This is a genomic window from Methanorbis rubei, assembly GCF_032714495.1.
GTDB classification, from domain to species: domain Archaea; phylum Halobacteriota; class Methanomicrobia; order Methanomicrobiales; family Methanocorpusculaceae; genus Methanocorpusculum; species Methanocorpusculum rubei.
In genome coordinates this window covers 170,203-226,535 of sequence record NZ_JAWDKB010000004.1, presented here as the reverse complement: position 1 = coordinate 226,535, position 56,333 = coordinate 170,203, and the positions used below count along the sequence as shown (strand labels likewise).

The following is a 56,333-nucleotide window of genomic DNA, read 5'->3' as shown; positions in this document are numbered from 1 at the left end:
GATCTCGTGGTGAGGTTCTCGCTGAGTATGCGAAGCTGCATCTGTTTACACCGGGTGGGGAGGAAAAGAGATACTCTGCCGGGGTCGAGCCTGTGTGTTTCTCGTATGGTGGGGTGAAATTCGGATGCGCGGTCTGTTTTGATCTCAGGTTCCCGGAGCTGTTCCGCGCGTACCTGAAGGAAGGATGTGAGTGTGTGATTGTGCAGGCAGCATGGCCTGCTGCGCGTGTTGCCGACTGGGAGCTTCTGCTTCGCGCGCGCGCTTTGGAGAATCGCGGGTGTGTCGTTGGGGCAGGATGTCTTGGGTATGATCCTTGTTGTGGTGTTGATTATTCGGGGCGTGGGATGATTTGTGATCCTGAGGGACGTATTGTGGCGGATGCCGGGGTGTTTGAGGGGGGCTGCTGTTGTGGTTTGGATGTGGAAGGGGTGATGGGGTGGCGGGAGAGGTGGGGGATGTACTTTAGTAATGAAGGATAAGGCATTTCTTTTTCCTTGTCAATTACTAAGTTAGTACAAGAGAGGATTGGATTGGATACTGTTCATATTGTCTTGAGTCCATGGGATTTGTCTGACGATTATAATCGACATGCCGGTACTACTTTAGTCTCCATTCTGGACAACTGTTCAAGACATGTTGCGGTACATCTTTTGTATGAGGAAAAGTTTTCCGTCCTGAATCCTGATAATACTGCTGCAAATATTCGCAAATATTACGAATTGGGGCAAAAATATGGGGCAGAAATTCTGTTTCATTCTGTTGTACTTCCCGAGTGGGTAAATGACATAACTCGGGAGAATTTGCAACAGTTCACTCCGGGGGCATTGCTTCGATTATATATTCCTGAAATCTTACCGAACTTGGATAAGATAATTTATCTCGATTGTGATATGATTGCAAAAACTGATATTTCCATTGTATGGGATATACCGATAGGTGTTCATAGTCTTGGTGCCTGTTTGGATACTGCACGAAAATCTAATGTAAAATATTATGATGATATTCATCGTCCATTAGGCATTAACTGGAAAATCTATTTTAACTCTGGACTTTTAGTTATGAATCTGAATAAACTGCGCTCAGGTCATTTATTACCTAGTAAAATTATGGAGTTGATATATTACCATCCTGAATTTCCGTATGCCGATCAAGACGCCTTAAACATGTTGTTCCAACGTGACACTCTTTTTTTTAGTCAAAGGTACAATTTCCCTGTTGGAAAGAGAATGACCGATTATAGGCTTATGCGGGAGCTTGGTATCTCGGAGAGTAACTATGAAGATTGTATCCTGCATTTTAATGGAAAAGTCAAACCTTGGAAGGCATATTCAGGTATTGTGGATGAGGAGTACTGGAAATATTTTTCCATGACACCATGGGGAAATGAAAAGAAAAAGTATGAGGAGGCATATAATGCAGCTCAAAATGCCAAACGCGGTTTTGTAAATAATGCCATTGACATGATCATGGGGACAAGAATGAATCATCTATTCCGCGCATCCGCATCATATTTTGGAGCTCTGAAACGAACACTGTTTTCCGAAACCAAAAATAAAAAAACGAAAGTATAGATTATATATTTGTATGGTCACTATTATTGTAACTGATTCTTTGGTAACGAAATATGAGAGTATTATATGACCACCAGGCATTTCGTTTAGGAAAGTACGCAGGTATTCCACGATATTTTACAGAACTCATATCACGTTATCAATCTGGAAATCAAATAACCCCCATTATCCCAGATATGTGGTCTGTAACTCAGGATTATCGAAAATTACAGCATTGTCCTGAGAATATCACATGGAATATTCGCGACAAAATTGTAACCTTGTCATTGCAGATGTTTCATCAGAATCCTTCTCGATTACTTGATGGAGCTGAATACAAAACGAGAAAACTTCTTCAAAAACAGGATTTCGATGTGTTCCATCCAACATGGTTGGAATCATATTTTTTGAAGGATATTGGCAAAAAACCATATGTGCTGACAATACATGATCTTACGTGTGAAAAATATCCTGAAAATACACCAAAAGCTGTAAAGTTCATAAAATATACTTCTGAGATAATTGATGATGCATCCAGATTTATTGCAATATCAAAAAGTACAAAAAATGATCTCGTTGGATATTATGATGTTGATCCTGAATTAATCGACATTGTATATCATGGCTCCCTGTTTGAGAAATATTTGATTCCAAAACGTACCGATGTATCTGCATGTCACGAAAGTCGATATCTTCTTTATGTTGGAATTCGCTATCCTCACAAAAATTTTCTTCATTTTGTTCTATCTATCTCCTCCATTTTGAGAGATGGATGTAAGTTGATATGTGCTGGTGGGGGTACGTTTAGCCAATCAGAAATGGATTTATTCTCAACATTGGGAGTCTCCAGACAGATCAGCCAAATAACTGTTAATGACGAACAATTAATATCCCTCTATCAGAATGCCATCGCATTTGTTTACCCATCTCTCAATGAAGGTTTTGGACTGCCACTATTAGAGGCGTTTTCATGTGGCTGTCCCGTTCTTTGCAGCAATACAAGTTCTCTGCCGGAAATTGGTGGCAATGCTGTGCTGTATTTTGATCCTAAAAACCCTGTTGAAATTTCTAACGCGGTGTATAGTGTAATGGATGATGAACGATTGATCGAACACATGATTTCTAATGGATATAATCAGCTATCCGAATTTTCTTGGGATAAGTGTGCTAGAGATACGATGAATGTGTACCAAAAAACTATGGAGTGATTACGTTGAAGAAATCCGATAAATATCCTGCTCTGCATATTACGATAATCGGCGGCGGTTACGTAGGATTGGTAACTGGAACGTGCCTTGCACATCTCGGTCATGATGTAACGATTGTTGATATCGACGAAACTAAAATTAGCGCAATAAATTCTGCTGTCCCCCCAATCTATGAAAATGGTCTCTCTGAACTTCTGAAAAACCATATTGGTAAAAATCTCCGTGCCTCCACTGAGTACACATCAGTATCTGAGGGTGACGTGATATTCATAGCCGTTGGAACTCCTCCAAATCCTGATGGCAGTGCAAATCTATCCTATATTCGTTCTGCTGCAGAAAACATTGCTAACCAACTGGTAAAGCAACGCACATCGTATCCGGTTATTGTTGTGAAAAGTACAGTTCCTCCCGGCACAACCCAAAATATTGTTGGCCCGATTCTCGCATCAAAACTACCGAAACAGTCCTTTGATTGTTGTATGAACCCTGAATTCCTTCGTGAAGGAAGGGCAATCGATGACTTTTTTCATCCCGACAGAATCGTTCTGGGCACGACAGACGAACAGACACTGAACATAATGAAAAATGTCTATTCCGGACTGGATGCTCCTGTACTTACCACCGGCAGCACTGCCGCTGAAATGATTAAGTACACGGCAAATGCATTTCTCGCTACAAAAATATCCTTCTCCAATGAAATCGGAAATCTCTGTAAACAATTGGACGTGGACGTCTATGAAGTGATGAAAGGTGTCGGTCTTGATCATCGTATCTCACCCCATTTTCTGAATGCTGGCGCAGGCTTCGGCGGCAGTTGCTTCCCAAAAGACGTCTCGGCACTCGCTGTATTATCAGAAGCAGCGGGAGTACACCCAATTCTCCTCCAGGCAGTACTTGCCGTGAATGAAGCTCAACCCCTGCAAATGATCCGGATTTTGGAACGACATTTTCCTGATCTGAAAGAAAAACGAATTGCCGTCCTTGGGCTTGCCTTCAAGGATAACACTGACGATATTCGGGAATCCAGATCCATACCAGTTATTGCATCTCTACTCGACAAAAACGCCGTACCTGTCTGTTATGATCCAATGGCAGGAGAAAATATGAAACATGTCTTCCCCAATGTTCTCTACTGCAATTCCGCAAAAGAAGCATTGAAAAATGCTGATGCATGCCTTGTAATGACAGAATGGCCGGAATTTTCACAACTAAACGAAGAGTTTGACGGCATGAAATTCAGAGTTATTATTGATGGAAGACACATCCTTACTATTCCTGACGCGGAAGGTGTATGTTGGTGAAACAGGTAACGAAAGCTGTGATTCCTGCTGCTGGATGGGGCACCAGATTTTTTCCGATGACCAAAGCCCAGCCAAAAGAAATGTTGCCTGTTGTAGACAAACCGGTTATTCAGTATGTTGTAGAAGAGGCTGTGGCATCCGGTTGTGATGATATTCTTATTATTACCGGAAGGAACAAACGAGCTATCGAAGATCACTTTGACTCTTCACTGGAGTTGGACTACCATCTCAAACAATCAGGGGATCAGGAGTTGTTGCGGGAGAGTAAATCCCTCTCGGAACTTGCTGATATCCATTTTATCCGGCAGAAGGAACAACGCGGACTTGGTGATGCGATTCTCTACGCTGAACATCACTGTGGTGACGAACCATTTGCAGTATTGTTGGGTGACACCATTTGTGTTCCTCACGCAGGACAGAAACCCTGTACTGCCCAGATGACTGGCGCTTATACTCGGCACACTAAACCGATCATCGTTGTTGAACCTGTAGCAATGGAAAAAATTCGCGATTATGGAATTATTGCGGGTGATCGGATCGATGATACCCATTATCGAATTACTGATATTGTGGAGAAACCCGAACCGAAAGATGCCCCCTCAAACCTTGGGGCAATTGGCAGGTATCTGCTGACTCCTGAAATATTTGCTCTATTGAAGGAAACAAAACCTGGAAAAAAGGGAGAGATTCAATTAACGGACGCTCTTCGAAAATTTCAGGCTTCAATTGGACTTGTTACGGCATGTACTAGATATGATATCGGTGACAAACCCGGGTGGATGAAATCCAATCTGGAGTTGACCTTGAAGCATTCTGTATTTGGCCCAATATTACGAGAAGAACTTCAGAAGGTGGGTCAATATGAGTTTTAATGAAATTAACGAAATTATCTCAAAAATATCTCCCTCATATTATGAGGGAAAAAGAGTCCTGGTAACTGGGGGTGCAGGTTTTCTTGGTTCATGGATGTGTGAGTCTCTTTTAGCACTTGGCGCAAGAGTAATCTGTCTTGATAACTACTCCAGCGGTCGCGAGGAAAATATAGTTCATCTTCAATCCAATCCGAACTTTACTATGATAGTGCAGGATGTTTCTGAGGAGTTTTCTCTCGATGGCCCATTTGATTATGTGTTCCACCTCGCATCTCGTGCAGGACCATTTGAGTTTGCCGAATTCCCTATTGAGATTATCCGATCGAATACTACCGGGACAATGCATGCTCTTGAGATTGCTGCAGAGAATCGGGCGAAATTTTTGTTTACTTCTACGAGTGAAACTTATGGGGAACCTACAGTTTTTCCGACACCGGAAACTTACCGAGGGAATGTGAATGCAGTTGGACCACGCGGATGTTATGATGAGGCGAAACGATGGTGGGGAGGCATTGTGTATGGCATATCTTCGTCAGAAAGGAGTTGATATCCGGATTGCACGGATTTTCAACACATATGGTCCGAGAATTCGTGCGGATGGTATCTATGGACGGGTTATCCCGCGTTTTATGGATCAGATTGTGCATGAGCAACCAGTAACGATATTTGGTGATGGATCACAAACGCGGTGTTTCTGTTACGTGACAGATACTGTTGTCGGTCTGTTGCGTTTGGCAGCGTATGACGGATGTACTGGGGAAGTGGTGAACATCGGTAGTTCTCATGAGATGACAATTCTGGAGCTTGCCAAAATGATTTATGCGATATGTGGCAAAGAGGAAAACCTTACTTATCATCCGATGCCTCAGGACGATCCGACTAGAAGACTGCCGGAGGTGTTGAAAGCAGAAACAATGATTCGGTGGAAGGCTGATGTTACACCGGAGATTGGGATTTTGCAGTTATTACAATTTGGAGTTCGATGATTATGACTGAGACGTGCTTTGAGACGCCTGTATTATTGCTCATATTTAATCGACCTGATACTACCCAACAAGTTTTTGATCGAATAAGAGCTGCGCGACCCACCAAGCTATATGTGTCAGCAGATGGTCCACGAGACAATAAACTGAGCGATTCCAAATTATGCGCAGATACACGTCGAATTCTTGATCAGATAGATTGGAGTTGTGAATTGCATGTTCGATTTCTGGATGAAAATGTGGGATGTGCTAAAGCTATTAGTTCTGGTATCACATGGTTTTTTGATCATGAAGAAGAAGGTATCATTCTCGAAGATGATTGTGTCCCATCTCACGATTTTTTCGGTTATTGTGAGATACTACTGCAAAAATACAGGGATAATCCTCAAGTAATGATGATATCAGGTACGAATCTCATTTCAAATACGGTTCAGTTGAATTATTCGTATGATTTTTCTCGTTGGACATGGATATGGGGCTGGGCAACATGGGCGAGATCATGGAAGACTTATGATATAACACTCTCCTGGTGGGAGTCCCTTTCAGATAAAATAATTCACGATTCCTATTTCGATGAAATTCCATTATTTCGTGAACATCTTCTGTGGCATGGGGATGATTTTCATGCAACATCAACTCCTGATACATGGGATTATCAGTGGACGTATACAGTTATGATGAACAATGGTCTGTGCATAATTCCTGAAAAAAATCTTATATCAAATATTGGTGTAGTGGGTGCTCACTATTCTGGTGGAGATACCTCTTTACTATGCAGAGAGATACAACATCTAGATGTTGACCATATCCACCATCCGAATTGTGTTTGTGCCAATCGTCAGCTGGATGTTATTCTATTCAATGTCATCATGACCAATTCGTTACAATATAAAATTGCGCTAACACTGGGGGGAATGCTTAGAAAAATATGCATATTTCCGCGTTTCCATGAGATACATCCAGTGATTGTTGGGTTTTTCTTTAAACGTCTAATTGGAAATAAATGATAAAAACATTTTGTGATATTGCGAAAAGTCAGGCTAAAATTTATGAAATAATGTGTTGTGTAATACATGTCCTGGCAACTCGGATGTATGTCAGCATATTTTCATATCCTCTTTGTACATTTGTTTAGTTTCATTAATCATTTTTGAGATTATCTTGATTTCATTATCTCTATTAAAAATATTATTTTTTCGCAACACTATTTCGTTAGCAAGCATTACGCTGAGATAAAGCTGTAGTTTAGTTGGAATAGCCATCCATATTTTTCCAAGACATGGATATTTTCTAAATATATCTTTGTTTGATTTTTGTGGATAAATATCAGCACAAAACCACCATTTGATTATTTCTAGCACTATCTCCAATATTTCATCGCTATTTCGAGGATTATCTGTGGTATGGGATTGTGTGTTCAGATTATTTTGGAAACAATTGCTAAGTATTGCCACAAGATTTTTTTTTCTTTCAGGGGGATAGAGCGACAATGAAATATATCTCGTGCTTGAACTTTCAGAATTATTATTGTGCACGCGAGTGACATCACGCATCTTCCCAGGCATTTGTGTGAAATATTTTGCTTTTCCTGCCAAAAGTGGTTGTAATTCTAATTGAGCCTCTCCAAATCGAAAATCGTTCAATTTTGAATCATGATAGCATTGATAGTATTCTTTGTGCTTCTTTGCTCGATGAATATTAAGTAAGATCTCGTCAGGTGTCCGATTGGAATTATATTTTTTTAATCTATCAATGACTGAATCATCGTCAAATGAACATGAATGGCCCCATGTTTTTATCTGACATCTATTAAATGTAAATAAATAAGCAATTTTTCTTTCTCCTTGGGCGGTTACATAGTCCTCATATCGATTTAAATAATCTATACACTCAACTGATGTCGTAGGGATAACAAACTCTTTATCTGTGACAATCTGTGAGTACTCCGTCTCCACATGTTGCACCGCATCCCCCCATTTTCGGTAAATATCCCCTCCATATTTCTCAGTCTCCGGTTCGTACTCCAGGTACCGCACATTTGCCCCAAACTTCTCCCGTATCTTCTGCACTGTCTCCCGATTCACCACCTTTTTCTCCTCAGGAGATGAATCCGCCACAATGATCTCACCGAACGGAAAATGGGCATGATACCACAAACATCGGGAAAGATAGTAATTTCGATTGTACGTCGGAATAACCAATGTCAGTTTTTTTAACAAAGACAAATCCTTATCTGCATAATACTCATCAACAAAATCCATCTCATGCATCATCAATCACCTCATGTAACCGTGAAACATCTCCCCAAAATGCCATACCCTCATATGCGGGATACCCGTACACTCCAAGTTTCAGGGAAATCTCCGCACCCAACTCACTGACTCGCTCCTCAACCAACTGCCTCACTGAAATCATCTTCCCCGAACAACAGTTCACCACACCGGACATAGCATCCTGCAAAGCAATCCGACAAACATATTCCGCTACTTTTTCCACTAGTAGGTAATCTCGTAGCTGTTCCCCCCCTGACATCGGAAATTCAGTATCTCCTCGTTCGATAGCCGCATCGAGTTGTGGAAGCAGCGACTTCGGACTCTGTCCCTTTCCGTACAAAAAGAAAAGTCGCACCCAGTTCCATGAAAAGCCATACTCTCCAGCAAGGAATGAAAGATATCGCCGCAGCGTATCTTTTGCAACTCCATATACAGTAGTTGGATTCGCAGGCATATCCTCAGACAGACAGCCGTTTACCACACCATACTCATAGCATGTTCCGGTAATCACAATCTTTGTCTTCCTTGTCTCTGCAAATGATCGCAGAAATCGCATCTCTGCAGGAAGATTTTCCTCCAGATGAAACCGCATCATGTAGTTCGGCAAACCTTTCCAGGCAAGATGGATCAGGATGTCCGGCTCTCCAAAAAATTCATAGAAGTTTTTCTCCTCCGAATAATAATCACACGCGACAAATTTCACCGAATCATACCATGCAAACTTCTTTGCTTTTTCATCGGACGTCGCCGTCGCGACTACGTCATAATCGTGATCCACCAACCACTGTACTACATAATGCCCGACAAAACCAGTTGCACCAGTAACAAGGATCTTCATGACATATCCCCAGTCTTCATCTCGAAGAATTCGTGAAGGACGAGAATCATGTAATCAATCATGTCATCAGTAAGTCCTGGGTACACCCCAATCCAAAATGTATCATTCAGGATAATATCGGTATTTGTTAAATCTCCTACAATCCGATATCCAACTTCTGACATCTTCATTTCAGAAAAACAAGGGTGCTTAAGGATGTTTCCTGCAAATAACATTCTTGTTTGGATTCCGTGTTCCTCAAGATATCTTACAAGCCTATCTCTGATCCCTGTCTTTCGTGTTGTTATCAAAAAGCCGAACCAACTTGGTTTTGAGCCATGTGTTGCTAAAGGCAGGATAATATCATTCGATAAATCTTCTAACCCTGTGTACAGTCTGTTCCAATTGTGTACGCGTTTATCTATAAAGTACGGAAGTTTTTTGAGTTGCTCACAACCGATGGCTGCCTGCATCTCTGTTGTTTTGAGATTATAGCCAAAATGTGAGTACACGTACTTGTGATCATATCCCTTTGGAAGATCTCCATACTGTTTATCAAAACGATGTCCACAGAAATTATCTTTTCCTGATGGGCAAACACAATCTCTTCCCCAATCACGCATTGATTTCAATATTTTTGCCAGCAATGGATTATCTGTATATACAGCTCCACCCTCTCCCATTGTCAAGTGATGAGGCGGGTAAAAACTGGATGTTCCTATGTCTCCAATTGTTCCGGTAAATTTCCATGTACCCTCAATAAAATATTGTGAACCTAATGCGTCACAGTTATCTTCAATAAGCCAGAGGTTATGTTTTTTACAAATTTTAGTTATTTCAGTCAGATCAAAAGGATTTCCTAGTGTATGCGCGATCATTATGCCTTTTGTTTTTTCAGAAATCGCTTTTTCAATCTCTTTTGGATTAATATTGTAATCTGGCAATGTTACATCCACAAATACGGGGACTGCCCCATACTGAAGTATGGGAGTAACGGTAGTTGGGAATCCTGCAGCAATGGTTATAATCTCATCACTCGGTGTAATGCGTTTTTCACCTAACAGTGGTGATGTTAGTGCCATGAAAGCCAGAAGATTTGCAGATGAACCCGAATTCACGAGATAACAATAATTAACTCCAAGATATTCAGCAAATTCATTTTCAAACTGATCACAATATTTTTCTGACGTCAGCCAGAAATCAAGGGCACTGTTCACTAAATTGCACATTTCCTTTTCATCGAAAACTCGTGCAGCATAAGGAATTCTATCTCCAATAGAGAATTTTTTTCGATTTACGTAATGTTCTTGATAGTATTTTGTCACAAGGGAAAGGATATTTTCTCGATCCTGTTGCTCATTTGTGTATTGTGTCATTTTTGTTTCCAGTAATGGTAATTTCGGCATCTTCGTTGGATATCATCGGGTGCTTTTGGTCTCTTTCTGACAAATTGGTGGGTTTCAATGGCCACTGAATTCCAATTGCTGGATCATTATATCGGACACCTCGTTCCAATTCTTGTGAATAAAACTCTGTATGAAGATAAATCATTTCTATATTATCTGTAAGTGCCTGAAATCCATGGGCGAATCCTTCTGGTATTACGAACATTTTCATACTCTCTCCTGATAATTCTTCACCATGCCAATGTAGATATGTCGGCGAATTTTTTCGTAAATCCACCGCAACATCAAATATTCTTCCACCAGTACATCTGATAAGTTTCATCTCCGCCATAGGTGGGAGTTGATAATGCATACCTCGCACCGTCCCTTGTTCAGATGTTTTTGAGAGATTGATGTTAACAATGTGGCGATTCTGCAAAATCTCTCTTAGCTCGTTTTCACAAAAAATTCTTGCCCATATTCCGCGATGATCCATAAACGGCTCTGTCTCTACAACATACAGCCCTTCCAGTGGTGTTGTAATGATCTTCAGTTTTCCCATCTTCATCCCTCCATTTGGGCCATATATCGTTTGATATCTACAAGACTCAACACCCGTGCATCCTCTCCTGAATAATATCTCCGGTACCACTCAGCCGTCTTCAACAACGTTTTCGAAAGATCCCACATAGGCCTCCATCCAAGATACGTCATCGCCTTCTCAGAAGATAGCCGCAGAAGTTCAGCTTCGTGCAGGTTCGCAAGAGCAGGATCATACACAGCCTCACCTTTTCCCCATACGCGATAAAACTCCTCTGTGATCTCCCGAACCGTTGCAGCCCCCGTGGGAAGCGGGCCAAAGTTCCATGCCCCTTCCAATCCCTCTTCTCCTCCAAGCATCTTTGATGCAAGAAGCATGTAACCGGAAAGTGGTTCAAGCACATGCTGCCAGGGACGAACAGCCTGCGGACTTCTGACCTCAAGAGATCTTCCTGAGGTTACGGCCCGAACCGCATCAGGAATAATCCGGTCTTCAGCCCAGTCGCCCCCACCGATCACATTCCCCGCACGAACTGAGGCAAGATGTACTCCATGCTCTGCAATTTTTTCCGGAGAAAAAAAGGAGTCACGATACGAAGCAACAACAATCTCTGCCGCGGCCTTGCTTGCGCTGTAAGGGTCATGTCCTCCAAGCGGATCACACTCGCGGTATCCCCAGACATGATGATCGTTTCGGTAACATTTGTCGCTCGTGATCATGATCATCGTACAGGGTTTTCCCAACGTCCGCACTGCCTCCATCAGATAGATGCTGCCCATCACATTCGCATCAAATGTTTCAACCGGTTCTGCATATGATCTCCGCACAAGCGGCTGTGCTGCGAGATGAAAGATACAGTCAGGCTGCACTTCGTGCACATAATTCCTCAGTTGTTCCCTGTCACGTATATCTGCAAGACACTCGCTTTTCAGCAGTTCACGGATACGTACTGCGGTGTAATGGTTTGGCTCGGTGTTTGGCGGCAGAGAGTATCCATGTACTTCTGCTCCAAGCTGCGAAAGCCAGAGAACAAGCCATGAACCCTTAAAACCGGTATGACCAGTAACGAGGATTCGTTTTCCTTTAAAGATGTCAAACATCATTCCATCCAGTTCTTCCAAGGAGTGTTTCCGTTATCCCACATCTCCTGAAGCTGCTGTTTATCCCGCAGGGTATCCATGCATTTCCAGAATCTCTCATGCCGGTAGGAGTATAATTCTCCATTACGGGCAAGTGATTCCAGGGGGCCGCGCTCAAATATCGTAGCATCGCCTTCCTTGATGTAGTCAAAAACTTCCGGCTGCAGCACAAAAAATCCTGCATTGATCCATGCCCCGTCACCTTTTGGTTTTTCCACAAAATTGGATATCTGACCATCTGTCCCGGAAGTAATTGTCCCGTATCTTCCTTCTGGCTGGACTGAGGTCAGGGTGGCGAGACCGCCGTGATTCTTGTGGAACTCAATCAGCTCCCGAATATTAATATTTGAAACCCCGTCTCCATAGGTGAGCATGAATGGTTCGTTGCCGACATATTTTCTGGCGCGCAGCACACGCCCACCTGTCTGGGTATTAAGGCCCGTGTCGATTAGCGTGACCTTCCATGGTTCACAGTGCTGTTCATGAATCTCCATGGAGTTATTTACCATATCAAACGTTACATCGCTCTGGTGGAGAAAATAATTGGCAAAGTACTCTTTAATCACATATCCTTTGTATCCAAGAAGAATTATGAACTCATTAAATCCATAACTGGAGTAGATCTTCATAATGTGCCAGAGAATCGGATGGCCGCCGATCTCAACCATCGGCTTTGGGATGATATTGGTTTCTTCAGCAAGGCGGGTTCCCATGCCGCCGGCAAGGATGAGGACTTTCATTCTATCTCTATTATTTTTCCTTGAACAATCATATAGATTCGGATAATTTGCCGATATGTCACGTGAATTATTTTCTCATGGATATTTCGCTAAGGAGATATAATTACAGAAGCTTTGATATAGTCTCATTCACGTATTTCTCGTCTGTCGCAGTATTTATCTCTCTCTCCCGACTGCCGAAATTTCCTATGCAAAAATCGATACCCTGATCGGAAGACGCTACAACAAGAAGTGTTTCTGCATCTCAGATCAAAACCATCGAAAAAAACGAAAAATGGATCTAGTCATCGCTCAAAAAACCAGAGTAAAATTCCTCCCACCTCCTTCTTAACTTCGTAGCACTAACACTCATCCAGTAAAAAAGATGCCTCCTGCAATCATTTCCCGCATCTCCGAAATCCCGCCCATCCAGCGTCAGAGCATGATTCAAATCAGCGTCACCATAGCGATAACGCTCCTTGGATTTCTCTCAACCATGCTCTTTACCCATCTTCTTGGAAAAGATCTGATGGGTGTCTATTTCCTCTTCCTCGCATATTTCGGCATCTTCAACATGATCGGTGACGGCGGTTTCGGCAGTGCTGCGGTCAAACGCATATCTGAAGGAAAAGATCAGAATGAGTACCTTACTGCATATGCAACGCTTCGACTTATCCTCATCATTGTATCAACTCTCATTCTTCTTGTGATCGGCCCGTACTTTGTGGATCTCGAAGGCTACAACATGGTCATGTGGATTATCATCGCCCTTGCTGCGGCATTCTTCGGTCACACAATTACCTACGGTGTATACTCCCTCGGTCATGTAGGAATCTGGAATCTTTCCACAGGAATAAACGAGATCTCGCGAATCAGTATACAGGTAATAGCCGTTCTCTTAGGATATTCCGTTGCAGGACTTTTTGGAGGTTTTGTCATCGGCTTGATTCTGTCCGGTATCGCCTGCATCAAATATTTCACATTCAAACCTGCCCGTTTCGGTTTCCGTCATCTGCAGAGTCTTTTCACTTACTCAATGTGGGCATTTCTGATCACAACAGGCTCAGTAGTTCTCACCTATACTGACACCATTTTCATCGGCTACTTCATGACCAATGGTGATGTCGGCGTTTATCGTGTGGCACTCCAACTCACCACAATAGGCACATTCATCACTGCTGCGATTGCCAGCACTCTCACCCCGAAGTTCAGCAACTGGAGCGCCAAAGGCGACCTCACTCAGATTCCAGGCATCCTCACAAGAAGCATCACCTATGGACTTCTTCTCGCAGTACCCACAGCCGCAGGAGGCATTCTCCTATCTGAGCGACTGCTCTACTTTTTCTACGGAGCTGACTTTGCTGTCGGCGGGACGGCCTGTGCAATTCTGCTTCTCCTGCAGATCGTCAACGTCTTCATGGTGTTCTTTGGAACAACCCTCAGCGCTATCGACCATGCCCGCCAGTCCTTCTATGCGACCGCTTCAGCTGCGCTGCTCAACATTGTTCTCAACGTTGCCTTAATTCCCCTCATCGGCATCGAAGGCGCAGCCGTCGCCTCACTTATCAGCATCATCCTCAATGCGGTCCTTCTCAGACACTTCCTCAAACGCTATGTCCCTATCAGGTTCGAGGCAAAACCGATCATCCACATCATCGCAAGTGCTCTTCTGATGGCAGCATTCATCTTCATCTACAAAGAGTTCGTTCCGCTAACCAATGTCTGCAATGTGCTCATTCCAGTAGCTGTCGGAGCAGTCATCTACTTTGTTGTCCTCTTCAAACTTGACAAAGGAATTCACGACGAGATTTCGGGTCTTGTAAAACAGTTCGGGCTTCCTTGGCCGAGATGGCTGTGATCAATCACAGCCGCAATTTTCTAAAATCAACTTCTATCCATTATCACTGATGCGCAGCATTGGTAAAAATTCGTGATTACCTTCGCATCAGCTTCTCATGCAGCGCCGCTACCCGCCGTCGTGCTTCCTCCGTCATCTCAGGCTCGGCCTGAAACGAGATCGACAGAATGTCGCCGACAGCTACGCCCTCCGGCAGCATGGAAAGAGGGACGACCCCAAACGGTCGCTCCTCTTCCGGCAGCCGGAGAAGAAGCGACGCCTTCTCCCCTTCTATAGCATCAACCGTTATCAGCAGCTTCTCACTCATGCTGCTGCCTGATTCGGTACAATCACATTCTCGTAGATATGGGCTTTTCGCGTAACCACAGAGTACACATTTCCGTCTGTTGTCACAACCACATCCCCGTCCATATCGGTCCGGTAGATGTGTTCAGTCATCTGCACAAACCGCTCGAGAGGTTCTTTGTGCGGGTGCCCGTACTCATTGCCCTCGCCAAGGCTGATGACAATTACTGCAGGACTCACCGCGTTCAGGAACTTCTGCGTGGAAGACGTCGAACTTCCGTGATGACCTGCCTTCAGAATATCTGCATTCAGGTCCTCTCCTGCCGCAAGCATTGCCTCCTCAGCCTTCTTCTCCGCATCTCCTGTTAAAAGGTAGGACACATTCTGATAGACTGCTTTGATCACAACCGAGTTTTCATTGATGTCAGGGTTTTTGCCTGACATGATCAGATCTTTTTGCGGCGACAAAACCTCAAGCGTCACACCCTGCCAGGGCGAAGTGATAACATCTCCTGCTGCAACCACGCGGTAGGGAATTTTCTGATCCAGAATATGAGTCATCAGTTTTTCATAGGTCGCCGAAGTGTGGACAACGCCATTATCATAGACCGTGCCCACCTCATACTTTTTCAGCACATCAAGCGCGCTGCCAATGTGATCATAATCCTGATGCGTCAGCAGCAGGAACTCAAGTCTTGTCACATTCAGCGAGTCAAGATATGCGAAAAGTTTGTCGCGCGCTTCCCTCTCTGACGGCTTCATCGTCTCGCCTGCATCGACCAGAGCAAACTTTCCGTCTTTGGACAGAAGAATGGCATCAGCCTGCCCCACATCGATCACATGCATCGAAAACGCGTGCTCATCCGTGATGAGTGGCGCAAGAGTGGTCGAGGTCGCCGGGCCTGCCATACCGCCGCCGAAGATCAACACACAGACGGCCGCAGCAATCACCACCACTGCTGCTGCAATCTGCTTTGGCATATTCTTTGATTTCTTCTTGCGTGCCGAAGATGTTCGTCCGGATTTTTTTGCAACCATAGCTGGTATTCTATTTCTCTGCTGAACAGATAACCATTGATTATTTTCTCTGGGCATCCAATACTAACCCGTGAAAGGCTCAACCCATATATTACTCAGCCTCCTGACCGGTCTTGTCATTCTCGCCCCGATCGCGGGACTTATCCACTGGTCATGGTCGATTATCATTCTGCTTGGCATCTTCTTTGGATCAATAGCGCCGGACGTGGACAAAGGCCGCGAGTCGGCAATCTTCCACTCGGCAATTCCGGGAGCCAAAGGCCGGAGATTTTTCCTGACTCCGGTTATCGGCTACTTTCTCTACATCTTCTGCTACAAACCGCTCTCGATGATCTTTGTCGGCATCTTCGGTCAGAAAATTCTCCCGAAGCAGGGACACCGCGAGCTCCCGCACTCGCCGATTGGTGTCATCTGCATGTCGCTGCTTCTGACATTCTGGATCTGGCTGTTCTGTTTCGTGCTGTCCTATATTCCGTACCTCGAATTCCTGCGCGACAACCTTCTCATCTGGATCTTCGGCGCGGCGTTTCTGCTTGGATGTTTCCTGCATCTGCTGGAAGATACCTGCGACAACTCAGGCATTCACTATCTCTACCCGTTTTCGTTCCGCCGCGTCCGTGGCACGGTCACGAGCGACGGCCATGATGTCAGGCCGAAGATCTATTCAATCACTCTCCTGGTCGTTGCGGTTGTGTTGTTTTTCGGATTTTTATTCAGCAGAATCGATACTTCGTATGCGTACTGGGCGACATTTCTCGTGCCGGTTGCGCTCTGGATTGTGTTCCTGAAAATTTCCGGTGTGCCGGCAAAAAAAGTGGTGTGGGAATAACATTCTAACCTTTCAGCACCAAATGTTTACAGCATGTATCGCCTCGTCTGTGTTCACTGCGGTGCGGAGTATCCTCCGGACGCAATTGTGTACAACTGTGAGAAGTGCGGCCATCTTCTGGCCGTCAAATATGATCTCGATAAGATCACCATCACCCGCAAAGAACTGAACCAGCGCCCGATCTCGGTCTGGAGATACAAAGAGTTCCTGCCGGTCAGAATTGAACCGGTCACCCTGCAGGAGGGAGGAACTCCCTTGTACCATCTGAAAAAGATCGGTGAAGAGCTGGGGCTGCCGAATCTGTATGCAAAGCACGAGGGTATGAATCCGTCCGGCTCCTTTAAGGACCGCGGCATGACGCTCGGTGTTTCGATGGCAAAACAGCTCGGCAAGAATATTGTTGCCTGTGCGTCAACCGGCAACACGTCTGCATCGATGGCAGTGTATGCGGCAAAGGCAGGAATGCCGTCGGTCGTTCTGCTGCCGGCAGGCCACGTGGCTCTCGGCAAGGTTGCCCAGGCACTGATGCATGGAGCAAAAGTCATCTCGATTCGCGGAAACTTTGACCGCGCTCTTGAGATGGTGCACGAGCTTTGTGTCAGCCACGGCATCTATCTGCTGAACTCGATCAATCCGTACCGGCTTGAGGGTCAGAAGACGATTGGTTTTGAGGCGGTTGATCAGCTTGGCTGTGTGCCGGACAGAATTGTTCTGCCGGTCGGCAACGCAGGAAACATCTCTGCGGTCTATAAGGGTCTGTGCGAGTGGCGCGATGTCGGTTTCATTGACACGCTGCCAATGATGACGGCCATTCAGGCTGAAGGTGCGATGCCTGTTGTGAACGCGATCAAAGGCAATCTGCCTGAGGTTGTTGTGGAGCAGAATCCTGAGACGGTTGCGTCCGCAATTCGTATCGGTGCTCCGGTAAACGCAGAGAAGGCTCTGCGCGCTATCCACGAGACGAAGGGAACCGCAGAGTCCGTGACCGATGCAGAAATTCTTGCGATGCAGCGTGACCTTGCGCGCTATGAGGGTATCGGTGTTGAGCCGGCATCCGCTGCATCCGTTGCCGGTATCCGCAAGCTTGCCGAACAGGGCATGCTTGACCCCCGCGAGAAGATTGTCTGTGTGGTTACCGGCCACCTGTTGAAGGATCCGGAAACGGTGATTAAGCAATGCGCTCCGCCAATCGAGATCGACCCGACCATCGAAGCACTGCTCTCCGTGCTGTAATCGCAGTACTGCTGATAGCTGCGCTGCTGGTGCTGCCGGTATCCGCGAACTCTGTGGTGTACGCGGTGTCTGAAGACGGTAGCACGCTCTTTGCAGAGGCCGCTCTGGTAAACCAGAGCGGCTATCTGCTGATGTCTCCCGGTTTTATCGGGGAAGGCGGAGAGCTGAAGGCGAACAATGTTACGCTGACTGCGGAGAACGGAACGGTAGTAAATACTACCAAAAGTTCAACGGAGCTGAAGTTTCCTGAAGGAAATTATACGCTGACCTATGATGCCCCTATTGACGGGAACCTCATCTATGCACAGTATCTGGTGCCGTTCAATACAACCGTTCTGCTGCCGTCAGCGTTTCATACGAATAATCTGATTCTCGGACCGGTCAGAGATGGCGGTGTGACCTACACCGGAGATGAGGCGGCCTCTCTTCTTGAGGAGATGAGTCTTGATCCTGAAAGTTACGGGACGGTTGTGGTCTGGACTGAGTCCAAAGATGTGGAGATGCGGTTTTATCCGGTAAGTTATGACACATTCTTCCCGATCTTTGTGGTGGTCTGGTTAGTTATCTTCGGTATTGCCGGATACCGGTACTGGCGTCTGCGAAGAAAACCAATTTATCCATAACTTTTTTTGCAGACGAGAACAATTCATTTCCGTGATGTTCACGTCTGCTCCGTGATGTTTTTTTTTCTTAGGACTTACGCGGTGTGATTTTTTAAACACGAACCACACGAAAAAACACGAATTGTTTATCTCACGAAATATTTCGAAAAACACGAAATAGGATCTTGAATGCAGATGCGGTCACTGAATACCTCCTAAGATCTGAAAGTAAAGACGATGATCAAAAAATGTTTCTGCTGGAATCAATCAACAATTGCCGCATCGAAACTCCTATTTCGTATTTTTCGTACTATTTTGTGAGTTTATGTTTTGCGTTTTTTCGTGTGGTTCGTGTTTAAAAAATCACAATGGGAGTCGTGTTGAAAATCATTTTTGACAGTCTCACCACTTCTCAAAATTACACCGCGGAACTCCTATTTCTGTGAAATTTCTGCGTGTTCCGTTTTTCCGTGGGGGACAAAATCATCCCGGCTGCGTCGTGATGTTTTTTTTTCGTGAACAGTTCACGATTAAAAATTGAAAAAAATTGTTGGAAAATTATCGCTGCGGACCCATGGATACCTGTAAGCCGCCTGTCTGAAGATTGTTCATTGCTTCAAGATTTGTGTAGGTCCCCCATGCAGTGAAGGCGATCATGAGAATGATTGGGATCAGAATTGCGGTGAACACCGCAGAAACCGGAACGTTTCCTGCTGCCGCGCATCCGTATGCCCAGATGGGTATACACCATAGGAGAATTACGAGGTTGAGAACAAATCCCATCCATCCGTCAAAAGTTCCTTTGGCTATCATATCAACGATCAAAGTGAGGACTGCTCCGATAAGGAGCGGCAGGGAGGCATAGCCTGTTGCGATGAGAAATGGTTTGAATCCTGATTGTGTGTGGGCAATGAACTTGATGAACACAAAGAACACCAGTGCCACAACAAGCCAGGAGATAAACGTCATTATCAGTCCGCTGACCGCACCAATTCCCTGCATCATCCCGGTCATGCTGCCAAGTCCGAGCATCTCAGCGGATGCTGCTGATGCCTGAGCACTCACCACTGCCACGACAACTGCGTAGATGGCGGTAAACAGAACCGGCAGTTTCAGAGAGCTGGTCTTGGAAGAATCCGCAAAGAATGTTTTGGGATCAAGAAGTAAAGCAAGCACATCTGTTGCGAACGTCATTATCGTATATATTGACGCTCTTTGGATTAAGTATTCTGGAAAAAAATATTATTCGATGTCAATGCCGTACTTCGCGGCATTGGCATCAGCGATCGCCTGAATTTTTGCGATCTCTGCATCGTTTCTTGTCGGCTTGAACAGGTGGCGGAACCTCTTCTGAGCCTTGAGATACTCATCGACCGGAACGCGCTGAACTTTCTTTACCGAAGTCTGTTTGCCGTCAACGATCTCGTAGCAGGGCCACAGTCCGCACTCGACCGCCATTCTTCCGATCTCCATCGTTTTCGCGCCGTCATATCCCCATCCGGTACAGCAGGGAGCATGCACCTGGATGTAGCAGGGACCTTGCGTGTTCATCGCCTTCTCAACCTTTTTCATCAGGTCCATCGGGTATGCCATGGTTGCGGTCGCCACATAGGGCGAGCCGTGGGCAACCAGAATCTGCGGGAGATCCTTTTTCGGTCGGTTGTTTCCCGTCGAGCAGACACCGGACGGCGAGGTCGTCGTGTCAGCATCGTAGGGCGTTGCTCCGGAACGCTGGATACCTGTGTTCATGTAGGCTTCGTTGTCATAGCAGACATAGGTGAAGTCATGACCGCGCTCGAAAGCTCCTGAGATACAGAGCATACCGATATCAACGGTCGCGCCGTCTCCTCCGATAACAAGTACCTTTTCCTTGCCGAGTCTTCCCTGTCTTTTCAGGGCTGCCTCAACACCGGAAGCAACTGCAGATGCATTCTCAAAGAGTGAGTGAATCCATGGTGTCTTCCATGCAGTCTCAGGATACGGAGTGGAAAACACCTCAAGACATCCCGTAGGGCTGACCACGATCGTGTTTTCTCCGGCACCCTTCAGAATCATTCTGACCGCAGACGATGCCCCGCAGCCGCCGCAAGCGCGGTGACCGCAGTCGAAGTTTTCAATTGTACGATCTACCATTTATAACAACTCCTCGCGCAGTCCGTAGAACATATCGCCTGAACCTTTCTCGGCAAGCTCTACGATCTTCTTGATATCCTTCTTGCGCACGTCGCGGCCGCCGAGACCAAGGACGTAGTCGTAGATTGGAATGCCTAAGCCGTAGCAGGCATCTTTGACCTCAATTCCTACAGCTCCTTTTGCGCCAAGACTGATGTTCTTGTCAAGCACTGCAACCGTCTTCACGTGTGCAAGCGCTTTTACAATATCAGCTGCCGGGAACGGACGGAAGCAGCGGATCTTTAACAGACCAACCTTCTTGCCTTCCGCACGCATCTCATCGATTGCGTCTTTGGTCGTTCCGCAGATGGAACCCATCGCAATGATCGCGACTTCGGCGTCTTCGAGTCTGTATCCCTCGACAAGCTCTGAGTAGTCGCGTCCGAACTTCTCGCCGAATGCTTTTCCATGCTTGCGCAGGGCATCTGCTGCACGGTGGACAGCCTGATCATGTTCGTACCGGAACTCAAGATAGTACTCAGGAGTTGCATACATTCCAAACGAGATCGGATCCTTCACGTCAAGCTGCTGGTACGGCTTGAACGGACCGAGGAACTCATCGACTTCCTTTTCTGACGGGATGTCAACCGGCTCGAACACGTGCGAGAGGATGAATCCGTCAAAGCACACAAAGGCCGGAAGCAGAATGTCGTGGTCCTCACAGATCTTGTAGGAGAGGATGTGCAGATCAACTGCTTCCTGATTATCCTCTGCGTAGAACTGCAGCCAGCCGGAGTCTCTCATCATGATGGAGTCCTGCTGGTCGTTCCAGATAGACAGCGGTGCTGAGATTGCACGATTGGCAATGCCCATCACGATTGGCAGCCGCATTCCTGCGGAGTTGAAGACCACTTCAGCCATCAGGGCAAGTCCCTGCGAGGTTGTTGCTGAGTAGACTCTGCTGCCAGCAGCAGACGCTCCGATACATGCGGAGAGTGCGGAGAACTCTGACTCCACACAGATGTACTCTGCGTCAAGCCGTCCGTCGGCAACAATTGATGCGAGACCTTCAACGATATGGGTCTGCGGGGTGATCGGGTATGCGGAGATCACCTGCGGCCGGCAGAGACGAACGGTCTCCGCGACAGCAATGGATCCTTCCATCATCTGCAGGGGCATTTATTTTTCCTCCTTGTGCATGGTGATCGCTTTTGCTTTGTCAGGGCACTCTTCGGCACACATGCCGCAGCCTTTGCAGAAGTCGAGATCAATCTCATAACTTTTGTCAGGCTGCTGGTCGATGCATCCTTCCGGACAGATCAGCTGGCATGTTCCGCACTTGGTACACTTTTCCTTGTCAAGGACCGGGTAATAGACCCGCCATGAACCGGTCTTGTTGTTTCTTCCCTGACCAGGCCGTGCTGTACATCCTATTCCAAGCGGCATTAGACTGCTCCCTCCTTTACCATATTGTATGCCCGCTGTGCTGCGGCGAAGTTGGTTGCCGCAAGTTTTTCCGGGAACCGCTCTTCAATTGCGCCTTTGAGTGCCTCTAAAGTGATCTCACCGCTTGCTGCGGCAAATGCTCCCATCAGCGTTGTATTGGTGATGGGAAGACCGATCTCTTCAAGAGCAATCGCTGTTGCGTCGATGACAATCAGTTTGACACCTGCTGGAAGGTTGTAGTTTCCTTTCTTCTCGGTGTTGATGATTGCAATCCCACCTTCCGACATTCCCGCAAATACGTTGACGTCGTGAATTAAGGTGCTGTCCTGTACAATTATATAATCCGGCTCGTAGATCTGGCTTCTCAGCCGAATCTTCTCGTTGCTGAACCGTACGAATGCCTGGACGGGTGCGCCGCGGCGTTCGACACCAAATGCCGGAAACGCCTGGGCGTATACTCCACCCGTGAAGGCTGCGGTAGCAATAAGTTCCGCAGCCGTGACGGAACCCTGTCCGCCTCTACCATGGATGCGTAGCTCTCTCACGTGAATAACCAGTATAATTTATCACGATTAATCAATATGAATCTAATGATTCCGAATATCACGAACAAACCCGTTCAATTTCAAAAAAAGAGTGAGTATATTAGTTATTTTGGATTTGACCTGTTTGATTGGGCTTATCTTTCTTGTGGTCGAAACATAATTCGACGATACTCGAATTATTTGCGTCTGAGACTTTGGGAAACTGGCATGCCGAGAATCTGTTTTGCCCCGGAAAAGACATCGCGTGCGATTTGTGCGAGTCCGTCGGATGCGGCCCACTCATCATAGACGATGACCGGCTTTTGCAGAAGCGCAGAAATTTCTTCGGCAAGTTCTGGAGCAAGGCTGCCGGCAAGTGCTACCGGAGCTTCGGGAGCAAGCAGGGCAAGTGATGCGCATTCCATCGCGGCCCACATGGCAACGGTCGGGTTCTGATATTTTTCTTCCATGTGATACATGACGCCCGCAGTGGTGAAGGCTTCGTTTGCGGTGAGGTCTCCTTCATCCACTTTTCTGATTGCGTCAACGTCAAGTGCGCCGTGACGGCTGCCGGGAGCAAACACGCATGCATCGAATGCGCCGATACATTTTCCTTTTGCAATGAGGAGAGAGACGGTGTTGGAGCTGATGTCAGAGACAATGAAGGTGTCGCCAAGTGTTTTGGATGCGAGGTAGGCGATGCCGAGTTTTTCCGGACTGGTCTGATGCGAGTAAATTTTGAATCGCGGGTCGGTATCCGAACCCCGGTGAATGCCCGGGACCGCGACTGCCGGGATGCCGGACTCTTTGATCACATCAAAGACCCGCGTTCCTCCGCCGATATGTTTGCCCGCACCTTCACGGGTGATGACACCGCGGTTTTTGAGTTTGGCAACTGGCGTAATTTCGGTGAAGTTGTCGCCCATCGAGTAGCAGAGAGCAAACCCTTCAATCTCTTCAACCGGACATATCTTCTGCAGATCCGAGATGACAAACTCTTTTGCATCTTCTCTGGATATTTTGAATCGTTTTCCGGTATCGGTCGCAAAACGCAGGGAGGTTGTTCCGTGATCAACGCCGATGTACATGGGAGTTATATTTGCGGGAAGCGGTGATAAGGATTGGTCTCTGATTCATCCATGATCCAGCCGCCCACGAAAAATACGGAGCACCCAGAAACATCACAAAAATGAATTGTATTTGGATTCCGTGATGTTCACGTCTGCTCCGTGATATTTTTTCGTGAGATTTTCTGTGGGCTCAGTGCTTTCAGTGAGAGGCAGAACTCAATGGGCAACACCTAAGAATAAAAAATATTTTTTTGAATTTTTTAAAATAAGATCTCGCCGACAAACACCGTCTCGGCAGGTCCGGTCATCATCGCATGATCGCCTACAGCGATGTCGAGAGGTCCGCCAACCGTATCCACGTGAATTATTTCGCCGGAAACCTTGCCGATTTTTGCTGCAAGAAGAGCAGACGCTGTAGAGCCTGTTCCGCAGGAAAGGGTCTCACCTTCCACACCGCGCTCAAAGGTCCGGATCGTAATTGAAGAAGGACCAATCACCTGCACGAAGTTCACATTCGTTCCTTTCGGGAAGAGTGCATGGTGCCGGATCTTGGGCGCGACCGCTTCAAGATCAACAGCCTCCACATCATCCACAAAGATGACCGCGTGGGGGACTCCCGTGTTTGCCGCATACACCTTCATGCCGTCAATGTCAGCAGCAACGTCGCCGGGCCCTGTCGCAGGAATGGACGCTGCATCATATTTTGGCGCGCCCATATCTATCGTTGCAGCAAAACAGCCCTCGCAGTCATAGCCTGCCCGAACCGTCAGAACACCTGCAAGGGTTTCCACAGAAAAGGACTTGGTCTTTGCATAGTTCTCGTCAAACGCATACTTTGCAAGGCAGCGGATACCATTACCGCACATCTCAGCCTCGCTTGCGTCAGGCTGAAGAAGACGCATCCGCACATCCGCCTTTGTTGACGGAGAAATAAACAGCACGCCGTCAGCACCGATTCCAAACCGGCGATCACAGTAGCTCACCGCAAACTGCGCCTTCATGTCATCCGGAATTACGGTTCCCTTCATCTCATCGATCAGGATGAAGTCATTTCCGTTTCCGTGAAGCTTGATAAACGTGATCGTCATTGCAGTAAGACTATTTGCAGTACTCAATCTTAAGACTGCACATCAGAGAGCGAAGCCGCTAACTTTTCCGCAAACCAGGCAGTACCTTCCGGAGTCTTGAACAGAGGCAGATTTTCATCGATGGCGACGACGCGGCGCATAACCTGCACGGTTTCCTTCGTTATCGGGTTGTAGCCGTCTCTCTCGGTGAGGGTGCGGTAGACCGCAGTCCCGCGCCGCTGCCAGGCCGGAGTCTCGGAAAGATTCACGCCAAAGGAAAACGCTAACTCATGCAGGTCTGAGGCTTTCATGCCGTCCAGTTTTCGCTGCGCAACAGTTGCCGACAGGCCCGTGTCGGTCAGCAGTTTGTGCGCGTAGCCGTTCATATGGTTGCGCCATGCCTCAGCCTGACGCCAGGCAAGATACTTGGGCAGCTGAAACTCAGCGAGCGGCACAACCCGGCAGTCAAACGAGAGCGGGTGCGCGGCACCCGCATGCAGGGTAAACGCTGAAGAGGCAAAACCTGCGGCAACCGAAACAAGTTTTTCCACCCGGCAGTCAAAGACCGGCGTTGTGATGTAGAGGCTTATTTCGTCGGAGAATGTGTAGGCAAAAGAGGGAGACAGACCGCTGTCGCTCAGAAGCGATGCCGTGGTCTCTACCATGGCTTTTGAAAAATTATAATCATAGGGTTTTTCAAAACCCTGATCACGGGAAAAGTGGTGAAAGGATCTTCCGTCCAGCCGCAAAACGAACGGCACCGTGGTGATGAGGCCGGAATAAATCTCGTGATCCTTCATTGCAAAACTTACTCTCCAAACAGCGGCTCAGCCACTTTGAAGGCTCCAGGGATATGGCGCACGAGAATAATATCGCCCACCTCTTTTACAATCCGGTAGGGAATGATGATGCCCTGGTAATTTTTAATGTCAAGCACGGTCTGGTTCACGTTGGTAAGTGCGAGGCCGCTTATTTTTTTATTGGTAACATCCAGCACGACATCCTCGACTTTGCCGAGAAAGATTGCTTTGTCTGAGTAGACGTTCATGCCAAAGAGATCCGAGATCTGCCACTTCATACTTTTGAAACATATACTCGCGCAGGCATAAGTAATTTTTCATGTTAACTTATGGGATCGAGGGATACGTTGAAAATCTCTCAACCACATATACTTGAGAAAGTATGCAGTCCGTCCGAATCCGACCCTACACATCCGCAGACTATTCCAGGATTTGTGAGCTGGACGCACCCTTGTTTGCAGGGATGGGCGGACCGATTTTGTTCCGGCACATCGAAGAACTCTTTCCTTCGCTCTTCTTTGTCGCGGAAAACGAGTCCGGCGGAATAATCGGATATATTCTTGGAGGCGTGCACCTCGACAACAAAACGGTCGGTAAACTGATCCGGATCGGAGTTGTGTCAAACTATCAGAGAAAAGAGTGCGGCACAATGCTTTCGGACGCGCTGTTTCGAGAGCTCAGAAACCATGGCGTAACATCAGTTCATCTGACGGTCGCAGAAACAAATCTACCGGCAATAACCTTTTATAAAAAACTCGGGTTTGTGCAAAAAGAGCGGTTTGCAAGCTACTTCTATCCAGATATTCCAAGACTTTCCCTCTGGAAGGATCTGTAGTTACACAAACGGTGTTGTCAAGTCCTGCCATCCGCAGAAAAAAATGTCACGGAACCAGAAAACAATGCATTTCCGTGATGTTCTCGTCTGCTCCGTGATGTTTTTCTGTGAAATTTCCGTGTGTTCCTGCGAAGCAGTAAGCAGGCCGAAGGCATGCGTTCCGTTTTTCCGTGGGCGGAGCTACGACGAATGTTAGTTGCCAATAAAACGAATTTATGAGTAAAATCTACACAAACTTCATCAGTTTTAGCAGAGGATCAAGTTCACGGACATCCACAGCTGCTGCAAAAGCTGCCGCATCATGGTAGGGCCTTCCGGCAGTAATTTTTGCCGCAGATTTTTTGGAGACTCCGGGCAGCCACTTGAGCGCGGCAGGGCCAAGTGAGTTGATCTGAATTGGTACCGGCAGCGCGGTCACCGACCGCTGGCCGTACGATACCACGGCAAGGTCAAGCACGGTTCCGACCGGCAACGACAAAGGAACGCCGCAGAGGATAGGATACGTCCCCATCTGTCGACCGAATGATGTGGTTCCCGACACTTCGATGATGACATCCGAAAGAACGGTGCCCACAGGAAACACCCGCGCGAGCATGGGAACGTCGAATGATTCGCGAGCACTGTCTTTGAACTGATGGAAGAGTTTGTCATGCTTGCCAAGGGTGTTGTCGGTGTATGCCCGCGTTCCTTCAAATGGCATCAGCTGGCGGATGTTGACGCGACGGACCAGAAGGTTTGCGTCAAGAACTTTTTTGAGAAATGCCGCGTTCAGAGAAAATGTATCAGGAGTTTCTCCGGCAAGTCCTGCGATGAAGTTCAGGCCGGGAAGAAGTTCCGGAACTCCTGCGTTGCGCACCGCGCCTACATCGTTGACGATTTCAATTGCCCGAAACACAGCGTCGGCATCACCTTTGAGATTATTTTTCGCAACAACTGCGGGGTCAGCAGACTCCATACCAAATGCGGCGATGTCTCCTGCGGTGTGGCCAGCAACAATTGCCGCGAGCGCTTCGCGCGAGGCATCCTCATGCCGCGCGATGGTTCCCGGATTCACGTTGTCGATGTGAAGCGTCTTCAAGGAGGGAGCCGCCTCGCGGATTTTGGTGAAGAGGTCCGCGAGCGCATCAGGGTTCGGCGTTGGAAACTCACCGCCGCCTGATGCGCCGAAGGCGAGAAGATCAGGCTGGCGGCCAAGCCGGAAATGCTGTGCACCTGATGCGGCAAGCGCCGCAACTTCGTCGCGGACGGCGCTAGCATCCCGCTGTTTGGGCAGGCCGTAAAACGGTTCGGTGCAGAACGAACACCCGCCGGAGACCGCGCGGGAACATCCCTTCGCGGTCTCCAGTTCGCACATCACGTACGGATAGAACGGATGTTTTGTGATGATGCCAGCACCGAGAACCGCCCACCGGTCAAGGTCAGCGTAATTGCAGAGACCGTCGGGCTCGCCGCCGGAAAGATATGCGTCAAGCGCTGCGGCAGGCTCTCCGGAGAGCATCGCTGACCACCCGGCAATCGCCTGAGCAACAGCTTTTGCACCACCCTCTGGCGAGTAACCGAATCCTATCGGCCCACCAAGAAGAGAAACTGTTCTGCCGCGCAGCATGAATCCTATCTGCTGGAGTTCGGTTAAGGTCGCCGGAGTTCCGGCAAGATATTTTCCCGGAACCGTGACGCCTGCGATCATCACCACAAACTTGTGCCCGGAAAGTTTTGCGAGCCGCAGCGGATCTTTTCTCAGCTGATCGATGGTGACGTAGTCTGTGGAAATATTTCGTTCGGCAAACACACCGGCAACCGTTCTGATGTACGGAGAGATGTACGGCGGAACGCCGAGACATGCCGGCTCATCCACATAGCCATCGATGATTACTGCGTCAGATATCATAGCCAAGGGTCTTCAAAAGTTTTCTTGCGATCATCAGTTTTCCGTGCTTGACCGGATCCACAGACGAGTCATCCAGATCAAAACCGATCAGGGAGACGGACGCGGCCCCAAGTTCATGAGCACAGAACACCGCACGGTCGCCATCGGAAAATCCGCCGAAGTTGTAGACATGGGGCAACGGAGTGGCCTGAGTTGTGGCAACAAAGGGTCCCGCAACTTTTGGAACCCAGGACTTCACCAGAGGAATATTGTCGCCGTGCGCATGAAGAACAAGAATCGTTCCTTTGTTGTTCATCGCCAGAAAATCATCGTCCATCCCATCGATGTCTGAGATGATGACGTCAGGCCGATGTCCGTGCTTGAGCAAAATTCGTGCCGCGGCGTCTGCGGCAATGATCACTTTGCCCGAAAAATCAGTTTTTGCAATATCTTTTGCAAGCGAAGGAGCGTTGCCGCAGACGATGCAGGAGTTTCCGGCAATCGTCTGTTTCAGCAGGTCGATGTCGTCGCGGGGAAGAATTTCAGCAAGAATTTCTGCCGCACGCTCGTCATCATCACGGGAGAATCCAAAAAAATCAAGAATTTCGGAGTAGTAAGGTTCCCACTCCTCAGTTTTCATCCCCTTCAACCTCGGAGATGCCGACAAGTCTCATGAAATTGGAGAGCACGGGATCGATTACCATCGACAGAAGCTCTTCTTTGTCCTTCACCAGCGAAAACGCGTTCAGAGGAATGGAGAGTGCAGCCATAGTGGCATGACCTCCGGCAGAAGCCCCCGGAATATCAGCAAACGCTTCCTTCATCACATCGCCGACATGCAGACGGATGTCTTTGTTGCGCGCGGAAAGTGTGATGTTGGTGTCGGTGATTCCGTAAACCATTGCTGTTGTGACACCTTCCAGATTCAGCAGCATGTCAGCAGCCTGCGGAATTGCGTCGCGGTTTCTGACATAACCGACGTTTGAGAACAGATAGCCGTGCCTGACATCACGGTTTACAATTCCGTTGCCGAGAACATCCAGCGTCTCCTGAGAGAGAGACGGCGCCATGATAACCTCAAGCAGCGAGCGGTCGGTCAGAGGCAGAAGATATGCAGCATTGTAAAGATCCTGCGGAGAAATATTGCGCTGGAACTCTTTGGTGTCAGCACGGATACCATAGAAAAGAGCGGTTGCAACTTTTTTATCGATCGGAAGATACAGTTCCTGTAAGTACTGTGTCATAATCGACGCAGTCGCACCGACATTGGGGCGGGAGTCCAGGAACTCAGGCTTTTTGACTCTGGTGATTCCTTCTGCACTGTGATGATCGATGATGATGTTGATCGGTGCATCCGGCGGAAGATCATTGTTCATGCCCGGAGCAACACAGTCCACGAGCGCAAGATAGTTGCAGGTGGAAAATATCTCCGGAGTCAGGCGTTCCATTTTGATCTCAAGGAGGTTGACGAACGCACGATTTTCCTGATGACCGATGTTTCCTTCGTAGAGAATTCTGGTCGCAAGTTTTCCGCCTGAGGCACTTGTCGCAATTGCGGCAAGCGCCATGGCACTTGAGATTGCGTCCGGGTCAGGATTTTTGTGCGTGATGATGCCAAGTGTTCCGGTCCATGAACTGAGCAGTGAGAAAAGTTTCTGGGCGTTTCGTGAAGCGACCAGATTGTTCATGTGGTTGACGGCAGACTTTGCAACAACCTGCTGCGGATACAAAACCACATCCGCGCCATGATCCACCAACTGATCAGCAGAGAACGGATCAAGCGCACGGGCGATGACATGCGTCTGCGGGTACGCTTTCTTCAGGATCTGTACAGCTGCAAGGTTTGCATCCTTGTCAGCTGATAAAACAAACGCAACCTCCGGCTCCGGAATCTTGGTGATAAGAGTCGGATCGGTCATGTCGCCGATCATTGCCTGATGGCGGTGATCGCGCAGGTCCTCTATACGCTTTTCATTGATGTCGATGACGAGTACGTTCTCGTCATTTTCCTTCAGTTCCTCGAGGACATTATAGCCGATACTGCCGCTACCAAGGATGATATATTTTATTTTTTTATGAGTTTGGTTATTAGTCGGCAGAACCCCATCACTCTCAGCCATGTAACCAATGTTTGTGCTGTTTGGATATTAATGTAGGACCTCCGGATCTTTTTCACGGGTACGCCCGAGAGTTCCAAAGAACGGATAAAAACGAATTATTTTAGAATTCAACCGCAGGCTCTACAGATTTACAGATATTTTTTGGATGAGTGTTACCGGTACTTTTTCAGAAAAAAACCAGAAAATACAGATCCAACGCCGCCGCCTTGAGAGGACGGCAGCTGTGAAGAAATCTATAAATATAGATGAGTCTAATCTAATTAGGTCAACAGGCATCGCAAAAGGGCCTATAGCTTAGTCAGGAATAGCGACGGACTCTTAATCCGTAGGTCAGGGGTTCAAATCCCTTTAGGCCCGCTTTTGTTGTGTGGTTGAATGTTTTTGTTGGGCCTATAGCTTAGTCAGGAATAGCGACGGACTCTTAATCCGTAGGTCAGGGGTTCAAATCCCTTTAGGCCCGTTTTCTAAAATTTTGTTATGTTTTTTCAGAAATATTCGGTTGTGGAAATTCAAAATTCTGAAACAAAACTAACCGCATGTTGAGGCTGCGTAGTCATCGCGTTGACGCTAATAAAGCATATCACAGGAACGAAATCAGATTATAATGAGGGTGTGGAGACCATGTAAAAATGAAATTTTCTCGTTTTTTGAATTAATAATAACCATCCATCTCCGAAGCGTAGTATAACGCCATTTCCTTTTCAAAATCACGATGAGTAGACATTACCCCACTTACAGTAGATAAGAAAGATTCTAATTCGTCCATGCGTTCCGCCAAATTACGGAGATTGATAAATTTCTCCTTATCATTTATCAGAGTCAAATCTTTGGTTATCGGATATCTGAATGCAAATGAGTTTTTATCCACTTTGGCAAATTGGCTAATATAATCTTCAACAACATTGAGGACTGACTTGTCATCATCAGGAAAATCAGAGCGAATCAATACCTTCACTTTTGACCAGATTTTCCTAAGATCATGCTGACAAGATTGTAACGTGCGTCTTTTTTTCCTCTTCTGTGTCTTTAGTATTTGAAAGATATATTTTCTTCAGTGCGAGTTCTATGTATTGTCTATAGAGAAAACACACAGGAAAAACACACGTATCTAAAACAAAAGGACAGCCTTTTTCTAATGCGTGGATGATTAGTGTGTCAGCGGCATTTTTGTATCCCTGTATATATCCATAAAACTGCATATTCATATCACCCCATGCAATATGCGAATATTCAGTTGGATATCCCTCAGAAATGAAAAGTTTTTCACATTTTTTCGGAAAATCACTCATAGGACATTCATTACAAATTAATGACAGATATAGATGTGTATACCATTAACCCACATTCGATATTCAATCATGGACGATCTTCAAAAAATTCTTCCAAAGCCAAAAAATATGATTTTATGAAATGCTTCCAGTACCAAAACACATATGCCTTACAAGACCAAAACAGGTACGGTTATCTTGAGCTGAAAGCAGAGAACACCTCTGCATGCCCTCAAAACCTGAGGGCACACATCAGCTTTTGAAAATTATACATACCGCTGAAACTGATTTTCACGGACAAGGAAATAGGTATGAAAGTAATTTACAACGACGGAAAAACGGGAGAGTGCCCAAAAGAAGAGGAACTGCACGTAATACGCCACACGGCAGCCCACGTACTCGCTCAGGCAGTGAAACGTCTGTATCCCCATGCGTCATTTGCCTACGGACCTGCAACCGAAAAGGGATTTTACTATGATGTCGATCTGGGAGACACCAAACTCTCAGACGCCGACCTCCCGGTAATCGAGAAAGAGATGCAGGAAATTGTCAAGGCAAACCTGCCGGTAAAACCGTTCATCCTCAATCGTGCGGACGCGTTAAAACTCATGGAAGAGCGCAATGAACCGTACAAGACCGAACACATCGCAGACCTTGACGAAAACGAGCCGCTGAGTTTCTATGAACAGGGCGAATACATCGATATGTGTGTGGGCCCGCACCTCACTTACACCAAGACCCTGAAGGCCTTCAAACTCACCGGTCTCTCCGGCGCATACTGGAAGAACGACAGCAAAAATAAGATGCTGACGAGAATCAACGGAACCGCCTTTGCAACTTCAAAGGAGCTGGAAGATTATCTGAAGCTTCTCGAAGAGGCCGAGCGCCGCGACCACCGCAAGATCGGAAAAGACATGAAGCTGTTCATGTTCGAGGATGTGGGTCCGGGATTCCCGTTCTTCCTGCCAAACGGCATGATCGTCAAGAACTCTTTAATTGAGTACTGGCGCGAGCTTCACGTGGCAAACGGGTATCAGGAGATCTCATCGCCTCTGATCATGAATCGCCATCTCTGGGAAACAAGCGGCCACTGGGATCATTATCAGGCAAACATGTACACGACCACGATCGATGACGAGGAGTTCTGCGTCAAACCGATGAACTGCCCCGGCGCCCTCATGGTCTATGCCAACGAGCCGCACAGTTACCGCGAGCTTCCGATTCGTCTCGCAGAGCTTGGTATTGTCCACCGCCATGAGATGAAAGGAACACTCCATGGCTTGTTCCGCGTCCGCAGCTTTACGCAGGACGACGCTCACATCTTCATGCGAAAAGATCAGATTGCCGACGAGATTTCGTCAGTGGTTGGTCTGATTGATCAGGTCTACTCCAAGTTCGGATTCGAGTACTTCCTCGAACTTTCAACCCGGCCTGAGGACAGCATGGGCAGCGACGAGGACTGGGAGGCGGCAACGAACGGTCTTGCAGATGCCCTCACCAAATTGAATCTTCCTTACACGATCAATGAGGGGGACGGTGCATTCTACGGACCGAAGATTGACTTCCATCTCCGTGACTGCATCGGGCGTACCTGGCAGTGCGGAACAATCCAGCTCGACTTCCAGATGCCGAACAACTTCGACCTCTCATATGTTGATGAGAACGATGAGCGGCCAAGGCCGATTATGATCCACCGCGTCTGCTTTGGATCGATCGAGCGGTTTATCGGTATTCTGACCGAACATTTCGCAGGCAAGTTCCCGGTCTGGCTCGCACCAATGCAGGCAAAGGTTCTGCTGGTCTCAAGAAAGAGTGAGGAGTACGCATCTGAGGTGTATCAGATGCTGAAAGATGCGAAGATTCGCTGCGAGCTTGACAACCGCAATGAAAAGATTGGATATATGATCCGGCAGGCCCAGTACACCGAGAGAGTTCCGTACATGATCATCATCGGCGAGAAAGAGCTGGAGACGAAAACTATCTCGATTCGTACCCGCGACAGCAACACGGTCTCAATGACGCCCGAAGAGTTCCTGACAAAGATCTCTGCTGAGATCAAGAACAGGGATTAAAAAATTTCAAACTTTTTTGAAACGCGAATCGCATGCCTACGGCCTGCTCACCGCTTCGCGGAATCCCGCGAATAAAAAAAATCGCCAATGGCGATTTTTGAAATCTTACCAGAATAATTTATTGTTTGAAAAAAAAAATCGTTCGAAAAACACGTACAATTTTTCTGAAAATCGCCATTGGCGATTTTTTATTCGCGCTATTCGCGTTTCAAAATATTCATTTCTGCAAAAATTATTTTGTGTATCTGACCCGCGCCATGTCGAGGGCATGGCCCTGGAACACGGTCTCCAACCGGTCGCCCGAAAGGCAGACATCATGCTCGTGTCCGTGAGCACAAATATGATAGACCCCGCATCCTTTGCACTGCCAGGTAAACGGCTCATTGATATTGTGGCCGAGAACTTTGCCGATGGCAACCCCGGTGTTGTCAGGGTAAAACCGGCAGTGCATTCTTCCGGCAAACAAGACAGCCTTCTCCCAGTCGCCAACGATCGGATCATTCATACGGACTCCTCAAAAAAACTCCGCACAGCTCCTCCCTCTCGTACTCGGTTCCGCGAACACGCATACTCCATGAAACTCTGGTTAGTTCTCCTGCGCCAAATACTTCGTGGAGATCCTCTTCGGAAAAATAATGCGTGACAATCCCATCACCCCGAAGATAGGAGAAAGGTTCGATCTCGGTTCCCTTCCCGCACCGCATATCATTGCGGGAAAATCCTTTGAAAAAAAGTATCCCAGGGTTCGTGAGAACGCGGCGTATTTCACTTGCGGCAGGCTGCCACAATGTCCTCGGCAGATGACCGAGCACATGCCAGACAAACACCGCATCAAACGAATTATCCGCAAACGGTAAAGCAGTGATGTCAGCAGTGATCGCAGTACATCCTGCGGTTTCTGCGAGAAAAACTGCCGCAGGAGAGATATCAACGCCGACAGCATTCCAGCCGCAGGAGTTCATCGCAGTAAGTGTCTTGCCGTTGCCGCAGCCGCACTCAAGAACGCGGCTTCCTGTCGGAAGGGCGGGAAGTTCTCCCGCAGCACCGCCCCACAATCTGCCGCGAACAGAGTAGTCCGCGTCCCAGCTGTTCACAGCCGCACCGGAACGCCGCGTGAGGAGAGGTACTCCTTCACATCACGGACCGTCAGCTCGCCGTAATGAAACACACTCGCCGCAAGACAGGCATCCGCTTTCCCAAACACGAATCCGTCATAGAAATGTTCCAGCGTCCCAACACCCCCCGAAGCAATCACAGGAACGTCCACGTTATCCGAGATTGCCGCAGTGATCTCCAGATCAAAACCGGTCTTCACCCCGTCCGTTTCCATTGACGTCAGAAGAATTTCTCCTGCACCGCGATGAACTGCATCCTGCGCCCAGGAAATTGCATCCATACCGGTCGGCTGACTGCCGCCGTAGATGACGACCTCATACCAACAGGTCCTGCCGTCGCGGAGATGAACCGGGGTTACACCATCCCGCATCTCATAGTTTCGCCGGACATCCTCGGCAAGCACAATGCACTGATTGCCAAACAATTTTGCGCCTTCGCTGATAACCTCAGGCGTCTTTACAGCAGCTGTGTTCAGACTTACCTTGTCTGCACCCGCGCGGAGAATCTCCTGAATATCTTTGGTGGTGCGGATGCCTCCCCCGACCGTCAGGGGAAGGAACAGCTGGTCGGCAGCTCTTCCGATAACATCAACCATCGTCTCGCGATTATTTTTGGAAGCAGCGATATCCAGAAACACCACCTCGTCAGCTCCCTGTTCATTATAGGTCCGCGCGAGCTCAACAGGATCTCCTGCATCCCGCAGCCCCTCAAAGTTTACGCCTTTGACAACTCTCCCGTCTTTGAGATCAAGACAGGGAATAACCCGCCGTGTAAGTCCCATGCAGGTATAGTTGGAAGTCTGCAAAAATTATCATTGCTATTATCTTCCTGCAAAACCAACTTGTGTGGCAATGACTCATACCGGAGAACAGAAAATTCAGTGGGCCGCACAGTACATGCCGGTCTTAAACGCGATTCGTGAGCGGTTTGAAAAGGAGAAGCCTCTTGCAGGTCAGCGCATCGGTATGGCGCTCCATGTTGAGGCAAAGACCGCATGTTTGGTTAGAACACTTGCCGCAGGAGGGGCCGAGGTCTACATTACCGGATGTAATCCGCTCTCAACGCAGGACGATGTGGCTGAAGCCCTTCGCGAAGGAGGGATTGCCTGCTATGCAAAGCGCGGATGCAATACCGAGGAGTACTATGCGGCTATCGATAAAGTTCTCGATGCCCGCCCGACACTTACGATCGATGACGGTATGGATTTGATCAACCGTGTTCACATCGACCGCCGCGATGTGCTGCCGGAAATTATCGGCGCATGCGAGGAGACCACGACCGGTATCCACCGTCTGCGTGCAATGCAGGCTGACGGAAAGCTGGAGTTTCCGGTTATCGCGGTAAACGATACGCCAATGAAACATTATTTTGATAATGTGCACGGAACTGGCGAGAGCGTGCTTGCATCCATCATGCTGACCACGAACGTGCTTCTTGCAGGCCGTCATGTGGTGGTTGCCGGTTACGGTTACTGCGGCCGCGGTGTTGCAACCAAAGCGCGGGCACTTGGAGCACGCGTGATTGTGACCGAGATCGATTCCCGCCGCGCACTTCAGGCACACTTCGACGGATTTGATGTGATGAGTATGATTGAGGCGGCAAAGGTTGGCGATCTATTTGTTACAACGACCGGCAACTGCGGCATCATCACCGGCCGCCACTTCCCGTTGATGAAGTCGGGTGCAATTCTCTCGAACGCCGGCCACTTCAACAATGAAATCGATGGCATCTGGCTTGCAGAACACGCAGCAGCTGTCGAGCACCGCGACGGTATTGATACCTACATCATCGACGGCAAAAAGATTCACCTGCTTGCGGAAGGAAGACTGGTCAACCTCGCAACGCCGAAAGGTATGGGCCATCCGATCGAAGTGATGGACCTCAGCTTTGCGGTGCAGGCGTTGTCGGTTGAGTATGTGGCAAAGTTTGGGCGCACGCTTTCTGCCGGCGTTCACGATGTGCCAACAGAGATGGATGAGTACATCGCACGGCTGAAACTTGCGGCGGTTGGCGCAACACTGGACGAACTTTCAGCTGAGCAGAAAGAGTACATGTCCAGCTGGAATCACGGAACGTAAGTTCTGGAAAATATTTTTTTATTTTTTATTTTTTTAGGAATTATGCAGTGATGAGTTTTTGTTTGTGATTTATTTCCTTGGCCTCATTCGAAGTAACCACGGAATGCACAGAACACACAGAGCTTCACGGAAAAGAAAATGCACGGAGAATGCCTGCGGCGCCGGAATGCACGGAATATATTTTTCAAATTTTGAGAAAATAATTAAGAATAGATTATCTCGGAAATCTTTCCGTGCATTCCGGCGCCGCAGGCGTTCTCCGTGCATTCAGTGGTTATTCCAAGCAAAGTTGCATGCATCAGAATCACACCGTGTAAGTCCTTTTTTTATAAATTTATTTTTTCTTCAGATTTTTACCAGATCAACCGCTTGTCCACAACTTCATCGGCAAAGATCAAAAATGCATGGGCAGCGTAGGCAAACACTTCGGGCGTCATGAGATACGCGTCAGGAATTTTTCGTGCATGTGTGTTGCCAATGATGCGCACGAAGTCCAGCGCATACAATCCTTCGGGACTCAGGATGCCGGTGCGGCCGATGGATGAACAGACTGTACCGAATTTTTTGTTGTCGATTCGAATTTTTTGCATCCGGCAGATAAGTTCTGCCGTAGCCTCGGTAATGTCGCAGAGTTTGCGGGTAGAGACTTCAGATTTTTTCTGTCTTGCGATCATGCCGAGATCGCGAAAGATCGGGTGTACACTCGCAAGCTCTTCCATCTGCCGTGTCCGCATCTCTGACTGGGATTTTATCAGCACGGAAGGATAGATGCTTTTCTCAAGATGCAGACCTTTCTCGCGTGGAAGTGCGTAGTGAACCAGAAGTGACGCGCCAACACCGCCAGATGGCGCCTGTAAAATGACGTCGCCGATGTTTTGCATATCATAGAGGCAGTTGCAGCAGAGCGAGAGACGGTTTGCGGCCTTCAGGACTTTATGCAGATCACCTGCGGTAATCTCAAGCGCGGTTTCTCCTTCTGCTGCGGCCGCGTCGAATCGTCTGTACATCGCATGATAAAAATCAGCAGCCGTCAGGTTACCGGGTTTTTTTTCAGTCATCTCTCTCACTTCCCAAAAATTCCGGACAAAAATCCTTTCTTCTCTGCAACTTCCACTTCGATGATCAGATCTCCCTTCTTTTTCGGCGACATCACGCCAAGCCCCTTTCCTTCCGGCGGGGCAAACCGGTCACCAGTTTTCGAATCTGCCGGAACGGTGACCTTGAGTATTTTATTGAACAGCAGCTGAACAGGAACCGGTCCTCCGCGTTCGGCCTGCTTAGGGGTTATCTGGAGTTTTCTGATCAGATTGTTGGTCACATCATCAAGCTCCCAGTTCTCTTCGGGAATAATTTTCAGATTCACATAAAGATCGCCGCGTGGTTTTCCGGGCTCGACCGGAACTCCGTAACCTTCAAGCCGGTAACGGCGCACGCCCGGGTAGACCTTGACGACCACACGCTCGCCTGCAACCTTCATCGGAATTTTTCCTTTGCCGTATGCAGCAATAGCAAGTGAGATCGGATAATCAGTCTCAATGTCTCCGCCTTTGATCGGCATGCCGCCCATCTTTTTTCCCCGCGGGGCACAGACCTGTTCATCAGTATTTTCCGAGAGGCAGGCATCGTACTCGGCACGCTTTTGTGGATCTCCGAGAACCTCATAACTTGCCATGATTTTGAGCAGACGCTCGTTGTATTCATCCTGTTTATCCTCGTCTGAGCCCGCACGGTCAGGGTGATACTGTTTGACCAGGGCGATGTAGGCCTTCTTTATCATCTCGGCGGTCGCATTCCGCGGAATACCCAGCGTGGCATAATGAGTATCGGTATCTGCCATAATATTGTGGATATGTTGGAAGGATGAAATCATAATCTTACTTGCTTGGTTGCTTCTCTCTGAGTCGCCCACGGAAAAACGGAACACACGGAATTTCACAGAAAAATATCACGGAGCAGACGAGAAAATCACGGAACTCACACTCGAAACAATATTTCTGTGACGTTCTTGTCTGCTCCGTGATGTTTTTCTGTGAAATATCCGTGTGGTCCGTGTGGTCCGTGGGCTGAAGTGCGGCCTCCTCTTATTCCATCGGGAACTGAGGATAATTTCCGAGCAGCTTGAACCAGCTGCTCTGCTCCCGAACTTTTCCGAGCGCAATCAGCACATTTGCCTGCTCGAGATTTCCCGCGAGATCCAAGAAGAAGACATACTCCCAGGGCGTCATCGGCTTTGGCCGCGACTGAATTTTCAGAAGGTTCAGGCCATTGTAGGCAAAGTGGGAGAGCACGCCGTAGAGTGCACCGCTCGTGTGGGTTGTGGAGAATGCAAGACTGATCTTATCACACTTCTCAGAGATTTCCATGTGACGCGAGAGGATCACAAACCTCGTGTAATTATTTTTCGCTGTCTGGATATTTTTCTCAAGAACCGCAAGACCGTACAACTCTGCGGCACGCAGACTGCTGATGGATGCCTTCGTCGGGTCATTGGTTTCCGCGACATGTTTTGCGGCGAACGCAGTGTTTGCATACGGGTATGCCGTCATCCCTGAATGTGTGCGGAGAAACTCCCGGCACTGGCTGATCGCCTGCGTGTGCGAGTAAACTTCCTGAATGTTTTCGACGGATGACCCCGGGACCCCGAGAAGGTTGTGACGGACCCGAATGATGTGTTCGCCGACAATGTAGAGGTTATGTGTGGTGATGATGTCTGCGACCTCCAGAACATCTCCCGCGGTTGAATTCTCGATCGGTAAAACACCATAGTCGATCTCCTCTGCCTCCAGCGCCGCAAGCACATCATCGAACTCATTGTAGTTTCGGATGGTATCAGCAGACGAGCCGAAACATTCCAATGTCGCCTGCTCGCCAAATGATCCGGCAACACCCTGATATCCTACCCGCGGTGACGAGATGCGGGTACTGTTTAAACCGGTCTCAATTTCCCGCAGAAAATCCTCACTGCCTGCATACAGATTATCAATAGAGGCGTGAAGAACTTTTTCGATCCTGGGCGTGGTCATTGTGGTACTACATCGACCTGCAAAAATTTGAATGTGAGGATTTAGCTGTCTCTGGTCTCATGTGAAGTAACCACGAAATGCACAGAGCAGACAGAACATCACTGAATGCACGGAGAACACCTGCGGCCTGTTCACCGCTTTGCGGGAATGCACGAAATATATTTTTCATATTTTGAGAGAATAAAAGAGAATAAATTATCTCGGAAATTTTTCGTGCATTCCGGCGCCGCAGGCGTTCTCCGTGCATTTCTGCGAAGCGGTGAGCAGGCCTAAGGCATGCGATTTTTTCTGTGAAACTCCGTGATATTTCCGTGCATTCTGTGGTTACTCCACGTGAGTGTGCAGAAATATTTTCGCATAAAATTTTCGGCGTTGCCCATTAACTCCCGCCTCCCACGGAAAAACGGAACGCATGCCTTTAGCCTGCTTACTGCTTCGCAGGAAGACACAGATATTAAAAAATCACTGAGAGGCGTGAACAACACAGAACCCAAAAACAATTCATTTCCGTGATGTTCACGTCTGCTCCGTGATGTTTTTTTCTGCAAAATATCCGTGTGGTCCGTTTTTTTCCTGCGAAGCAGTGAGCAGGTCGAAGGCATGCGAGTCGTGGGCGAAGCAACAAACAATACCAAATAGTGTTTGCCAATAAACGAATCTATGATCAAAGCCGAAATTTTCAAAAAAAAAAGTTACGAAGAGATCTTCGTAAACACATCCGTGTTGATGCTGCCAATCTTTCCCTGACGTGTGAGATAGTACGTCAACCATCCGGGATTAGTGCCGGTAGCACCACCGTCAAGCCAGTAGCTTAAACGGATTGTTTTCTTTTCGTATCCCGGGAGACTTTCATAACTGTCACCGTCATGCATCATGACAATGTCAAAGTTTCCTGAGAGGATACTGTCTTCAGAGATCTTTTTCCCGTAATAGCTGATGTTATTCCAGGCATCACCCCGATAGTACCAGCTGTACGGCCAGGCCTGATCGGATGCTATCGCAATTTTGTCGGCAGCATCCATTTCTGCCATCATTACCACGAGATCTTCGGAGTTCTGGACCTGCACAATTGGCTCTGCAATGTCAGCAGGCGTGAACGCCACATGGAATGTCATGACCAAGAGGAAAGCACACGCGATGATCATCAGAGGCTTGGTGTACTTTCCGGCAAACGAAAGCGCATATGCTGCAACAAAGATCATGGGGACCAGTTGGTGCAGCGAGAGCCAAGGAACTTTCTCGCCGATGTAGGCATAGGTGAGGCAGGCGATGATCGTCCAGTAGATGGCAAATCTGATGAACTCTTCCTGACGGTTGATCAAGACAGGGCGTTCCGGACGACGGAAAAGATCAACAAGCGAGAACTTCTTTTTCGCGGGAGCCAAAGGTTCGGCGGAGACTGTTTCTTCAGAACTCTCAAAGAGTTCGGTGTCCGCAGTTTCAAGAACAGCTTCTTTTGGTTTCTGGGCATCGTTCGGACGACGCAGGCAAAGAATCACTCCAACAACTGCGAGAATCAGAATCGGCAGTTCGTAGAGCACGAAGAGCAGCATGTAGTAATAGGGCGGCCCTCCAATTCTCTGCTGACCATGCATGTCCAGCCAGTGTGATATGGCGGACTGGCCTGCGGTAAAAATCACTTCCGGATGTGCGCCGAACGATGAATAGAACAGACAGATGACTCCGGCAAATGCGATCACTGCGATTACTATATCGCGAAGCCACATCTTGGGGAACACAAACTTTCTGCTCCAGACAAGGTAGAGGAAAAACAGTCCGAATGTCACAAGAACAAGCGGCATATTTTCCTTGGAACACATTCCAAGAGCTGCGGAGACTCCTGCGATAAGCAGATAGTACCACTTTCCTTTCTGAATCCAGGCCAGAAATGCAACAACAATCAGCAGTGAAAAGAACACCACGAAGATATCGTTTCGTACAAACCGTGAGAAGTAGATCAGTTCAGGAGCAATCGCCATGAAAGCTGCAGCAATAATGGCCACTTTTCCGGAGAGGTACTCCATCCGGTAGAGACAATACACTAATGGAATCAGTGCAACCCCGAAGATGCATGGAAGAATTCTTGCAACCAGATCTGAATCGCCAAACAGCGCGAACATCCCGGCCGTCACATAGTACAGAAACGGGCCGTGATACACAGGATCATAAATGTAAGTTCCTTCGGTCAGAAGTTTGTACGAAAACCATGCATGAATAGCCTCGTCATGATGAAACAGCTTGAGATCCAAAAACGCAAATCTCAAAATTATAGCAACAATCAGAATAGCAAAAAACACGTGCTCAATACGAACACGACTTTGAATTTGTGACAAAAAGGTTGGGGCGGGCATAAGCCCTTCCTCCATTTAGTTCTCCAGAACAATCTCGATGCTGATATCCTTTGGAACCTGGATACGCATCAGCTGTCTGAGCGCACGCTCATCAGCGTCAAGGTCGATGAGGCGTTTGTGAACGCGCATCTGCCAGCGATCCCATGTTGCGGTACCTTCTCCATCCGGACTCTTCCGGATCGGCACGATAAGCCGCTTGGTTGGTAACGGAATGGGTCCTGCCAGATTTACACCGGTACGTTCTGCAATCTCTCGGATACGGGTACAAACCGTTTCCACTTTTTCATAATCCGTTCCAGTAAGGCGTATTCTGGCTTTCTGCATAATCAATCACCACAAAAAATATCGTGATAGATGAAATTATCTCATCTGCTTCGGCTTAACGTTCAGAACGAGACCTGCAGCAACGGTCATACCCATATCACGGACTGCAAAGCGTCCGAGCTGCGGGAGTTCCTTTGCTTTCTCGATAACGAGCGGGCGGGTCGGCTGGATGGTACAGATTGCTGCGTCGCCAGCCTTCAGGAATGCCGGGTTCTCTTCTTTGACCTGACCAGTGCGTGGGTCGAGTTTCTTGTCAAGGGAGATGAACATACATGCAGTCTGGGAGGTGTGGCAGTGGAAGACCGGAGTGTATCCGACAGACAGGACGGACGGGTGCTGGAGCACGACGACCTGTGCCTGGAATTCTTCTGCAACAGTCGGCGGGTTCTCGGTCGGACCACAGACGTCACCGCGGCGGACATCGTTCTTTGCGATACCGCGGACGTTGAAACCAACGTTGTCTCCGGGCATTGCCTGCGGGATTTCTTCGTGGTGCATCTCGATGGACTTAACTTCTCCCTCGACGTTGGCCGGCATGAAGGAAACTTTCATTCCTTTCTTTAAGACACCGGTCTCGATACGGCCGACTGGAACAGTTCCGATACCGGAGATGGTGTACACATCCTGAATCGGAAGTCTGAGCGGCTTGTCGGTTGGCATGTCAGGCTGCTTGAAGTCATCAAGTGCTGCAAGAAGGGTCTTACCCTTGTACCACGGGGTGTTTGCAGAGGCGGTCTTGATGTTGTCACCAACGAATGCGCTGATTGGGATGAACGGAGTCTCGGCCGGCTTGAAACCAACAGAGGCGATGAGCTTGGACATCTTGTCCTTTGCATCGTTGTACTTCTCTTCAGAGTAGTTGACAGCGTCCATCTTGTTGATTGCAACGATGATCTGGTTGATACCAAGGGTCTTGGACAGGAAAACGTGTTCCTTCGTCTGGTCCATCGGGCCTTCAGTTCCGGACACAACGATGATTGCTGCGTCAGCCTGGGATGCACCGGTGATCATGTTCTTGACGAAGTCACGGTGACCTGGACAGTCTACAACGGTAAAAGAGTACTTCGGAGTCTCGAATTTCTTGTGGGCGATATCAATGGTGATACCTCTCTCACGCTCTTCTTTGAGGGAGTCCATTACCCAGGCGAACTCGAAAGTTCCCTTACCTTTGGTTTCTGCTTCCTTCTTGTATCCATCAAGGACGTGCTGCTGTACGACGCCGCTCTCGAAGAGAATGCGACCGACAGTGGTGGACTTACCGTGGTCAATGTGACCGATAACGGCAAGGTTCATGTGGGGCTTTTCTGCTGCCATAGTAATTTATCTCCACTTTGACTCATTGATAGATAATGCAGAGCGCATATACCTGTCTCAATACGAGTATAACAGATTCGATGTGGAACCATATAAAATAATCTATGAAATAGGATTTTTCGTCGTGTGTCGAAAAATAATGAAATCGATAGACTAATAGGGATTTGAGGCAGTATTTTGAGTTATGAAGACATTACCCCTGAATAAAAAAGAAAACGGAAGAGCGACCGTTATGTGCCAGGGAAAGGAAGTATCTGTCCACAGCACCTGCGTATTCTGCGCGCACTGTGCGGGCATCAGAGTAAACAGACGCGTGACGCCAAACCCGTACGCGCAGTCTCTTCGCGGATCAAAAGGCGGGCTCCCCATGGATCAGCATCTGATGGAAGGGATGATGATGTTCAATACGGTTATCGAAGACAAGAACTCAACTGATATCGAGTGCGCGGACGATGCCGGAACCGGCTTTGCCACGCTCTCGCGCAGACGCTGATTCAGATACAAAAAGCAAACATGAGGATTACTGCGGCACGGGCAATCTCATTGCCTGCACCCGTGACATCCCCGTTCACGCCGCCAAAACATCTGCGTGCAACATACCAGAGAACGAAAAATACGAACAAAGCCGCGGCAAACCCTGCGGCAACAACTATTTTTTCCGGCAGTAAAAAAAGCGGAAGCGCAAGAATGCAGGTATAGACGGCAAACCTTCGTTTGGAAAGTCCGTAAATGTAACTCTGGATTCCTTCATGGAATGGTTTGCCAAGTGCGGAGAAGAGACCCATCACCATTTTGCCAAACACTTCCCCACAAAAAACTGCCATCGCAATTACGAGAGGGGAAAGGGAAGCAAGCCCCGTGAAGGTGATCAAGAGGATGATCATCCCAAGCGAGAGCGCGCCGGCACCGATATTGCGATCAGTCATCGCGGTGATTCGTTTCTCGCGGCTTCCATGCGCCATGAGTCCATCACCGAGATCGAGCAGTCCGTCAAGATGATTCGCACCGGTAATGAAAATTGCCAGTGCGAGCGTGAGTGCGGCAATCACAAGAGAGTTTGAGTACCCGAAGTACCAGGCAAGAATACCGGGAAGGGCTGCGACCGCTCCGGTCACGTAGCCTGCAACCGGGTAGAGCCAGCTCCGGCGCGCAAACTGATCAAAGTCTGAGGGAGTTCCCAGAGGAAGGATCGTGGTAAACTGCAGCAGGGCACGAACTGACTTCATATCTATTATTCTTGGAGTCTGGAACGATTATAATAATTTCCCGATGGGTCCTGAATGGAAAGAAAAATCAGATTTTTTTGTAATGTGGGTCAGAGCGAGCTGACAAAAAAAAGATATATGGTTACGTTCATAGTACGATCACGGAAAATTCGTTAACGAAAAATCCGTTAACGTGAATAGCACTACCAGACCTGAGAAAAGTACGAGGAGAACATGGCCAGAAGTTTAGACATACTGTCAGCAGCGATCCATCAGGCATCAGACACCAGATACGCAGTCCCAGGTTATCCGGTAACAGAACTTGCCGAGCTGTGTGGCGCAGAGTACACGATCAATGAAAAAGTCGCACTTGAGTATGCCCTCGGTGACTCGCTTTCCGGGAGGCGAAGTGTAGTGATTGTGAAAAATGCTGGCATGAACACACTCTCGGATCCATTAGTAACCGCGACCGTGCAGGGAGTACGCGCAGGAGTGGTAATCGTTGCGGGAGATGACATTGAACTCTCCGCCTCACAGACCAGACAAAACTCCTGCATCTTTGGAGACCTCGCAGACGTGCCGATCTTTGAACCGAATGCTGATGAACTTCACAGCATCGTTGAGTCTGCCATGGAGAAGTCAGAGACCTACTCCCGTGTTGCGGTAATACGAATCGCATCGCCGATTCTTCAAAGAGAAACCGAGTGGCAAACATTGCCGACACGCAGACCATCTCCGGCAAATGAATTTCCGAAAGATCTGACAACGAAAGGAATGTGCGAACATGCGGAAAACGTCACCGCAAAAATGAGAGGAGAAAAAAATTATCAGCAAAAAATTCCGAAGAGCTACGAACATGCGGGGAGCATAACAACATTCTGCAGACACTGCCCTTACAAACCGCTTTTGTCTCTCCTGAAAGAAAACAATCAAAAAATAATTGTCGATACCGGATGTTCACTGCTTGCAAGAAAACCACCCTATACACTTTCTCTTGCAAACTATGGTCTTGGCTCGTCTCCGGCAGTAGCCGCAAAAAGTACCGGAGTAGCTCTCTGTGGAGATTATGCGGTACTGCACTCAGGACTCAACGCTCTCATTGACATTGCAGAAAAAGGACATCCGCTTCTCTGCATTATCTTACAAAACAGAACACTCGCCATGACCGGCGGACAGAAATGTCCGGACATTACCAGGTATCTCTCCTGCTTTCATCCGAGAACAATTTCCGCAGACGAGATCGAAGAACTTGAAAAAGAACTGAAATCAGAACAAAACGGACTGAAAATACTCATCGTATCAGGAACATGCCCAAAAGAGGAACATCATGAAATCATTCCCTATTGAAATCTGTGACGTAACGCTGCGGGACGGAGAACAAACTCCGGGCGTATCCTTCACCTGCAAAGAAAAACAGGATATCGCGCAGAGTCTCTCAGACATCGGAATCGAAATAATCGAAGCAGGATTTCCAAGTGTTTCGACCGAAGAAAAAAAGACCATAAAGGCAATTGTAGAGATGGAACTTCCCTCAAGGATATGCTGTCTTGCCAGATGTGTGCAATCAGATATCGATGCGGCACTCGACTGCGGAGTTGATCTGGTAAGCATATTTTTTGCAACATCAGACCTGCATATCAGAGTAAAATATCATAAAACGCGCGAACAAATGCTGGACACGGCACTTTCCATGCTGGACTATGCAGTTGATCATGGTCTGAGCGTCAGATTTTCCGCTGAAGATGCATCCAGAACAGACATTGGATTTTTGAAACAGATGTACCGCGAGGGAGCGGAACGCGGAGCTGCATACAGCAGTTTTGCGGACACTATCGGATGCATGACACCGATAATGATGTATGACGTTGTCAGAGAAATCAAAAAGGATCTGAAAAATCCTTTGTGTGTTCACTGCCACAACGATCTCGGGTTTGCGAGCGCCAATACCTTCACCGCCTCACAGGCAGGAGCGTTTCAGCTTCACACAACCGTAAACGGAATCGGAGAGCGGTGCGGCAACGCTTCGCTGGAGGAAGTTCTGGTAGCATTGCGGATGCATAACAAAACAGACCGATACGATTTGACAGAGCTCACCAAACTGTCAAAACTTGTGGAACAGTACTCAGGAGTTTTGGTTGCCAAAACAAAACCCGTGGTTGGCGAACATGCATTCGTGCATGAAAGCGGAATTCACATCGCCGCTTTGATCAAAGACCCGCAAACCTATGAGTACTACCCGCCCGAGATGGTTGGAGCAAAACAGAAACTCATGCTCGGAAAACATACCGGACGAAAAGGACTCGAACACATCCTCACAACATTAGGATACACCTGTTCAAACGAACAGACTGATGAAATTCTTGAGAAAATCAAAGCGGCCGCAGAGGCAAAACAGAGTATAACCGCAGAGTATCTCTCTGAAATTATTGCGGAAACGAGGAGCAGCGCATCATGAAGGAAACGCTTTCGGTGAGAATACTTGGCGGAGAAGAAGGATCCTATGTGGATAAAAAAGTCGACCGGGCGTATGCGCATGACGGAACAGGAGTTCAGGCACTCGAAGCCTTTCGTAACTTCAGAATGAAAAGTGAAGGAGTGAAAAATCCGGAAAAGATCTCCATAATATATGATCACATCGCTCCAGCAAACAACTCAACGACCGCAAATCTTCAGAGACATCTCCGCAGTTTCGCCAAAGAAGAACATCTCTCATTCTATGATGTGGGCTCTGGAATCTGTCACCAGATAATGAGTGAGGGCATCTGTCTCCCGAATGAAATCGTTGTCGGGGCAGACTCTCACTCCTGTACTCTTGGAGCTCTCGGGGCATTTGCTACCGGAGTTGGCGCTACCGACATGGCAGGAATCTGGGCGACCGGTCAGACATGGTTTCGCGTACCAAAATCCATCGGCATTCATTTGGACGGAAAACTCTGCGGTCATGCGGAAGCGAAAGATGTCGCACTGACTTATGTCAAAAATCTTGGAATGGACGGAGGCACTTACAAAGCTCTGGAGTTCATCGGTGAAGGAGCAAAGGCAATGCCAATGGAAGGAAGGCTTACGCTCTGCAACATGGCTATTGAGACCGGAGCAAAAACCGGACTCTTTTATGCAGATCAGACCACGAAAAAGTATTTGCAAAATCACGGCGTCGAGGAAAAAATGATCTCACTGCAAAAACCTGAGAACTGTGATTATGAAAAGGAAATTTATCTGGATCTTGAGAGAGTCGAGCCGCTTCTTGCAGTGGATAACAGAGTGGACACGGCAGTTCCGGTAAGCAGATACGCAGAAACGCCGGTTGATCAGATTCTTGTCGGGACATGTACGAACGGACGCTATGAAGATCTTCAGAGGTTTGCAAACATCGTCAGAGGAAAACAGGTTGCGGTCAGAACATTAATCGTTCCGGCATCAAAGGATGTCTACCGCAAAGCGGCCTCGTCAGGCATCATCACTGATCTGATTGATGCCGGATGCGTCATCTGTCCTCCGGGATGCGGGCCATGCCTTGGAGTTCACATGGGAGTTCTTGGAGAAGGGGAGCTTGGTCTCTCAACAGCGAACCGCAACTTCAAGAATCGTATGGGCGTTGGAGCAGAGTACTATCTCTGCTCCCCGTCAACTGCTGCGGCAAGCGCCCTGACCGGAGAGATAACATCACCCGACTCTCTTTTGGGAGGAGACTGAAATGATCATCTCAGGCCATGCGGTAGTGATCGGTGAAGATGTTGACACTGATATGATAATTGCCGGACGCTATCTGCGAACCATCGACAAATCGATCTGGGTCGATCATGTCTTCGAGGATTATGATCCCTGTCTCGCCAAAAAAATGAACGGCGCAGTACTTGTCGCAGGAAAAAATTTCGGCTGCGGCTCTTCACGTGAGCAGGCAGTTGTGGCTCTCAAGGAAGCAGGTGTGCGTGCAGTCATTGCACAATCATTTGCGAGAATATTTTTCCGGAACAGCATCAACTACGGACTCTACATCATTGAAGCAGATTTTTTTTGCGAAGAGGGAATGACGATCACATACAACTCGGAGACCGCAGAAATTACAACAGAAAATATTTCCTGCAAAGCAACGCCTCTCTCGATGCGCATGCAGGAGATTCTTCTTGCCGGCGGGCTCGCTAAATATCTCTCAACAAAGGTGCAGGATGATGACGAAGATTGCAGTAGTTGAAGGAGACGGCATCGGACGAGAAGTAATTCCTGAAGCAGAAAAAATTCTCAGATTTTTTTTGCCGGACGCAGAGTTCGTCCGAGTAGAGCTCGGTTTTGATCAGTGGAAGAAAACCGGCTCGGCATGTTCCAAAGAGAGCATGAAAACACTCAAAGAGATGGATGCAATTTTGTTCGGGGCAGTCACCACCCCTCCTGACCCGGAGTACAAAAGCATCCTTCTTCAGATACGTCACGAGCTCGACCTTTATGCAAACATTCGTCCCGTCAAATCTGAATCGGTTGATCTCGTGATTGTCCGGGAAAATACCGAGGGCCTCTACTCTGGTATTGAAGAAATCGGAGAAGAGAGATCAACCACGCTTCGCGTGGTTACCAGAGACTGCAGCAGACGAATCGCAGAGAAAGCTTGTTCGATCAGCATTCAGAGAAATCAAAATAAACCGCTGGTGATCGGACACAAAGCAAACGTGTTAAAGTCAGACATTCTCTTCCGTGACATCTGCATCGCTGTTGCAGAAACACAGAATCTTTCGATCCGTTCCATGTTTATTGACGCCCTGTGTCTTGACGTGCTGCTTCATCCAGATCGTTACGACGTGATTGTAACGACAAACATGTTTGGAGATATTCTCAGTGATACGTGCGGATATCTCACCGGAGGACTCGGGATGCTGCCAAGTGCAAACATCGGAAAAAATCATGCACTCTTTGAACCGGTTCACGGAAGCGCGCCTGATATCGCAGGCCGCGGTATTGCAAATCCCATAGCTGCCATTCGGAGTGCGGCAATGCTTCTTGAGCATCTGGGAGTGCAGGATGCAGCAGAAAAAATCGAAGCGGCAGTGCAGCAGACCCTTGCCTTGGGAATTGTCACACCTGATCTTGGAGGAAATGCGTCCACGCGTGATGTCGGAGAAAATATTTTTGCAAAAATATCCGGGAATCAGAGGTCTTGATAATCTTTGCAGACACAATAAAATTCTACTATGTCTTTTGTGTCAGCTCGGGCAGACTTCGAACCGGAATCTCCCATGTTCGCGCTCATCCTTGCGAACAGTCTTGTGTCCACTATCCCAGGAGTTTCGGGTGCCGGAGAAAGTCCGGAAAAAAGTCTGCTTGTTCCCCCGCTTGATGCAGAGCTCATCATCAACGGAGAGATCACATCCGCAAACATCACGCCGAACACACCGACCGGATGCCCGACCCCTGCGGTCCTCACGCTTGCCATGATGGATCTGATCGGCATGCGGCCGCTCATGATCTCTGCCGGCATTGAGTCAGACATTACCGTGCCGCACATGAACCTTGGTGGCAAAATCGGCGGAGACCCGCGGCTCGGCAACGCAGTTCCCGAAGCAGAGATACTCTATGAGAGAGGAAGATGGATCGGCGAGTACCTTTCGCAGACCAGTGATATGCTGGTGCTTGGCGAGTGCCTCCCGGGCGGAACAACAACCGCACTCTGCGTACTGCGCGCGCTTGGCTACAACGCAAAAGTCAGCAGCTGTCTGGTGGAAAATCCGGTCAGCAGAAAAGAAGAGATCGCAACAGAAGCAGTGGCAAAAGTTGCAGAGGCAGGAGTCTCTGACCCGCTCAAAATCGTCTCGATGATAGGCGACCCCATGATTCCGGTAGCCGCAGGAGTTGCGGAAGGCTACACAGGAAAACTTTTCCTCGCCGGAGGAACCCAGATGCTCGCAGCAGCAGCCGTCATCAGGGCTCTTGGAAACACTGTCCCAGATATCGTAACCACCTCCTATGTCTATAATGATACTTCAGCAACATTCCGCGAAACCGCTGCGGCAATTGGCGCTGATGCCTACTATGTTGATCCCGGATTTGACGAGCTCGGTCATGCAGGCCTTGCCCGCTACGCAAAAGGCGAGATCAAGGAAGGATCAGGCGCTGGCGGGGCAATGTTTCTTGCAAGCCTTCTCGGCTGCACTCCTGAAGAGATCAAGGCTGCCGTCAAAAACCATGTTGAGATCTATCAGTAATGGACGAGATTGCACTCATCAGAACATGTGTTGAAGAAGCAGGATTTCACTGTCTCTGCTGCAGCGCATGCTGCAGCGGAGATAACAACGAAGTGATGGTCTCGCCACCGGAAATTCAAACCATCATGGACGCGGTAGATCTCGCCTGGAATGAGATCGTTGAACCGTACCCGGAATGGATCACCGAGACGGACGCTCGAATCACCTTTGGATGGGTGATTCGCAGAAGTGCAGACAGCAACTGCATATTTCTCAAAAACAACCGCTGCACCATCTATCAGAACCGTCCACACATTTGCCGCACCTATCCATTCATGCTGGACGACACCGAATTCATCATCTCAGAATGCCCTGGCTGCAAAGCCAAAGAAAAAACAAAAGATGCCGAAGAGATAACAAAAGATCTTCTGAGACGAAGGGATGCAGAAGATGAAGAATTTTCTCTGACCCAGAAACAGTATCAAAAACATAGTATAATCTCAGGGTCAACGATTGTGTTCGACAGCAGAGGAGCGCATCTAATTACCATACCGCCGGAAAAATTATGACAGAAATACATATAGTCGGAACCGCCCATGTTTCGCAGAAAAGTATCGACGAAGTCCGCGAAGCAGTTGACACGCATAACCCTGACGTCATTGCCATCGAACTGGATCCGGGAAGGTTTGCCGCTCTCAAGCAGCAGATGAAAGAGGCAGAGGATGCTGCAAACGGAATTGAACCGACAGCAGAAAAACCCGAGTCACCTGAGATCAAGGATCTCCTGAAAGGCAACTTCACCTTAATGCTGGTTCAGTGGATTTTGGCTTATGTCCAGAGAAAAATCGGCATGAACGTCGGCATTGAACCGGGAGCTGAGATGAAGGAAGCGATCCGGCTTGCCGAAGAACGCAATATCAGAGTTGTTCTCATTGACCGCGACATCAAAATCACGCTCGCACGCTTCTGGGGAGGCATGAAGCTCCTCGAAAAGATCAAACTGATCTGGGCTTTGCTGCAGTCGATGTTTGCCGATGAAGATGAAGACGATTCGGTCGGCGGAATTGACAAGATCTCAATTGATGAGCTGACGAATCCTGACATCATCGAGATGGCGCTCGAAGAGTTTCACAAGTTCTCGCCGAACGGGGCCCGGGCACTCATCGATGAACGTGATGCCTATCTCGCGCACGGCGTAATTGATCTGGAAAGAAGTCACTACGAACGTGCGGTCGTGGTTGTCGGCGCAGGACATGTGCCCGGCATCACGAGATACCGCGAGGACCCTTCCACTCTTCCACCGGTCGCTGAACTCCTCGCCCGCCCCAAACGCTATCCATGGGGAAAAATAATCGGCGGACTTTTCGTCGTAATGTTTGCCGTGATCATTCTTGCGATCGCATTCTCCGGTGCAACCGAGCTGCTCATCTGGGCAATCATCTACTGGGTGCTGCTGCATGCATTGTTTGCCGGTGCTGCAACACTTCTCGCCCGCGGCCATCCGCTCTCGGCAGCAACCGCTGCGGCTCTCGCATGGATGACATCGCTGAATCCGTTCCTTGCCGCAGGATGGTTCGCGGCAATTGTTGAGGCAAAGATGCGGCCGCCAACCGCAGGAGATCTGAAAGCAATTGCAAAAGCCGACACCGTTAGCGAGATGCTTTCCGTCCCCCTGTTTCGCATTCTGCTTGTTGCGGCATGCGCCAACATCGGAAGTATGGCGGCAACGTTTTGTTTCTTCATCTTCTTAACGCCGCTTCTCGGCGTTGACCTTGAGATGATGACGCAGATTCTCATGACCGGTCTTGCAAACCTCTGGCAGTTTCTGACCGGCTGGATCTAATCTTTTTTTATTTGAAAATTTTTTTTTCAAAATAATTTTTCTTGGAGTAACCACAGAATGCACAGAGCACACGGAGTTTCACGGAAAACAAAAATGCACGGAGAACGCCTGCGGCGCCAGAATGCACGGAATATATTTTTGATTTTTTGAGATCTACACCACTTCGCGGAATCACACAGCGTAACTTTATTGGAAAAATAATTGAGAATAGGGCTTACGCGGTATGAAATAGCATAAGGAAAAGGGATTCTCTGTCCTTGGTTTTGTTTGGGGTAACCACGGAACACACTGAACACACGGAATTCCACGGAAAAAACACAGAATACCGCTTCGTTTACGGAAAACACGGAAAGCCTAAGTGTACGGATATGTGTAGATGTCACCACTTTGAAATGCCAATTTCCTTAGGCTTTCTGTGTTTTCCGTAAGCGAAGCGGTATTCTGTGTTTTTTCCGTGGAATTTCGTGTGTTCAGTGTGTTCCCGCGAAGCGGTGAGCAGGCCAAAGGCATGCGATACGTGGTTACTCCAAGCGAGACCACCTACAGAAAAATCCGCAACGAAACTCATCACCGCGTAACTCCTATGAGAAATAAATTTCCTCGAAAATCTTTCCGTGCATTCCGGCGCCGCAGGCGTTCTCCGTGCATTTTATGAAATTTTCCGTGAAGCTCTGTGTGCTCTGTGCATTCCGTGGTTACTCAAAGCAAAGCCCTATAGATCAGAATCACACCGCATAACTCCTGCTCAAAAAAATTCCCGCAGATATTTTCTACCTATTCAGAAAGACTCTTTACTTCTCCTGCATAAGGAGTAATTATGAATGTGAGAAATCCGGGAATCGCAAACTTTGGAGTTACCATTATCCAGTCACGGCACAGTGTCCGCAAGTTCAAGGATGAGGAAATTCCGCAGGAGTTTATTCGGAAATCCCTGGAGTGTGCGTCCAAAGCACCGACCGGCAGAAACAAACAGCCGTGGATTTTTGTAGTCGTCAAAAACAAGGACACGCTTGCAAAAATTGCCGAGCTTGCACCCAATGGAAAGTTCATTGCAGGAGCAGCTGTCGGCATCCTCGTCTTTGGCGAGGCTGACTGGAAGTTCGCTGTGGAGGATTGTTGTGCAGCCACTGAAAATCTGCTTCTCGCTCTGCATGCCTATGGGTATGGAGGATGCTGGATTGCAGGAAACCAGATGCCCTACGCTGACGCAGTACAGAAACTTGTCACCGTTCCGGAGACCTACAAACTGGTATCCATTGTCGCTGCAGGAGTTCCTGACGTAGGCGGCATCACCCTCGAAGAAAAGGCCCCGCTTGACAAGCTGGTCTTTTCCGAGAAATATCACTGATATGATCGAGACCCCGTCATCAGATCCCCTGCATATGATCGATGCTTTGAACGCAAAGCATCTGATCGATGAAGGGGAGATAACAGTAATAGATGTCAGGACAAAGCCGGAGATTGAAGAAAGCGGCGTCATCGGGGACGCTGCATGGATCGATTTCCGCGACCCTGACTTTGTCGAAAAAATGAATGCCCTGCCCAAAAACACGGTGTATCTGATCTACTGTCAGTCAGGAGTTCGCGGACTGAAAGCCGGTCAGATGATGGAAAAGCTTGACTTTTCCAGCATCTATGTTCTGCAGGGCGGCATCCTTACCTGGATGCGTGCGGGACTCCCGCTTCTGCATCAGGAAATTTAATCTTTTTTTCACCCGCAACAGTCGCGGTAAGAATTCCAATCAACGCCTGCATGACCATCACCAGAAACATCAGGGTTCCCAGATAATTCCGGTGAATATCTTCAACATCCCACGTTCCAAAGGAGACAAAGACAAAGTAGAGAAACGGCAGTGTGGTAACAGCGGCTGCAAACACCACAGTTGCAAAAGAAACTCCGTCAAATCTCTCTGCATCCATACACAGACAGAGTATCGGCAGCACTGCCCATCCGAACGGGAAAAACATCAGCAGGTTATCCGCACCAAACAGTACTGCGGCAACAATGATCACGGCTGAGCACAACACGTACGGCAGAGCATACCACCATCTCGCAGATTTTTTGGATGCCAGATACCAGAGGACGCCAAAGAGTCCGAGGAAATAGAATCCTACGATTAGAATCTGATCAAAGAGACCATTCATTCCGCCAAGTTTTCCAAACAGTACAGGAATCATCAGGAAGAACGGCAGAGACATCAGAACAAATGCCGGATGGTTCCATGAAAAATTTTTGTGAGGGACGCGTGGTATGACCGGGCCGAACACGCAGACAAAAAGTATGGAAGCACCAAGAAGGAGGAAAGAGATCAGATAAACTGCAACGCAGATGTCAAGAAGAATGATTCCTGATAATGTTGAGACAAACTCTTCAACGCCTGGAACAGTCATCTGCAGAATACGGAAGAAGAGAATGCAGAGCCCTGCAAGACTGCCGATCGCGGCAAGTTTTTCCGGGGCTGATCGAAGAAACGGATTTTTCGGCATCGCAAGAATGAACGGCACAGCAAGAATCGCAAACGGTGTCGTCCAGATAAATGCGGCATTGTAATCTGTCAGATACCATCCTGCATAGACCGCTACACCAAGCGTGGCAAGCACAAACAGCACCAAAAACTGCCACTGTCTTGACGAGGAGAAAGCCAGATACAACAGTCCGCCGATTGCCGTGAGAAAAATCGTAATCGTGAAAAAAATTCGAACTGTCGCAAGCTGATCAGGAGCGGTGAAGTACCAGTTGCAGAAGTAGATCACTGCCGGAAGAAAACAGATCAGTGAGACAAGGGCCGCACCAATTTTCGCACCCGCAGACATACTTCTCTATCAGGACTCGTCATCTTAAGAAGATATTGAGCGAAGCGTCATCAAGAGGAGGGTATGAGAGTTTGACCAATTTTTTCATATACTATTGGAAAAGAACACCTTGTATATGACACTCGGGGATGGACCGGATGCGTGGAAAACCGGATCTCTTGATCCTGACTCGCGCCCCGGCAGAATCTATCTCTTTGTCGACAGAAATCCGGGATGTTCCAAACAACAGATTGTGGATTCTGTAAAGATCTCCCGCGGCTCGGTCAGCTATCATCTGCAGC

The 56,333-nt window shown here is 48.1% G+C and carries 60 protein-coding genes and 2 tRNA genes (2 of these 62 only partly in view); 29 read left to right on the top strand and 33 right to left on the bottom strand.

Going from position 1 to position 56,333, the window contains the following annotated elements; all coding sequences use genetic code 11:
- The 8 genes in view from McpCs1_RS06110 to McpCs1_RS06075 are tightly spaced (at most 53 nt apart) and all read left to right on the top strand, a layout consistent with a single transcriptional unit that may run on beyond the window.
- On the top strand, positions 1–479 hold the 3' portion of the coding sequence (locus McpCs1_RS06110) for a nitrilase-related carbon-nitrogen hydrolase (protein ID WP_338096370.1). 289 nt of this gene lie to the left of the window's left edge; 479 of the gene's 768 nt are visible here — the last part of the coding sequence; the start codon falls outside the window, past its left edge; the stop codon is at positions 477–479.
- Between the two features lie 51 nt (positions 480–530).
- Positions 531–1,571 carry a glycosyltransferase family 8 protein gene (locus tag McpCs1_RS06105; protein ID WP_338096369.1) on the top strand — a complete coding sequence of 347 codons (1,041 nt, stop codon included), beginning with the start codon at positions 531–533 and terminating at the stop codon, positions 1,569–1,571.
- A gap of 53 nt (positions 1,572–1,624) precedes the next feature.
- Positions 1,625–2,758, top strand: a complete 1,134-nt coding sequence (locus tag McpCs1_RS06100) for a glycosyltransferase family 4 protein (RefSeq protein WP_338096368.1) — start codon at positions 1,625–1,627, stop codon at positions 2,756–2,758.
- 5 nt (positions 2,759–2,763) lie between these two features.
- Complete coding sequence (locus McpCs1_RS06095) at positions 2,764–4,059, top strand: UDP-glucose dehydrogenase family protein (protein WP_338096367.1); 1,296 nt, start codon at positions 2,764–2,766, stop codon at positions 4,057–4,059.
- Positions 4,050–4,931, top strand: a complete 882-nt coding sequence (gene galU / locus McpCs1_RS06090; RefSeq protein ID WP_338096366.1) for a UTP--glucose-1-phosphate uridylyltransferase GalU — start codon at positions 4,050–4,052, stop codon at positions 4,929–4,931. The genes McpCs1_RS06095 and galU overlap by 10 nt, the downstream gene beginning before the upstream one ends.
- The gene (locus tag McpCs1_RS06085) at positions 4,921–5,478 is read left to right on the top strand and encodes an NAD-dependent epimerase/dehydratase family protein (RefSeq protein ID WP_338096365.1); all 558 of its coding nucleotides are present in this window, start codon (positions 4,921–4,923) and stop codon (positions 5,476–5,478) included. The genes galU and McpCs1_RS06085 overlap by 11 nt, the downstream gene beginning before the upstream one ends.
- Positions 5,450–5,917, top strand: a complete 468-nt coding sequence (locus McpCs1_RS06080) for an NAD-dependent epimerase/dehydratase family protein (protein WP_338096364.1) — start codon at positions 5,450–5,452, stop codon at positions 5,915–5,917. The genes McpCs1_RS06085 and McpCs1_RS06080 overlap by 29 nt, the downstream gene beginning before the upstream one ends.
- A gap of 2 nt (positions 5,918–5,919) precedes the next feature.
- Positions 5,920–6,921 carry a hypothetical protein gene (locus McpCs1_RS06075; RefSeq protein ID WP_338096363.1) on the top strand — a complete coding sequence of 334 codons (1,002 nt, stop codon included), beginning with the start codon at positions 5,920–5,922 and terminating at the stop codon, positions 6,919–6,921.
- Between the two features lie 90 nt (positions 6,922–7,011).
- Here McpCs1_RS06075 and McpCs1_RS06070 read toward each other — a convergent pair whose 3' ends face one another.
- Genes McpCs1_RS06070 through rfbF form a run of 6 tightly spaced genes read right to left on the bottom strand, consistent with a single transcriptional unit; the run spans position 7,012 to position 12,809 of the window.
- Positions 7,012–8,187, bottom strand: coding sequence for a TIGR00180 family glycosyltransferase (locus McpCs1_RS06070; RefSeq protein ID WP_338096362.1), 1,176 nt, complete (start codon positions 8,185–8,187; stop codon positions 7,012–7,014).
- Positions 8,177–9,025 carry an NAD-dependent epimerase/dehydratase family protein gene (locus McpCs1_RS06065; RefSeq protein ID WP_338096361.1) on the bottom strand — a complete coding sequence of 283 codons (849 nt, stop codon included), beginning with the start codon at positions 9,023–9,025 and terminating at the stop codon, positions 8,177–8,179. The genes McpCs1_RS06070 and McpCs1_RS06065 overlap by 11 nt, the downstream gene beginning before the upstream one ends.
- Positions 9,022–10,380: a lipopolysaccharide biosynthesis protein RfbH gene (gene rfbH, locus McpCs1_RS06060; RefSeq protein WP_338096360.1), complete on the bottom strand. Its 1,359-nt coding sequence runs from the start codon at positions 10,378–10,380 to the stop codon at positions 9,022–9,024. Before rfbH ends, McpCs1_RS06065 begins: the two co-directional genes overlap by 4 nt.
- Entirely contained in the window at positions 10,361–10,951 is a 591-nt protein-coding gene (gene rfbC / locus McpCs1_RS06055; RefSeq protein WP_338096359.1) for a dTDP-4-dehydrorhamnose 3,5-epimerase, read from the bottom strand. Before rfbC ends, rfbH begins: the two co-directional genes overlap by 20 nt.
- A 2-nt stretch (positions 10,952–10,953) precedes the next feature.
- Positions 10,954–12,051, bottom strand: a complete 1,098-nt coding sequence (gene rfbG / locus McpCs1_RS06050; protein ID WP_338096358.1) for a CDP-glucose 4,6-dehydratase — start codon at positions 12,049–12,051, stop codon at positions 10,954–10,956.
- Positions 12,030–12,809, bottom strand: a complete 780-nt coding sequence (rfbF, locus tag McpCs1_RS06045; protein ID WP_338096357.1) for a glucose-1-phosphate cytidylyltransferase — start codon at positions 12,807–12,809, stop codon at positions 12,030–12,032. The genes rfbG and rfbF overlap by 22 nt, the downstream gene beginning before the upstream one ends.
- Positions 12,810–13,173: 364 nt before the next feature.
- Here rfbF and McpCs1_RS06040 point away from each other — a divergent pair, with 364 nt between their 5' ends.
- Entirely contained in the window at positions 13,174–14,646 is a 1,473-nt protein-coding gene (locus McpCs1_RS06040) for a flippase (protein WP_338096356.1), read from the top strand.
- A 76-nt stretch (positions 14,647–14,722) separates the two neighbouring features.
- On the opposite strand, the gene McpCs1_RS06035 is transcribed toward McpCs1_RS06040, so the two are convergent.
- Both McpCs1_RS06035 and McpCs1_RS06030 read right to left on the bottom strand, forming a co-directional pair.
- Entirely contained in the window at positions 14,723–14,953 is a 231-nt protein-coding gene (locus McpCs1_RS06035; protein WP_338096355.1) for a DUF3006 domain-containing protein, read from the bottom strand.
- Complete coding sequence (locus McpCs1_RS06030; protein WP_338096354.1) at positions 14,950–15,969, bottom strand: ComEC/Rec2 family competence protein; 1,020 nt, start codon at positions 15,967–15,969, stop codon at positions 14,950–14,952. Before McpCs1_RS06030 ends, McpCs1_RS06035 begins: the two co-directional genes overlap by 4 nt.
- Before the next feature lie 70 nt (positions 15,970–16,039).
- On the opposite strand from McpCs1_RS06030, the gene McpCs1_RS06025 reads away from it, so the two are divergent.
- Genes McpCs1_RS06025 through McpCs1_RS06015 form a run of 3 tightly spaced genes read left to right on the top strand, consistent with a single transcriptional unit; the run spans position 16,040 to position 18,654 of the window.
- Complete coding sequence (locus McpCs1_RS06025; RefSeq protein WP_338096353.1) at positions 16,040–16,798, top strand: metal-dependent hydrolase; 759 nt, start codon at positions 16,040–16,042, stop codon at positions 16,796–16,798.
- A 33-nt stretch (positions 16,799–16,831) separates the two neighbouring features.
- Positions 16,832–18,031, top strand: coding sequence for a threonine synthase (gene thrC, locus McpCs1_RS06020; RefSeq protein WP_338096352.1), 1,200 nt, complete (start codon positions 16,832–16,834; stop codon positions 18,029–18,031).
- Complete coding sequence (locus tag McpCs1_RS06015; RefSeq protein ID WP_338096351.1) at positions 17,974–18,654, top strand: DUF5803 family protein; 681 nt, start codon at positions 17,974–17,976, stop codon at positions 18,652–18,654. The genes thrC and McpCs1_RS06015 overlap by 58 nt, the downstream gene beginning before the upstream one ends.
- 537 nt (positions 18,655–19,191) lie before the next feature.
- Here the strand turns inward: McpCs1_RS06015 and McpCs1_RS06010 are convergent.
- The 9 genes from McpCs1_RS06010 to McpCs1_RS05970 all read right to left on the bottom strand — a co-directional run bounded on the left by McpCs1_RS06010 (position 19,192) and on the right by McpCs1_RS05970 (position 25,930).
- Positions 19,192–19,827 carry a YIP1 family protein gene (locus tag McpCs1_RS06010; protein ID WP_338096350.1) on the bottom strand — a complete coding sequence of 212 codons (636 nt, stop codon included), beginning with the start codon at positions 19,825–19,827 and terminating at the stop codon, positions 19,192–19,194.
- A gap of 48 nt (positions 19,828–19,875) precedes the next feature.
- Entirely contained in the window at positions 19,876–20,766 is an 891-nt protein-coding gene (locus tag McpCs1_RS06005; protein WP_338096349.1) for a thiamine pyrophosphate-dependent enzyme, read from the bottom strand.
- Positions 20,767–21,924 (bottom strand): transketolase C-terminal domain-containing protein, encoded by a 1,158-nt coding sequence (locus McpCs1_RS06000; protein ID WP_338096348.1) that lies wholly within the window; start codon positions 21,922–21,924, stop codon positions 20,767–20,769.
- Entirely contained in the window at positions 21,925–22,191 is a 267-nt protein-coding gene (locus McpCs1_RS05995) for a 4Fe-4S binding protein (RefSeq protein ID WP_338096347.1), read from the bottom strand.
- Entirely contained in the window at positions 22,191–22,736 is a 546-nt protein-coding gene (locus tag McpCs1_RS05990; RefSeq protein ID WP_338096346.1) for a pyruvate ferredoxin oxidoreductase subunit gamma, read from the bottom strand. The genes McpCs1_RS05995 and McpCs1_RS05990 overlap by 1 nt, the downstream gene beginning before the upstream one ends.
- Positions 22,737–22,912: 176 nt before the next feature.
- On the bottom strand, positions 22,913–23,803 hold the full coding sequence (locus tag McpCs1_RS05985) for a methanogenesis marker 12 protein (protein WP_338096345.1): 891 nt from the start codon (positions 23,801–23,803) through the stop codon (positions 22,913–22,915).
- 242 nt (positions 23,804–24,045) lie between these two features.
- Entirely contained in the window at positions 24,046–24,873 is an 828-nt protein-coding gene (gene dapF / locus McpCs1_RS05980; protein WP_338096401.1) for a diaminopimelate epimerase, read from the bottom strand.
- A gap of 29 nt (positions 24,874–24,902) precedes the next feature.
- Positions 24,903–25,652 (bottom strand): tRNA(His) guanylyltransferase Thg1 family protein, encoded by a 750-nt coding sequence (locus McpCs1_RS05975; protein ID WP_338096344.1) that lies wholly within the window; start codon positions 25,650–25,652, stop codon positions 24,903–24,905.
- A gap of 8 nt (positions 25,653–25,660) precedes the next feature.
- A complete protein-coding gene (locus McpCs1_RS05970; RefSeq protein WP_338094362.1) occupies positions 25,661–25,930 on the bottom strand; it encodes a PRC-barrel domain-containing protein in 270 nt (89 codons plus the stop codon).
- Between the two features lie 104 nt (positions 25,931–26,034).
- On the opposite strand from McpCs1_RS05970, the gene McpCs1_RS05965 reads away from it, so the two are divergent.
- Positions 26,035–26,487, top strand: coding sequence for a GNAT family N-acetyltransferase (locus McpCs1_RS05965; protein ID WP_338096343.1), 453 nt, complete (start codon positions 26,035–26,037; stop codon positions 26,485–26,487).
- 226 nt (positions 26,488–26,713) lie between these two features.
- Here the strand turns inward: McpCs1_RS05965 and McpCs1_RS05960 are convergent, their stop codons facing one another.
- The 3 genes from McpCs1_RS05960 to McpCs1_RS05950 are packed head-to-tail and all read right to left on the bottom strand — an operon-like array spanning position 26,714 to position 30,474.
- Positions 26,714–28,375, bottom strand: a complete 1,662-nt coding sequence (locus McpCs1_RS05960) for a radical SAM protein (RefSeq protein ID WP_338096342.1) — start codon at positions 28,373–28,375, stop codon at positions 26,714–26,716.
- Positions 28,365–28,994, bottom strand: a complete 630-nt coding sequence (locus McpCs1_RS05955; protein ID WP_338096341.1) for a 6-hydroxymethylpterin diphosphokinase MptE-like protein — start codon at positions 28,992–28,994, stop codon at positions 28,365–28,367. Before McpCs1_RS05955 ends, McpCs1_RS05960 begins: the two co-directional genes overlap by 11 nt.
- Entirely contained in the window at positions 28,984–30,474 is a 1,491-nt protein-coding gene (locus tag McpCs1_RS05950; RefSeq protein WP_338096340.1) for a DHH family phosphoesterase, read from the bottom strand. Before McpCs1_RS05950 ends, McpCs1_RS05955 begins: the two co-directional genes overlap by 11 nt.
- 283 nt (positions 30,475–30,757) lie before the next feature.
- On the opposite strand from McpCs1_RS05950, the gene McpCs1_RS05945 reads away from it, so the two are divergent.
- Together McpCs1_RS05945 and McpCs1_RS05940 are read left to right on the top strand one after the other, a co-directional pair.
- Positions 30,758–30,831: transfer RNA gene (locus tag McpCs1_RS05945), tRNA-Lys, on the top strand.
- 29 nt (positions 30,832–30,860) lie between these two features.
- A tRNA-Lys gene (locus tag McpCs1_RS05940) sits at positions 30,861–30,934 on the top strand.
- A 192-nt stretch (positions 30,935–31,126) separates the two neighbouring features.
- Here the strand turns inward: McpCs1_RS05940 and McpCs1_RS05935 are convergent.
- Entirely contained in the window at positions 31,127–31,429 is a 303-nt protein-coding gene (locus McpCs1_RS05935) for a hypothetical protein (protein WP_338096339.1), read from the bottom strand.
- Between the two features lie 22 nt (positions 31,430–31,451).
- Positions 31,452–31,763 (bottom strand): hypothetical protein, encoded by a 312-nt coding sequence (locus McpCs1_RS05930; protein ID WP_338096338.1) that lies wholly within the window; start codon positions 31,761–31,763, stop codon positions 31,452–31,454.
- A gap of 290 nt (positions 31,764–32,053) precedes the next feature.
- Here McpCs1_RS05930 and thrS point away from each other — a divergent pair, with 290 nt between their 5' ends.
- The gene (thrS, locus tag McpCs1_RS05925; RefSeq protein WP_338096337.1) at positions 32,054–33,814 is read left to right on the top strand and encodes a threonine--tRNA ligase; all 1,761 of its coding nucleotides are present in this window, start codon (positions 32,054–32,056) and stop codon (positions 33,812–33,814) included.
- Positions 33,815–34,046: 232 nt separating this feature from the next.
- Here thrS and McpCs1_RS05920 read toward each other — a convergent pair whose 3' ends face one another.
- The 3 genes from McpCs1_RS05920 to hisF are packed head-to-tail and all read right to left on the bottom strand — an operon-like array spanning position 34,047 to position 35,711.
- Positions 34,047–34,319 carry a hypothetical protein gene (locus McpCs1_RS05920; protein ID WP_338096336.1) on the bottom strand — a complete coding sequence of 91 codons (273 nt, stop codon included), beginning with the start codon at positions 34,317–34,319 and terminating at the stop codon, positions 34,047–34,049.
- On the bottom strand, positions 34,312–34,908 hold the full coding sequence (locus McpCs1_RS05915) for a class I SAM-dependent methyltransferase (protein ID WP_338096335.1): 597 nt from the start codon (positions 34,906–34,908) through the stop codon (positions 34,312–34,314). The genes McpCs1_RS05920 and McpCs1_RS05915 overlap by 8 nt, the downstream gene beginning before the upstream one ends.
- Entirely contained in the window at positions 34,905–35,711 is an 807-nt protein-coding gene (gene hisF, locus McpCs1_RS05910) for an imidazole glycerol phosphate synthase subunit HisF (protein WP_338096334.1), read from the bottom strand. Before hisF ends, McpCs1_RS05915 begins: the two co-directional genes overlap by 4 nt.
- A gap of 70 nt (positions 35,712–35,781) precedes the next feature.
- Between hisF and McpCs1_RS05905 the strand changes: the two genes are divergently transcribed.
- Positions 35,782–37,008: an adenosylhomocysteinase gene (locus tag McpCs1_RS05905; RefSeq protein ID WP_338096333.1), complete on the top strand. Its 1,227-nt coding sequence runs from the start codon at positions 35,782–35,784 to the stop codon at positions 37,006–37,008.
- A 353-nt stretch (positions 37,009–37,361) separates the two neighbouring features.
- On the opposite strand, the gene McpCs1_RS05900 is transcribed toward McpCs1_RS05905, so the two are convergent.
- The 6 genes from McpCs1_RS05900 to tuf all read right to left on the bottom strand — a co-directional run bounded on the left by McpCs1_RS05900 (position 37,362) and on the right by tuf (position 44,020).
- Complete coding sequence (locus McpCs1_RS05900) at positions 37,362–38,066, bottom strand: hypothetical protein (RefSeq protein ID WP_338096332.1); 705 nt, start codon at positions 38,064–38,066, stop codon at positions 37,362–37,364.
- Positions 38,067–38,071: 5 nt separating this feature from the next.
- Positions 38,072–38,845: a DnaJ domain-containing protein gene (locus tag McpCs1_RS05895; protein ID WP_338096330.1), complete on the bottom strand. Its 774-nt coding sequence runs from the start codon at positions 38,843–38,845 to the stop codon at positions 38,072–38,074.
- Between the two features lie 244 nt (positions 38,846–39,089).
- Positions 39,090–40,031: a prephenate dehydratase gene (gene pheA / locus McpCs1_RS05890; RefSeq protein ID WP_338096329.1), complete on the bottom strand. Its 942-nt coding sequence runs from the start codon at positions 40,029–40,031 to the stop codon at positions 39,090–39,092.
- Positions 40,032–40,723: 692 nt separating this feature from the next.
- Positions 40,724–42,382 (bottom strand): flippase activity-associated protein Agl23, encoded by a 1,659-nt coding sequence (locus McpCs1_RS05885; RefSeq protein ID WP_338096328.1) that lies wholly within the window; start codon positions 42,380–42,382, stop codon positions 40,724–40,726.
- Positions 42,383–42,397: 15 nt separating this feature from the next.
- Positions 42,398–42,706: a 30S ribosomal protein S10 gene (rpsJ, locus tag McpCs1_RS05880; RefSeq protein ID WP_268922324.1), complete on the bottom strand. Its 309-nt coding sequence runs from the start codon at positions 42,704–42,706 to the stop codon at positions 42,398–42,400.
- Positions 42,707–42,742: 36 nt separating this feature from the next.
- On the bottom strand, positions 42,743–44,020 hold the full coding sequence (tuf, locus tag McpCs1_RS05875; protein ID WP_338096327.1) for a translation elongation factor EF-1 subunit alpha: 1,278 nt from the start codon (positions 44,018–44,020) through the stop codon (positions 42,743–42,745).
- 184 nt (positions 44,021–44,204) lie between these two features.
- On the opposite strand from tuf, the gene McpCs1_RS05870 reads away from it, so the two are divergent.
- Positions 44,205–44,513: a hypothetical protein gene (locus McpCs1_RS05870; protein WP_338096326.1), complete on the top strand. Its 309-nt coding sequence runs from the start codon at positions 44,205–44,207 to the stop codon at positions 44,511–44,513.
- Between the two features lies 1 nt (position 44,514).
- On the opposite strand, the gene cobS is transcribed toward McpCs1_RS05870, so the two are convergent.
- Complete coding sequence (gene cobS, locus McpCs1_RS05865) at positions 44,515–45,246, bottom strand: adenosylcobinamide-GDP ribazoletransferase (RefSeq protein WP_338096325.1); 732 nt, start codon at positions 45,244–45,246, stop codon at positions 44,515–44,517.
- A gap of 213 nt (positions 45,247–45,459) precedes the next feature.
- On the opposite strand from cobS, the gene McpCs1_RS05860 reads away from it, so the two are divergent.
- From McpCs1_RS05860 to McpCs1_RS05815, 10 genes are all read left to right on the top strand, one after another.
- Positions 45,460–46,572: a thiamine pyrophosphate-dependent enzyme gene (locus McpCs1_RS05860; RefSeq protein WP_338096324.1), complete on the top strand. Its 1,113-nt coding sequence runs from the start codon at positions 45,460–45,462 to the stop codon at positions 46,570–46,572.
- On the top strand, positions 46,553–47,680 hold the full coding sequence (locus McpCs1_RS05855) for a homocitrate synthase family protein (protein ID WP_338096323.1): 1,128 nt from the start codon (positions 46,553–46,555) through the stop codon (positions 47,678–47,680). The genes McpCs1_RS05860 and McpCs1_RS05855 overlap by 20 nt, the downstream gene beginning before the upstream one ends.
- A complete protein-coding gene (locus McpCs1_RS05850; RefSeq protein ID WP_338096322.1) occupies positions 47,677–48,918 on the top strand; it encodes a 3-isopropylmalate dehydratase large subunit in 1,242 nt (413 codons plus the stop codon). The genes McpCs1_RS05855 and McpCs1_RS05850 overlap by 4 nt, the downstream gene beginning before the upstream one ends.
- A gap of 1 nt (position 48,919) precedes the next feature.
- Entirely contained in the window at positions 48,920–49,417 is a 498-nt protein-coding gene (locus tag McpCs1_RS05845) for a LeuD/DmdB family oxidoreductase small subunit (protein WP_338096321.1), read from the top strand.
- The gene (locus tag McpCs1_RS05840; RefSeq protein WP_338096320.1) at positions 49,395–50,375 is read left to right on the top strand and encodes an isocitrate/isopropylmalate dehydrogenase family protein; all 981 of its coding nucleotides are present in this window, start codon (positions 49,395–49,397) and stop codon (positions 50,373–50,375) included. Before McpCs1_RS05845 ends, McpCs1_RS05840 begins: the two co-directional genes overlap by 23 nt.
- A 30-nt stretch (positions 50,376–50,405) precedes the next feature.
- Complete coding sequence (gene cobT / locus McpCs1_RS05835) at positions 50,406–51,416, top strand: nicotinate mononucleotide-dependent phosphoribosyltransferase CobT (protein ID WP_338096319.1); 1,011 nt, start codon at positions 50,406–50,408, stop codon at positions 51,414–51,416.
- On the top strand, positions 51,416–51,964 hold the full coding sequence (locus tag McpCs1_RS05830) for a YkgJ family cysteine cluster protein (RefSeq protein WP_338096318.1): 549 nt from the start codon (positions 51,416–51,418) through the stop codon (positions 51,962–51,964). The genes cobT and McpCs1_RS05830 overlap by 1 nt, the downstream gene beginning before the upstream one ends.
- Positions 51,961–53,238 (top strand): TraB/GumN family protein, encoded by a 1,278-nt coding sequence (locus tag McpCs1_RS05825; RefSeq protein WP_338096317.1) that lies wholly within the window; start codon positions 51,961–51,963, stop codon positions 53,236–53,238. The genes McpCs1_RS05830 and McpCs1_RS05825 overlap by 4 nt, the downstream gene beginning before the upstream one ends.
- 817 nt (positions 53,239–54,055) lie before the next feature.
- The gene (locus McpCs1_RS05820) at positions 54,056–54,586 is read left to right on the top strand and encodes a nitroreductase family protein (protein WP_338096316.1); all 531 of its coding nucleotides are present in this window, start codon (positions 54,056–54,058) and stop codon (positions 54,584–54,586) included.
- A 1-nt stretch (position 54,587) separates the two neighbouring features.
- A complete protein-coding gene (locus McpCs1_RS05815) occupies positions 54,588–54,941 on the top strand; it encodes a rhodanese-like domain-containing protein (RefSeq protein ID WP_338096315.1) in 354 nt (117 codons plus the stop codon).
- On the opposite strand, the gene McpCs1_RS05810 is transcribed toward McpCs1_RS05815, so the two are convergent.
- The gene (locus tag McpCs1_RS05810) at positions 54,895–56,052 is read right to left on the bottom strand and encodes a hypothetical protein (RefSeq protein WP_338096314.1); all 1,158 of its coding nucleotides are present in this window, start codon (positions 56,050–56,052) and stop codon (positions 54,895–54,897) included. The two genes, McpCs1_RS05815 and McpCs1_RS05810, sit on opposite strands and share 47 nt — an antisense overlap.
- A gap of 115 nt (positions 56,053–56,167) precedes the next feature.
- Here McpCs1_RS05810 and McpCs1_RS05805 point away from each other — a divergent pair, with 115 nt between their 5' ends.
- Positions 56,168–56,333, top strand: the beginning of a protein-coding gene (locus tag McpCs1_RS05805) for a winged helix-turn-helix transcriptional regulator (protein WP_338096313.1). The gene runs 338 nt beyond the window's last position; the window shows 166 of its 504 coding nt (coding positions 1–166); the start codon lies at positions 56,168–56,170; the stop codon falls past the right edge of the window.

Bases quoted from the DNA above. Each gene is read 5' to 3' on its own strand.
- galU (WP_338096366.1), top strand. From the start codon at position 4,050: ATGTTGGTGAAACAGGTAACGAAAGCTGTGATTCCTGCTGCTGGATGG.
- McpCs1_RS05950 (WP_338096340.1), bottom strand. From the start codon at position 30,474: ATGGCTGAGAGTGATGGGGTTCTGCCGACTAATAACCAAACTCATAAA.
- McpCs1_RS06100 (WP_338096368.1), top strand. From the start codon at position 1,625: ATGAGAGTATTATATGACCACCAGGCATTTCGTTTAGGAAAGTACGCA.
- cobT (WP_338096319.1), top strand. From the start codon at position 50,406: ATGTCTTTTGTGTCAGCTCGGGCAGACTTCGAACCGGAATCTCCCATG.
- McpCs1_RS05930 (WP_338096338.1), bottom strand. From the start codon at position 31,763: ATGAGTGATTTTCCGAAAAAATGTGAAAAACTTTTCATTTCTGAGGGA.
- McpCs1_RS06015 (WP_338096351.1), top strand. From the start codon at position 17,974: ATGCGCTCCGCCAATCGAGATCGACCCGACCATCGAAGCACTGCTCTC.
- McpCs1_RS05960 (WP_338096342.1), bottom strand. From the start codon at position 28,375: ATGATATCTGACGCAGTAATCATCGATGGCTATGTGGATGAGCCGGCA.
- McpCs1_RS06070 (WP_338096362.1), bottom strand. From the start codon at position 8,187: ATGATGCATGAGATGGATTTTGTTGATGAGTATTATGCAGATAAGGAT.
- McpCs1_RS05995 (WP_338096347.1), bottom strand. From the start codon at position 22,191: ATGCCGCTTGGAATAGGATGTACAGCACGGCCTGGTCAGGGAAGAAAC.
- McpCs1_RS05900 (WP_338096332.1), bottom strand. From the start codon at position 38,066: ATGACTGAAAAAAAACCCGGTAACCTGACGGCTGCTGATTTTTATCAT.
- McpCs1_RS05825 (WP_338096317.1), top strand. From the start codon at position 51,961: ATGACAGAAATACATATAGTCGGAACCGCCCATGTTTCGCAGAAAAGT.
- McpCs1_RS06005 (WP_338096349.1), bottom strand. From the start codon at position 20,766: ATGGTAGATCGTACAATTGAAAACTTCGACTGCGGTCACCGCGCTTGC.
- McpCs1_RS05840 (WP_338096320.1), top strand. From the start codon at position 49,395: ATGACGAAGATTGCAGTAGTTGAAGGAGACGGCATCGGACGAGAAGTA.
- McpCs1_RS06065 (WP_338096361.1), bottom strand. From the start codon at position 9,025: ATGAAGATCCTTGTTACTGGTGCAACTGGTTTTGTCGGGCATTATGTA.
- McpCs1_RS05955 (WP_338096341.1), bottom strand. From the start codon at position 28,994: ATGAAAACTGAGGAGTGGGAACCTTACTACTCCGAAATTCTTGATTTT.
- McpCs1_RS06040 (WP_338096356.1), top strand. From the start codon at position 13,174: ATGCCTCCTGCAATCATTTCCCGCATCTCCGAAATCCCGCCCATCCAG.
- McpCs1_RS05895 (WP_338096330.1), bottom strand. From the start codon at position 38,845: ATGGCAGATACCGATACTCATTATGCCACGCTGGGTATTCCGCGGAAT.
- McpCs1_RS05975 (WP_338096344.1), bottom strand. From the start codon at position 25,652: ATGAAGGATCACGAGATTTATTCCGGCCTCATCACCACGGTGCCGTTC.
- McpCs1_RS05830 (WP_338096318.1), top strand. From the start codon at position 51,416: ATGGACGAGATTGCACTCATCAGAACATGTGTTGAAGAAGCAGGATTT.
- McpCs1_RS05965 (WP_338096343.1), top strand. From the start codon at position 26,035: ATGCAGTCCGTCCGAATCCGACCCTACACATCCGCAGACTATTCCAGG.
- McpCs1_RS05820 (WP_338096316.1), top strand. From the start codon at position 54,056: ATGAATGTGAGAAATCCGGGAATCGCAAACTTTGGAGTTACCATTATC.
- cobS (WP_338096325.1), bottom strand. From the start codon at position 45,246: ATGAAGTCAGTTCGTGCCCTGCTGCAGTTTACCACGATCCTTCCTCTG.
- McpCs1_RS06035 (WP_338096355.1), bottom strand. From the start codon at position 14,953: ATGAGTGAGAAGCTGCTGATAACGGTTGATGCTATAGAAGGGGAGAAG.
- hisF (WP_338096334.1), bottom strand. From the start codon at position 35,711: ATGGGACTTACACGGCGGGTTATTCCCTGTCTTGATCTCAAAGACGGG.
- McpCs1_RS05810 (WP_338096314.1), bottom strand. From the start codon at position 56,052: ATGTCTGCGGGTGCGAAAATTGGTGCGGCCCTTGTCTCACTGATCTGT.
- rfbC (WP_338096359.1), bottom strand. From the start codon at position 10,951: ATGGGAAAACTGAAGATCATTACAACACCACTGGAAGGGCTGTATGTT.
- McpCs1_RS06000 (WP_338096348.1), bottom strand. From the start codon at position 21,924: ATGCCCCTGCAGATGATGGAAGGATCCATTGCTGTCGCGGAGACCGTT.
- McpCs1_RS05855 (WP_338096323.1), top strand. From the start codon at position 46,553: ATGAAATCATTCCCTATTGAAATCTGTGACGTAACGCTGCGGGACGGA.
- thrC (WP_338096352.1), top strand. From the start codon at position 16,832: ATGTATCGCCTCGTCTGTGTTCACTGCGGTGCGGAGTATCCTCCGGAC.
- dapF (WP_338096401.1), bottom strand. From the start codon at position 24,873: ATGACGATCACGTTTATCAAGCTTCACGGAAACGGAAATGACTTCATC.
- McpCs1_RS05920 (WP_338096336.1), bottom strand. From the start codon at position 34,319: ATGAATGATCCGATCGTTGGCGACTGGGAGAAGGCTGTCTTGTTTGCC.
- rfbH (WP_338096360.1), bottom strand. From the start codon at position 10,380: ATGACACAATACACAAATGAGCAACAGGATCGAGAAAATATCCTTTCC.
- McpCs1_RS05860 (WP_338096324.1), top strand. From the start codon at position 45,460: ATGGCCAGAAGTTTAGACATACTGTCAGCAGCGATCCATCAGGCATCA.
- McpCs1_RS06080 (WP_338096364.1), top strand. From the start codon at position 5,450: ATGGCATATCTTCGTCAGAAAGGAGTTGATATCCGGATTGCACGGATT.
- McpCs1_RS05815 (WP_338096315.1), top strand. From the start codon at position 54,588: ATGATCGAGACCCCGTCATCAGATCCCCTGCATATGATCGATGCTTTG.
- McpCs1_RS06075 (WP_338096363.1), top strand. From the start codon at position 5,920: ATGACTGAGACGTGCTTTGAGACGCCTGTATTATTGCTCATATTTAAT.
- rfbF (WP_338096357.1), bottom strand. From the start codon at position 12,809: ATGAAAGTCCTCATCCTTGCCGGCGGCATGGGAACCCGCCTTGCTGAA.
- McpCs1_RS05970 (WP_338094362.1), bottom strand. From the start codon at position 25,930: ATGAAGTGGCAGATCTCGGATCTCTTTGGCATGAACGTCTACTCAGAC.
- McpCs1_RS06010 (WP_338096350.1), bottom strand. From the start codon at position 19,827: ATGACGTTCGCAACAGATGTGCTTGCTTTACTTCTTGATCCCAAAACA.
- McpCs1_RS06030 (WP_338096354.1), bottom strand. From the start codon at position 15,969: ATGGTTGCAAAAAAATCCGGACGAACATCTTCGGCACGCAAGAAGAAA.
- thrS (WP_338096337.1), top strand. From the start codon at position 32,054: ATGAAAGTAATTTACAACGACGGAAAAACGGGAGAGTGCCCAAAAGAA.
- McpCs1_RS05845 (WP_338096321.1), top strand. From the start codon at position 48,920: ATGATCATCTCAGGCCATGCGGTAGTGATCGGTGAAGATGTTGACACT.
- pheA (WP_338096329.1), bottom strand. From the start codon at position 40,031: ATGACCACGCCCAGGATCGAAAAAGTTCTTCACGCCTCTATTGATAAT.
- McpCs1_RS06085 (WP_338096365.1), top strand. From the start codon at position 4,921: ATGAGTTTTAATGAAATTAACGAAATTATCTCAAAAATATCTCCCTCA.
- tuf (WP_338096327.1), bottom strand. From the start codon at position 44,020: ATGGCAGCAGAAAAGCCCCACATGAACCTTGCCGTTATCGGTCACATT.
- rpsJ (WP_268922324.1), bottom strand. From the start codon at position 42,706: ATGCAGAAAGCCAGAATACGCCTTACTGGAACGGATTATGAAAAAGTG.
- McpCs1_RS05870 (WP_338096326.1), top strand. From the start codon at position 44,205: ATGAAGACATTACCCCTGAATAAAAAAGAAAACGGAAGAGCGACCGTT.
- McpCs1_RS05850 (WP_338096322.1), top strand. From the start codon at position 47,677: ATGAAGGAAACGCTTTCGGTGAGAATACTTGGCGGAGAAGAAGGATCC.
- McpCs1_RS05905 (WP_338096333.1), top strand. From the start codon at position 35,782: ATGACTCATACCGGAGAACAGAAAATTCAGTGGGCCGCACAGTACATG.
- McpCs1_RS05885 (WP_338096328.1), bottom strand. From the start codon at position 42,382: ATGCCCGCCCCAACCTTTTTGTCACAAATTCAAAGTCGTGTTCGTATT.
- McpCs1_RS05985 (WP_338096345.1), bottom strand. From the start codon at position 23,803: ATGTACATCGGCGTTGATCACGGAACAACCTCCCTGCGTTTTGCGACC.